Source organism: Alcaligenes faecalis (assembly GCF_009497775.1).
Lineage (GTDB): Bacteria > Pseudomonadota > Gammaproteobacteria > Burkholderiales > Burkholderiaceae_B > Alcaligenes > Alcaligenes faecalis_D.
In genome coordinates, this window is the sequence record NZ_CP031012.1 from 401313 (window position 1) to 458343 (window position 57031).

Annotated in this window: 51 protein-coding genes, 1 tRNA gene and 1 riboswitch (2 of these 53 only partly in view); of the genes, 25 read left to right on the forward strand and 27 right to left on the reverse strand. The window is 57.4% G+C overall.

All coding sequences use genetic code 11. From position 1 onward, the window contains the following. Positions 1–19, forward strand: partial view of a primosomal protein N' gene (locus tag DUD43_RS01840; protein WP_153228906.1) — the 3' end only. 2075 nt of this gene lie to the left of the window's left edge; 19 of the gene's 2094 nt are visible here — the last part of the coding sequence; its start codon lies off the left edge, out of view; it ends in the stop codon at positions 17–19. A 315-nt stretch (positions 20–334) separates the two neighbouring features. Beyond that, positions 335–2410 (forward strand): UvrD-helicase domain-containing protein, encoded by a 2076-nt coding sequence (locus DUD43_RS01845; RefSeq protein ID WP_153228907.1) that lies wholly within the window; start codon positions 335–337, stop codon positions 2408–2410. Positions 2411–2733: 323 nt separating this feature from the next. Here the strand turns inward: DUD43_RS01845 and DUD43_RS01850 are convergent, their stop codons facing one another. The 5 genes from DUD43_RS01850 to DUD43_RS01870 all read right to left on the reverse strand — a co-directional run bounded on the left by DUD43_RS01850 (position 2734) and on the right by DUD43_RS01870 (position 11605). Then, positions 2734–2970, reverse strand: coding sequence for a hypothetical protein (locus DUD43_RS01850; protein WP_022983381.1), 237 nt, complete (start codon positions 2968–2970; stop codon positions 2734–2736). A 445-nt stretch (positions 2971–3415) separates the two neighbouring features. Next, positions 3416–4888 carry a glutamate synthase subunit beta gene (locus DUD43_RS01855; RefSeq protein ID WP_153228908.1) on the reverse strand — a complete coding sequence of 491 codons (1473 nt, stop codon included), beginning with the start codon at positions 4886–4888 and terminating at the stop codon, positions 3416–3418. Between the two features lie 33 nt (positions 4889–4921). Then, positions 4922–9655, reverse strand: coding sequence for a glutamate synthase-related protein (locus DUD43_RS01860; protein WP_153228909.1), 4734 nt, complete (start codon positions 9653–9655; stop codon positions 4922–4924). A 220-nt stretch (positions 9656–9875) separates the two neighbouring features. Next, entirely contained in the window at positions 9876–10619 is a 744-nt protein-coding gene (locus tag DUD43_RS01865) for an enoyl-CoA hydratase/isomerase family protein (protein WP_153228910.1), read from the reverse strand. A gap of 14 nt (positions 10620–10633) precedes the next feature. Continuing rightward, a complete protein-coding gene (locus DUD43_RS01870) occupies positions 10634–11605 on the reverse strand; it encodes an NAD(P)H-dependent flavin oxidoreductase (RefSeq protein ID WP_153228911.1) in 972 nt (323 codons plus the stop codon). A gap of 246 nt (positions 11606–11851) precedes the next feature. On the opposite strand from DUD43_RS01870, the gene DUD43_RS01875 reads away from it, so the two are divergent. Both DUD43_RS01875 and DUD43_RS01880 read left to right on the forward strand, forming a co-directional pair. After that, complete coding sequence (locus tag DUD43_RS01875; protein WP_153228912.1) at positions 11852–13084, forward strand: CaiB/BaiF CoA transferase family protein; 1233 nt, start codon at positions 11852–11854, stop codon at positions 13082–13084. Positions 13085–13115: 31 nt separating this feature from the next. Continuing rightward, positions 13116–14651 carry a 3-hydroxyacyl-CoA dehydrogenase gene (locus DUD43_RS01880; protein ID WP_153228913.1) on the forward strand — a complete coding sequence of 512 codons (1536 nt, stop codon included), beginning with the start codon at positions 13116–13118 and terminating at the stop codon, positions 14649–14651. Positions 14652–14921: 270 nt separating this feature from the next. On the opposite strand, the gene DUD43_RS01885 is transcribed toward DUD43_RS01880, so the two are convergent. Together DUD43_RS01885 and DUD43_RS01890 are read right to left on the reverse strand one after the other, a co-directional pair. Then, a complete protein-coding gene (locus DUD43_RS01885) occupies positions 14922–15524 on the reverse strand; it encodes a hypothetical protein (protein ID WP_153228914.1) in 603 nt (200 codons plus the stop codon). A gap of 181 nt (positions 15525–15705) precedes the next feature. Next, positions 15706–16596, reverse strand: a complete 891-nt coding sequence (locus tag DUD43_RS01890; protein ID WP_153228915.1) for a c-type cytochrome — start codon at positions 16594–16596, stop codon at positions 15706–15708. Positions 16597–16838: 242 nt separating this feature from the next. Between DUD43_RS01890 and DUD43_RS01895 the strand changes: the two genes are divergently transcribed. Next, positions 16839–16913: transfer RNA gene (locus DUD43_RS01895), tRNA-Arg, on the forward strand. Between the two features lie 407 nt (positions 16914–17320). Here the strand turns inward: DUD43_RS01895 and DUD43_RS01900 are convergent. Next, positions 17321–18097 carry a class I SAM-dependent methyltransferase gene (locus DUD43_RS01900; RefSeq protein WP_153228916.1) on the reverse strand — a complete coding sequence of 259 codons (777 nt, stop codon included), beginning with the start codon at positions 18095–18097 and terminating at the stop codon, positions 17321–17323. Next, positions 18094–20154 (reverse strand): TonB-dependent receptor domain-containing protein, encoded by a 2061-nt coding sequence (locus DUD43_RS01905; RefSeq protein WP_153228917.1) that lies wholly within the window; start codon positions 20152–20154, stop codon positions 18094–18096. Before DUD43_RS01905 ends, DUD43_RS01900 begins: the two co-directional genes overlap by 4 nt. Positions 20155–20391: 237 nt before the next feature. On the opposite strand from DUD43_RS01905, the gene DUD43_RS19355 reads away from it, so the two are divergent. Continuing rightward, positions 20392–21468, forward strand: coding sequence for a bifunctional transcriptional activator/DNA repair enzyme AdaA (locus tag DUD43_RS19355; RefSeq protein WP_153228918.1), 1077 nt, complete (start codon positions 20392–20394; stop codon positions 21466–21468). Positions 21469–21635: 167 nt separating this feature from the next. Here DUD43_RS19355 and gshA read toward each other — a convergent pair whose 3' ends face one another. Beyond that, positions 21636–23219, reverse strand: coding sequence for a glutamate--cysteine ligase (gene gshA / locus DUD43_RS01915; protein ID WP_153228919.1), 1584 nt, complete (start codon positions 23217–23219; stop codon positions 21636–21638). A 194-nt stretch (positions 23220–23413) separates the two neighbouring features. On the opposite strand from gshA, the gene DUD43_RS01920 reads away from it, so the two are divergent. Continuing rightward, complete coding sequence (locus DUD43_RS01920) at positions 23414–23944, forward strand: hypothetical protein (protein ID WP_153228920.1); 531 nt, start codon at positions 23414–23416, stop codon at positions 23942–23944. On the opposite strand, the gene DUD43_RS19315 is transcribed toward DUD43_RS01920, so the two are convergent. After that, positions 23874–24149: a response regulator transcription factor gene (locus tag DUD43_RS19315; protein ID WP_009462666.1), complete on the reverse strand. Its 276-nt coding sequence runs from the start codon at positions 24147–24149 to the stop codon at positions 23874–23876. The genes DUD43_RS01920 and DUD43_RS19315 overlap by 71 nt on opposite strands. A gap of 203 nt (positions 24150–24352) precedes the next feature. After that, positions 24353–24431: riboswitch (SAM riboswitch) on the forward strand. Here DUD43_RS19315 and metX point away from each other — a divergent pair. From metX to DUD43_RS01945, 4 genes are all read left to right on the forward strand, one after another. Further along, on the forward strand, positions 24421–25665 hold the full coding sequence (gene metX / locus DUD43_RS01930) for a homoserine O-succinyltransferase MetX (protein WP_153228921.1): 1245 nt from the start codon (positions 24421–24423) through the stop codon (positions 25663–25665). It overlaps the preceding riboswitch by 11 nt. Then, complete coding sequence (metW, locus tag DUD43_RS01935) at positions 25662–26291, forward strand: methionine biosynthesis protein MetW (protein WP_153228922.1); 630 nt, start codon at positions 25662–25664, stop codon at positions 26289–26291. Before metX ends, metW begins: the two co-directional genes overlap by 4 nt. Positions 26292–26308: 17 nt before the next feature. Further along, positions 26309–27538, forward strand: coding sequence for a muropeptide transporter (locus DUD43_RS01940; protein WP_153228923.1), 1230 nt, complete (start codon positions 26309–26311; stop codon positions 27536–27538). 8 nt (positions 27539–27546) lie between these two features. Beyond that, the gene (locus DUD43_RS01945) at positions 27547–28164 is read left to right on the forward strand and encodes a trimeric intracellular cation channel family protein (RefSeq protein ID WP_153228924.1); all 618 of its coding nucleotides are present in this window, start codon (positions 27547–27549) and stop codon (positions 28162–28164) included. A 23-nt stretch (positions 28165–28187) separates the two neighbouring features. Here the strand turns inward: DUD43_RS01945 and DUD43_RS01950 are convergent, their stop codons facing one another. The 4 genes from DUD43_RS01950 to DUD43_RS01965 form a co-directional block, all read right to left on the reverse strand. Further along, on the reverse strand, positions 28188–28922 hold the full coding sequence (locus DUD43_RS01950) for an LrgB family protein (RefSeq protein WP_153228925.1): 735 nt from the start codon (positions 28920–28922) through the stop codon (positions 28188–28190). Further along, positions 28922–29272 (reverse strand): CidA/LrgA family protein, encoded by a 351-nt coding sequence (locus DUD43_RS01955; protein ID WP_153228926.1) that lies wholly within the window; start codon positions 29270–29272, stop codon positions 28922–28924. The genes DUD43_RS01950 and DUD43_RS01955 overlap by 1 nt, the downstream gene beginning before the upstream one ends. A gap of 145 nt (positions 29273–29417) precedes the next feature. Continuing rightward, positions 29418–29915 carry a RidA family protein gene (locus DUD43_RS01960; protein WP_153228927.1) on the reverse strand — a complete coding sequence of 166 codons (498 nt, stop codon included), beginning with the start codon at positions 29913–29915 and terminating at the stop codon, positions 29418–29420. Between the two features lie 92 nt (positions 29916–30007). Further along, the gene (locus DUD43_RS01965) at positions 30008–30385 is read right to left on the reverse strand and encodes a RidA family protein (protein WP_153228928.1); all 378 of its coding nucleotides are present in this window, start codon (positions 30383–30385) and stop codon (positions 30008–30010) included. 117 nt (positions 30386–30502) lie between these two features. On the opposite strand from DUD43_RS01965, the gene DUD43_RS01970 reads away from it, so the two are divergent. The 7 genes from DUD43_RS01970 to DUD43_RS19180 all read left to right on the forward strand — a co-directional run bounded on the left by DUD43_RS01970 (position 30503) and on the right by DUD43_RS19180 (position 42438). After that, positions 30503–31378, forward strand: coding sequence for an ATP adenylyltransferase family protein (locus DUD43_RS01970; RefSeq protein WP_153228929.1), 876 nt, complete (start codon positions 30503–30505; stop codon positions 31376–31378). A 338-nt stretch (positions 31379–31716) separates the two neighbouring features. Further along, positions 31717–32496, forward strand: coding sequence for a DNA-binding response regulator (locus tag DUD43_RS01975; RefSeq protein WP_153228930.1), 780 nt, complete (start codon positions 31717–31719; stop codon positions 32494–32496). Positions 32497–32771: 275 nt separating this feature from the next. Next, complete coding sequence (locus DUD43_RS01980; RefSeq protein WP_153228931.1) at positions 32772–38534, forward strand: ESPR-type extended signal peptide-containing protein; 5763 nt, start codon at positions 32772–32774, stop codon at positions 38532–38534. A 107-nt stretch (positions 38535–38641) separates the two neighbouring features. After that, a complete protein-coding gene (locus DUD43_RS01985; protein ID WP_153228932.1) occupies positions 38642–39211 on the forward strand; it encodes a SecDF P1 head subdomain-containing protein in 570 nt (189 codons plus the stop codon). 43 nt (positions 39212–39254) lie between these two features. After that, positions 39255–40052 (forward strand): winged helix-turn-helix domain-containing protein, encoded by a 798-nt coding sequence (locus DUD43_RS01990; protein ID WP_153228933.1) that lies wholly within the window; start codon positions 39255–39257, stop codon positions 40050–40052. Positions 40053–40578: 526 nt separating this feature from the next. Further along, positions 40579–42282 carry a sodium:solute symporter family protein gene (locus DUD43_RS01995; protein ID WP_153228934.1) on the forward strand — a complete coding sequence of 568 codons (1704 nt, stop codon included), beginning with the start codon at positions 40579–40581 and terminating at the stop codon, positions 42280–42282. Between the two features lie 33 nt (positions 42283–42315). Further along, complete coding sequence (locus DUD43_RS19180; RefSeq protein ID WP_221080497.1) at positions 42316–42438, forward strand: putative transporter small subunit; 123 nt, start codon at positions 42316–42318, stop codon at positions 42436–42438. Between the two features lie 107 nt (positions 42439–42545). Here DUD43_RS19180 and DUD43_RS02000 read toward each other — a convergent pair whose 3' ends face one another. The 3 genes from DUD43_RS02000 to DUD43_RS19185 form a co-directional block, all read right to left on the reverse strand. After that, on the reverse strand, positions 42546–43202 hold the full coding sequence (locus DUD43_RS02000) for a LysE family translocator (protein ID WP_153231511.1): 657 nt from the start codon (positions 43200–43202) through the stop codon (positions 42546–42548). A 4-nt stretch (positions 43203–43206) separates the two neighbouring features. Further along, positions 43207–43977 carry a 2OG-Fe(II) oxygenase gene (locus DUD43_RS02005; RefSeq protein WP_153228935.1) on the reverse strand — a complete coding sequence of 257 codons (771 nt, stop codon included), beginning with the start codon at positions 43975–43977 and terminating at the stop codon, positions 43207–43209. A gap of 89 nt (positions 43978–44066) precedes the next feature. Next, positions 44067–44399, reverse strand: a complete 333-nt coding sequence (locus DUD43_RS19185) for a hypothetical protein (protein ID WP_228125871.1) — start codon at positions 44397–44399, stop codon at positions 44067–44069. Here DUD43_RS19185 and DUD43_RS19190 point away from each other — a divergent pair. Together DUD43_RS19190 and DUD43_RS02015 are read left to right on the forward strand one after the other, a co-directional pair. After that, positions 44388–44594 carry a hypothetical protein gene (locus DUD43_RS19190; RefSeq protein WP_228125872.1) on the forward strand — a complete coding sequence of 69 codons (207 nt, stop codon included), beginning with the start codon at positions 44388–44390 and terminating at the stop codon, positions 44592–44594. The two genes, DUD43_RS19185 and DUD43_RS19190, sit on opposite strands and share 12 nt — an antisense overlap. A gap of 194 nt (positions 44595–44788) precedes the next feature. Continuing rightward, entirely contained in the window at positions 44789–45730 is a 942-nt protein-coding gene (locus tag DUD43_RS02015) for a LysR family transcriptional regulator (RefSeq protein ID WP_153228937.1), read from the forward strand. Here the strand turns inward: DUD43_RS02015 and DUD43_RS02020 are convergent. Further along, positions 45727–46251 (reverse strand): carboxymuconolactone decarboxylase family protein, encoded by a 525-nt coding sequence (locus DUD43_RS02020; protein ID WP_153228938.1) that lies wholly within the window; start codon positions 46249–46251, stop codon positions 45727–45729. The genes DUD43_RS02015 and DUD43_RS02020 overlap by 4 nt on opposite strands. Before the next feature lie 118 nt (positions 46252–46369). After that, complete coding sequence (locus tag DUD43_RS02025) at positions 46370–47695, reverse strand: aspartate aminotransferase family protein (protein ID WP_153228939.1); 1326 nt, start codon at positions 47693–47695, stop codon at positions 46370–46372. A gap of 182 nt (positions 47696–47877) precedes the next feature. On the opposite strand from DUD43_RS02025, the gene DUD43_RS02030 reads away from it, so the two are divergent. Both DUD43_RS02030 and DUD43_RS02035 read left to right on the forward strand, forming a co-directional pair. Then, a complete protein-coding gene (locus tag DUD43_RS02030; RefSeq protein ID WP_153228940.1) occupies positions 47878–48738 on the forward strand; it encodes a MurR/RpiR family transcriptional regulator in 861 nt (286 codons plus the stop codon). A gap of 5 nt (positions 48739–48743) precedes the next feature. Then, complete coding sequence (locus DUD43_RS02035) at positions 48744–49781, forward strand: C45 family autoproteolytic acyltransferase/hydolase (RefSeq protein ID WP_153228941.1); 1038 nt, start codon at positions 48744–48746, stop codon at positions 49779–49781. A 70-nt stretch (positions 49782–49851) separates the two neighbouring features. On the opposite strand, the gene DUD43_RS02040 is transcribed toward DUD43_RS02035, so the two are convergent. Together DUD43_RS02040 and DUD43_RS02045 are read right to left on the reverse strand one after the other, a co-directional pair. Continuing rightward, the gene (locus tag DUD43_RS02040; RefSeq protein WP_153228942.1) at positions 49852–50415 is read right to left on the reverse strand and encodes a cob(I)yrinic acid a,c-diamide adenosyltransferase; all 564 of its coding nucleotides are present in this window, start codon (positions 50413–50415) and stop codon (positions 49852–49854) included. 9 nt (positions 50416–50424) lie between these two features. Then, positions 50425–50949 (reverse strand): GNAT family N-acetyltransferase, encoded by a 525-nt coding sequence (locus tag DUD43_RS02045; protein WP_153228943.1) that lies wholly within the window; start codon positions 50947–50949, stop codon positions 50425–50427. Positions 50950–51060: 111 nt separating this feature from the next. Here DUD43_RS02045 and DUD43_RS02050 point away from each other — a divergent pair, with 111 nt between their 5' ends. After that, positions 51061–51366, forward strand: a complete 306-nt coding sequence (locus tag DUD43_RS02050) for a copper-binding protein (protein ID WP_153228944.1) — start codon at positions 51061–51063, stop codon at positions 51364–51366. Between the two features lie 283 nt (positions 51367–51649). Here the strand turns inward: DUD43_RS02050 and hslU are convergent, their stop codons facing one another. From hslU to DUD43_RS02075, 5 genes are all read right to left on the reverse strand, one after another. Beyond that, positions 51650–52987 (reverse strand): ATP-dependent protease ATPase subunit HslU, encoded by a 1338-nt coding sequence (gene hslU / locus DUD43_RS02055; RefSeq protein ID WP_153228945.1) that lies wholly within the window; start codon positions 52985–52987, stop codon positions 51650–51652. Positions 52988–53004: 17 nt separating this feature from the next. Further along, the gene (hslV, locus tag DUD43_RS02060) at positions 53005–53538 is read right to left on the reverse strand and encodes an ATP-dependent protease subunit HslV (RefSeq protein ID WP_009462614.1); all 534 of its coding nucleotides are present in this window, start codon (positions 53536–53538) and stop codon (positions 53005–53007) included. A 252-nt stretch (positions 53539–53790) separates the two neighbouring features. After that, positions 53791–54228: an RNA polymerase-binding protein DksA gene (gene dksA / locus DUD43_RS02065; RefSeq protein ID WP_153228946.1), complete on the reverse strand. Its 438-nt coding sequence runs from the start codon at positions 54226–54228 to the stop codon at positions 53791–53793. 79 nt (positions 54229–54307) lie between these two features. Continuing rightward, positions 54308–55408, reverse strand: a complete 1101-nt coding sequence (locus DUD43_RS02070) for a CobW family GTP-binding protein (RefSeq protein WP_153228947.1) — start codon at positions 55406–55408, stop codon at positions 54308–54310. 199 nt (positions 55409–55607) lie between these two features. Next, positions 55608–56099 (reverse strand): Fur family transcriptional regulator, encoded by a 492-nt coding sequence (locus DUD43_RS02075; RefSeq protein WP_009462608.1) that lies wholly within the window; start codon positions 56097–56099, stop codon positions 55608–55610. 80 nt (positions 56100–56179) lie between these two features. On the opposite strand from DUD43_RS02075, the gene DUD43_RS19085 reads away from it, so the two are divergent. Further along, positions 56180–56329: a hypothetical protein gene (locus tag DUD43_RS19085; RefSeq protein WP_194273430.1), complete on the forward strand. Its 150-nt coding sequence runs from the start codon at positions 56180–56182 to the stop codon at positions 56327–56329. A 4-nt stretch (positions 56330–56333) separates the two neighbouring features. Continuing rightward, positions 56334–57031, forward strand: partial view of a metal ABC transporter ATP-binding protein gene (locus DUD43_RS02080; protein WP_153228948.1) — the 5' portion only. The gene runs 25 nt beyond the window's last position; 698 of the gene's 723 nt are visible here — the first part of the coding sequence; it begins with the start codon at positions 56334–56336; the stop codon falls past the right edge of the window.

The window sequence follows — 57031 nt, forward strand, 5'->3', positions numbered from 1 at the left end:
CGATCCCCTCGAGATTTAAGATTCTCCAGGCTCATGTGCGGACGGAAACAGTAGGAGCATCTCGGGTACAGCAGGGTGTATCCTTGACCGCTATGCAGCTATGCAGCTATGCAGCTATGCAGCTATGAGCCAAGAGGCAGGAAGCGATGAGGCTGTGGCGCGATGTTGTTGCCCTGCCGCTGTCATGCTCTTGTACCTCGTTTCCGCTGTATCTCTGTGTTGGCCTTTCGCTTGTCATCAAACCATACTCGGCTTGGCCGGGATTCCACTTTTAGTTTTGCACGCTGTTTGGCTTTGAACCTCGTTTTCTTGCCTAGTATTCACTGATTCCACCATGTCCACCTCCGTCACTACCCCAGGCCATACTGTCCCCACCGACCTGAACGCCATGCAGCGTCAGGCCGTGTTGTATATGGATGGGCCCTGTCTGGTCCTGGCTGGGGCGGGCAGTGGCAAGACACGTGTGATCACGCAGAAAATCGCCTATTTGCTGCGCGAATGTGGGTACACGGGCCGACAAGTGGTGGCGCTGACTTTCACCAATAAAGCCGCGCGTGAAATGAACGAGCGGATTCGCGCTTTGGTCGATCCCAAGCTGCTGCGAGGGCTGACCGTCAGCACCTTCCACTCTTTGGGCTTGCGCATGCTGCGTGAGGAAGCTCAGCACGTGGGTTTGAAACCGCGCTTTTCCATTCTTGATTCCAACGATGCGCTGGCAATTATTCAGGAGCTGCTGGCCACCACGGATAAAGGTCGCCTGAAGTCCGTTCAGCAGGAAATTTCCCTGTGGAAAAACGCCCTGATGGGGCCGGACGATGCGGAACGTGCCGCCAACTCACCCAGCCAGATTGAAGCCGCGCGTATTTACCGCGATTACGCCGCCACCTTGATTGCCTATCAGTCGGTAGACTTTGATGATCTGATCCGCCTGCCTGCGCAGTTGATGGAAGACAATCAGGAAGTACGCGAGCGCTGGCAGCGTCGGGTGCAGTACTTGCTGGTGGACGAGTATCAGGACACTAATCTGTGCCAATACCGTCTGGTGCGCTCGCTGACGGGGCACCGCAATATGTTTACCGTGGTGGGGGATGACGATCAGGCCATTTACGCCTGGCGTGGCGCCACCGTGGAGAATCTGGCGCAGCTTCCGACGGACTATCCGGACTTGAAGGTCGTGAAGCTGGAGCAGAACTATCGCTCGGTGCAGCGCATCTTGCAGGCCGCCAATAATGTCATTGGCAATAATCCTGTCGTGTTCGGTAAAAAGCTCTGGTCTGATCTGGGCTTTGGTGAGCCCATCCAGGTTCACGTGACGGACGACGAGCAGAATGAGGCTGACTCGGTAGCCATGCGTATCTCGGCAGAGCGCTTCGAGCATCAGGCCGAGTGGCGTGATTTTGCGGTGCTGTACCGTGGCAACCATCAGGCTCGTATCTTTGAGCAGGCTCTGCGTAATCTGCGCATTCCCTACACGATCTCGGGTGGGCAAAGTTTTTTTGACAAGGCCGAGATTCGCGACATCCTGTCTTACTTGCGAGTCGTGGCGAACGATGATGATGATCCGGCTTTCATCCGCGCAGCGACGACGCCCCGGCGCGGGATTGGGCAGGCTACCTTGCAGGTGCTGGGCCAGTTTGCGGCGGAGCAAAAGCTGTCTTTGTATTCCGCTGTCTCGCAAATCGCTCTGACGGATCGCCTGCCAGAAAGGCAGCTGGAGCCCTTAAGTGTCTTTGCGCAGTTTATTGGCCGTATTCAGCAAAGAGCGGACCGGGTAGAAAGCGAGCAGGAAGGGCACGAAACGGCCGTCAGCGAATTGCTGGACGAGTTGCTGCGGGCGATTGATTACGAGCGCTATCTCTACGATATGTTCGATGAGCGTCCTGCGCAGACCCGTTGGGAAAACGTGCTGGAGCTGATTACCTGGTTGAAGTCCAAAGCGGCAGACGATCAGTTGAGTTTGAACGATCTGGTGCAGCGAGTCGCCCTGATCACCATGCTGGAGCGTGGCGAGGACGAAGACCCGGATGCGGTCAAATTGTCCACGCTTCATGCGTCCAAGGGCCTGGAATATCCGCATGTGTTTCTGGTGGGGGTGGAGGAAGGTTTGCTGCCGCACATCGGGCGCGATGACGAGGATATAGACCCGGATAAAGAGGCCGATATTCTGGCTCAACGTATTCAGGAAGAACGGCGTTTGATGTACGTGGGGATTACGCGTGCGCAACGCAGCTTGCGCTTGAGCTGGTGCAAGAAGCGCAGACGCGCACGTGAAAATCTGGTGCGGGAGCGGTCGCGCTTTATTGATGAGATGAAGATCGAAGACCCTGGTGCGCAGGAAGATCCGGCTCAGGCGGCTTTAAGTCCCAAGCAGCGGCTGGATATGTTGAAGAACTTGTTGAACAAGTCTTGAGCGGTTTGCATCGTCCGAGGACGATTAGCGCTCAGACTATGTTTTGAGGGACCGTAGGTCTGCAGGCCAGCTTTTGCTGGCCTTTTTCATTTCTTGCGTCGATAGAAGAAGTGCTTTCCTTGCCCCGATCTATCTCGATCTGGAAGGGGGAAGCTGTGAGGTGCTTACGCGCAGTGGGCTACCAAAGCCTTCGGCTGAGCATTAGCGTGTGTTATCAAAAACGTTGGTTTGGCAAACGCAGAAAAAACAAAAGCCTGCTGATTTAGCAGGCTTTTCAACATCAAGCGGTGTTTTGCTTGAGCGTTACGACGGTGATGCGTGGCTTACCAGTAGCTGGCCGACATGCGGGAATCGCGGATGCGGGCTTCGTTCAAGGCACGGGTCAGTTCGACCATGTACTTGAACACCACGTTTGCGGCTTTGGAAACTTGTTTGGCCGCTGCTTTGGTCAGTGCAGTTAAAGACACGGATTCACCATTTTCCAGGGCATGCTGCATTACCCCACGCTCAACAGCATCACTCCAGTGAATGTAGTGCGAGTAAGTGGTCATGGTAGACATTTGCTTTCCCTTTAAGGTGAAGGTCTAAGTTACGAATCCTCATTATAGGGTTTTCCCTAGTCGAAAAGCAAGGGTAAACCCTAGGGATTGGATTAGCTTGTGGTTTTTAGGGGAAAACCCTAGGATTTTTTGGAAAGGGAAATTAAATCAAAGGCTTATGGGGGTGGGGTTTGTGGGGTTTTGCGGGTTTTAGGTGGGGAGTGGAGTCCTTGCGGCAGCCCTTGCTGGCTTGAGGCTGGTGATAACCAACAACCACACAACCAACATCCTCCCTTGTGGTCTTTGACCCGCTGCTACACGGTTAGAGCTAGTGGCTATGAATCGCTAGTCTGTAGGCTGATTGCAAACGGCACGTAGGGTAAAGGGCAGAGGTCATCCGCCCAAAGACAAACAGCCAGCCGTTTGTCGCGGCTGGCTGTTTGTGTACTGGTACTGCCAAGAGGACTTAGCGGGGAAGTGTCGAATTCCCCATCAGGAACTCGTCTACGGAACGGGCACACTGGCGGCCTTCGCGGATGGCCCAGACGATCAGGGACTGGCCGCGTCGCATGTCTCCGGCTGCAAAGACTTTGGCGCGGTTGGTTTGGTAGTTGTCTGTGTTGGCGGCGACGTTGCCGCGTTGGTCGGCGTCTACGGCAAAGGCTTCCAGGACTTGGCGCACGGGGGCGGTGAAGCCCATGGCCAGCAGGACCAGGTCGGCTGGGAAGGTCATTTCGGAGCCGGCGATGGGCGTCATGCTCATGCGGCCTGTCGCTGGGTCGGTTTTCCATTCCACGCGCACGGCGCGCAGTTCTTTGACTTGGCCGTTCTTGCCTTCCAGCTCTACGGTGTTGATCGCCCAGTCGCGCTCGCAGCCTTCTTCGTGCGAGGACGAGGTGCGCAGTTTCATGGGCCAGTAGGGCCAGGTCAGCTCCGTGTTTTCCTGCTCGGGAGGACGGGGCATCAGTTCAAACTGGGTGACTGATTTTGCGCCCTGGCGTGTGCTGGTGCCCACGCAGTCCGAGCCGGTATCACCGCCGCCAATTACCACGACATGCTTGCCTTGGGCGCTGATGGCGGGGGTGCCACGCGAACCGGCAACTTGCTGGTTCTGGATGCGCAGGAAATCCATGGCGGGGTGCACGCCTTGCAACTGGCTGCCAGGGGCGTCCAGCAGGCGTGGGGTTTCGGAGCCGCCAGCCAGGATGATCGCGTCGAACTGTTGCTCAAGATCGGTAGGGGACAGTACGGTCAGCCCCGGTTCCTGGGCGGCTTGGTCTTGTGCCTGGCCAATGTAGGTAGAGGGGCAAAATTGCACGCCCTCGGCCTGCATTTGGGCGATACGGCGATCCAGCAGGTGCTTGTCCAGCTTGAAGTCGGGGATGCCGTAGCGCATCAGGCCACCAATGCGGTCGCTTTTCTCGTACACGGTGACGTCGTGGCCGACGCGTGCCAATTGCTGGGCGCTGGCCAATCCGGCAGGGCCGGAGCCGATGACGGCCACGCGTTTGCCGGTTTTATGGGTGGGCACTTGTGGCACGACCCAGCCTTCTGTCCAGCCTTTATCGATAATCGCGTGCTCGATGGATTTGATGCCCACGGGTGCGCGGTCGATGTTCAAAGTACAGGCTGCCTCGCAAGGAGCGGGGCAGATGCGGCCGGTAATTTCCGGAAAGTTGTTGGTGGAGTGCAGCACGTCCAGCGCTTCTTTCCACTGCTGGCGGTAAACCAGATCATTCCAGTCGGGGATGATGTTGTTGACCGGGCAGCCGTTGTGGCAAAAGGGGATACCACAGTCCATGCAGCGGGCGGCCTGTTGGCCTGCCTGCTCGTCGTTCAATACCTGGACAAACTCTTTCCAGTGCTTGACCCGCTTTAAAGGAGCTTCTACGGCTTCTTGCAGACGTTGAAACTCAAGAAATCCAGTCGTCTTTCCCATGATGTGTCGTTTCCTGATGGTGATGGGAAGGGTTCAGGCCGAAGCCGAACGGCGGGTTTTACTGCTTTTGGGCGCGGCTTTGCTCGCTTGCGGGCCTTGCCACAATTCGCTCAATGCACGGCGATACTCGCGTGGAATGACTTTGACGAATTGTGCGCGGGCGCTGTCCCAGTCTTTCAAAAGCTCGCGCGCCTGGAAGCTGCCCGTGGCCTTGAAGTGTTCCTGGACCAGGGTTTGCAAGATGGCATCGTCGGTCTGACGCTCGCTCTGGGCGCTACGGCTGTGCCATTGCGCCATGCTGCTGTTCATCTCTTGCTCGGCCTTGCTCAGGACGGGCTCCAGATCCACCATGCCGGGGTTGCAGCGCAGTTGCAGGCGACGTTGCGGGTCCCACACGTAGGCCACGCCACCGGACATGCCGGCTGCAAAGTTGCGGCCCACTTCGCCCAGAACAACGACAGTGCCGCCCGTCATGTATTCGCAACCGTGGTCGCCTACGCCTTCTACAACTGCGCTGGCACCGGAGTTACGCACGGCAAAGCGTTCACCGGCGACGCCGTTGAAGTAGGCTGCACCTGCCAAGGCACCGTAAAGCACGGTATTGCCCACGATGATGTGATCGGGGCCGTAGCCACGGAAGTCGTTGGGCGAGCGCACAATAATGCGGCCACCGGACAAGCCTTTGCCCACGTAGTCATTGGCTTCGCCCACCAGATCCAGGGTGATGCCCTGAGCCAGGAATGCACCAAAGCTCTGGCCCGCTGTGCCTTTGCACTGAATGTGCAGGCTGTCGTCAGGCAGACCTTGATGGCCGTATTTCTTGGTGAATACGCCCGAGAGCATGGCACCGACGCTGCGGTTGCGGTTACGCACGGGGGTGATGAAGGACAGCGGGGTGCCCTGATTCAGCGTGACGGCGCTGCGCTCGATCAGTTGGCGATCCAGGGTGTGTTCCAGGTCATGATCCTGGGTAGCGATCTGACGTGGCGACTCTTCGTTGTCCACTTTGTGCAGCAGGCGGGAGAAGTCCAGACCTTGTGCTTTCCAGTGTTGGATACCGCTGCGCATATCCAGCCAGTCGCTGCGACCGATCAGATCGTCAAAGTGACGCACGCCCAGCTTGGCCATCAGTTCACGGACTTCTTCGGCAACGAAGAAGAAGTAGTTCACCACGTGTTCGGGCTTGCCCTTGAACTTGCGGCGCAGCACGGGGTCCTGAGTGGCAACGCCAACGGGACAGGTGTTCAGATGGCACTTGCGCATCATGATGCAGCCTTCCACCACCAGCGGGGCGGTGGCAAAGCCAAATTCATCTGCACCCAGCAAGGCACCGATCACCACATCGCGGCCGGTTTTCATCTGGCCGTCGGCTTGTACGCGGATACGGCTGCGCAAGCGGTTCAGCAACAGGGTCTGCTGGGTTTCAGCCAGACCCAGCTCCCACGGGGTACCGGCATGTTTGATGGAGGACAGGGGGGAGGCACCGGTACCGCCGTCGTGACCGGCAATCACAATGTGATCGGCCTTGGCTTTGGCAACACCAGCAGCCACAGTACCTACACCCACTTTGGACACCAGCTTCACGGAGATATCCGCTTGCGGATTCACGTTTTTCAGGTCGTGAATCAGCTGGGCCAAATCTTCGATGGAGTAAATATCGTGGTGGGGTGGGGGTGAAATCAGGCCCACACCGGGGACGGAGTAACGCAGCTTGGCGATGTACTCGGACACTTTATGGCCGGGCAACTGGCCGCCTTCGCCGGGCTTGGCACCTTGTGCCATCTTGATCTGGATTTGATCGGCACTGCACAGATACTGGGCCGACACACCAAAGCGGCCGGACGCTACCTGCTTGATGCGCGAGCGCAGCGAATCGTTTTCTTGCAGATCAATGTCGGCAAACACGCGATCCTGGCCCAGGACGCTGGCCAAGGTATCACCCTGGCGGATGCCGCTTTTACCGTGCTGCATTTCGTGCTGATAGCGCAGCTCGTCCTCGCCACCTTCGCCGGTATTGGACTTGCCGCCAATTCGGTTCATGGCCACGGCCAGTACGGCATGGGCTTCGGTGGAAATCGAGCCCAGCGACATGGCGCCGGTTGCAAAGCGTTTGACGATCTCGCTGGCCGGCTCTACCTCTTCCAGAGGAATGGCCTGGGCCGGGTCCAGACGCAGCTCGAACAGACCGCGCAGGGTCATGTGACGGCGGCTTTGGTCGTTGATGAGCTGGGCGTATTCCTTGTAGGTGCTGTAATTCTGGCTGCGGGTGGCATGTTGCAGCTTGGCGATGGAGTCGGCCGTCCACATATGGTCTTCACCACGGACGCGTACCGCATATTCGCCACCGGCTTCCAGATGGTTCTCCAGTACGGGGTCCTTGCTGTAGGCGGCACGATGCTGACGCAGCGCTTCTTCGGCCACGGTGAAGATATCAATCCCTTCTACTGGACAGGAGGTACCCACAAAGTACTTGTCCACCAGAGAACGCGACAGGCCAATGGTCTCGAAAATCTGCGCGCCGGTGTAGGACATGTAGGTGGAGATGCCCATTTTGGACATGACCTTGTACAAGCCCTTGTTGATGGCCTTGATGTAATAGCCCTCGGCCTGGGACGCGTCGATCTGGTTGATCGGGTCCTGGGCCAGATGCTGCAGGCTTTCAAAGGCCAGCCAGGGGTGCATGGCTTCGGCGCCGTAGGCACCCAGCAGGGCGAAGTGATGCACTTCACGGGCCGAGCCGGTTTCCACGACCAGGCCGGTGCGGGTACGCAGACCGATGCGGATCAGGTGCTGGTGAATGGCGGAGGTTGCCAGCAGGGCGGGGATGGCCACATGCTCGGCGTCACAACGGCGATCCGTCAGGATCAGGATGTTGTAGCCATCGCGCACGGCATCTGCTGCACGGGCGCACAGGGCGGCCACGCTGGCTTCAATGCCTTCCGGACCCCAGGCGCTGGGGTAGACGATGTCCAGTTCCTGGCTGCGGAACTTGCCATTGCTGGCCGCTTCAATGCGCCGGATCTGGTTCATGTCAGCCGGGCTCAGCACGGGCTGGGACACTTCCAGACGCAGTGGCGGGTTGACGTTATTGATGTCCAGCAGATTGGGTTTGGGGCCAATAAAGGACACCAGCGACATCACCATCTGTTCGCGAATCGGGTCGATAGGCGGGTTGGTAACCTGGGCAAACAGCTGGCGGAAGTAGTTGTAGAAGGGTTTGGACTTGTCGGACAGCACGGCCAACGGCGCGTCATTACCCATGGAGCCGGTGGCTTCTTCGCCCTTGCTGGCCATGGGCTGCAAGACGACTTTGATGTCTTCCTGGGTCCAGCCAAAAGCTTGTTGCTGATCCAGCAGGTCGCGGTTGGCCAATTGCGGACGCACGCCGGGCACACTGGGCAGGGAATCCAGGCGCAAGCGCAGGCGTTCAATCCACTGCTTGTAGGGGTGGGTGTTGGCCAACTGGGATTTGATTTCGGCATCGTCAATGATGCGGCCCTGTTCCAGATCGATCAGCAACATCTTGCCCGGCTGCAGACGCCATTTTTTGACAATGCGGTGCTCGGGAATAGGCAGGGTACCGGCTTCAGAAGCCAGCACGATCATGTCGTCGTCGGTGATGACGTAGCGGGCCGGACGCAGGCCGTTACGATCCAGCAGCGCGCCGATTTGCAGGCCATCGGTAAAGGCGATGGCGGCGGGGCCATCCCAAGGCTCCATCTGGGCTGCGTAGTACTCGTAGAAGGCGCGACGGCTCTCGTCCATCTCGGCGTGCTGTTCCCAGGCCTCCGGCATCATGATCATCATGGCGTGCGGCAGGGAGTAGCCAGCCATCACCAGCAGTTCCAGACAGTTGTCGAAGGTGGCCGTGTCGGACTGACCTTCGTACACGATGGGGTAGAGCTTTTGCAGATCCGAACCCAGCACGGCCGATTCCATGGCGCCTTCACGGGCACGCAGCCAGTTGAAGTTGCCCTGTACCGTGTTGATCTCGCCGTTGTGAGCGATCAGGCGGTACGGGTGGGCCAGAGGCCAGGCGGGGAAGGTGTTGGTGGAAAAGCGCTGGTGCACCAGAGCCAGGGCGGAACAGGCGCGAGGGTCGGCCAGATCGCGGTAGTAGCGGCCAACCTGGTCAGCCAGCAGCAAGCCCTTGTAGACGATGGTGCGCACCGAGGCCGAGGTCACGAAGTATTCCTGGCCGTGGGCCAAGGCCATGCGGTAGATGGCGTGGCTGGCGGTCTTGCGGATTACGTACAGCTTGCGCTCCAGCGCGTCGGGCACCATCACATCCGGGCCGCGGCCAATGAACAGCTGGCGAATCACCGGCTCGTTGGCCTTGACGGTGGGCGACATGGGCATGGTGCTGTCCACGGGCACATCGCGCCAGCCCAGCATGTGCTGGCCTTCGGCACGTACCGCACGCTCCAGTTCCTGCTCACAGGCCAGACGGGATGCGGTTTCTTTGGGCAGGAACACCATGGCTACGCCGTACTCGCCGGGGGGCGGCAGGGTCACGCCCTGGGCGGCCATTTCTTCGCGGTAAAGCTGGTCGGGGATCTGGATCAGAATGCCTGCACCGTCACCCATCAGGGGGTCTGCGCCTACGGCGCCGCGGTGATCAAGGTTTTCCAGGATTTTGAGGCCTTGGGTGATGATGGCGTGGCTCGCCTGGCCTTTGATGTGTGCGATAAATCCGACGCCGCAGGCGTCGTGTTCGTTAGCGGGAAGGTACAAGCCTTGGGCTTGGGGGGGACAGGAGTGTGTCATGGGCGTATCCGCAAAGAACGTGTTAAAGCGGTGCATTTGTTGCAGCGCAAAAAATAAAATACAGCGATTTTTTTTTTGCACGCAAGAAATTTTTGCGAATACGGTAAAAAAAATAAGGGGCCTGCTCTCACAGGCCCCTTATCACCCCATCTGAACGGGGTGCACTGTGGCAAGATCGCTGCACACGCGGGTTTGCGCAGAAATCAGGCCCGATGAACGGCTATTTGCCGCTGCGGTTCTGGCTCATTTGGCCCAGAATTTGCAGAGCTTCTTCGCCTTCAAGCAGTTTGGAAAACAGCTTGCGCTCGCGCTCCAGAACATCCAGCAAAACCTCTCGCTGGGGCTCACGTAGCAAACGCTTGCTGGTGCGCAAGGCAATGGGAGGCTGCTCGGACAGCGAGTGAGCGCAGGCACGGGCGGCTTCCAGGCTGTTGCCGTGGTCGGTCAGTTCAGTGAGCAGGCCGTCTTCCATGGCCTGCTCGGCACTGAAGGCTTGTGACAGCAGCAGCCATTCGTTGGCACGGCGTGGCCCCACGTATTGGGCCAGCAGGTGGCTGGATGCGCCCTCCGGGCACAGGCCCAGGGCCGTGAAAGGCATGCGCAAACGCGCGTCACGGGCCGCGTACACAAAGTCTGCATGCAGCAGCAAGGTCACGCCGATACCCACAGCGTGGCCTTCTACGGCCACGATCAATGGGATGTCGGCCTTGACCAGACTGCGCAGGAATTTGATCGGCGGCGGCATGTCGTTGTTGCGCACATTGGACAGCTCCGAGATGTCGTTGCCGGCACAGAAATGCTCGCCCGCGCCAGTCAGAATCAGGGCACGATATTTCTGGTTCTGATTGGCCTGGTCGATGATGTCGGCCAGCTCTTCGTACATGGGGCCGGTCAAGGCATTGCGTCGTTCCGGGCGATCCAGAATGACTTCCAGCCAATGACCTGCGTCATGAGTCCGTATCATGGCGTGCTCCTGGTTCAGGCGAAGGGGGAGGCCAGCAGTGCTGCCTTGGCTTCCTGATATTCGCGATGCAGACGGGCCACGATGTCGGCAGTAGGCTCTACCGAGTCAATGCCACCAATGCCCTGGCCAGCGCCCCAGATGTCGCGCCAGGCTTTGCTCATGCCCGAGCCAAAGGCGGTGTCGGCATTTTTTTCGCCGTCCAGCTTGTCTGGGTCCAGGCCCGCAGCGCGGATACTGTCTTTCAGGTAGTTGCCGGGGATGCCCGTAAACAGTGGCGTGTAGACGATATCGGCGGCGCGACCCTTGACGATCATGTTCTTGTAATCGTCCGAGGCATTGGCTTCGGTACTGGCAATGAAGCGTGTGCCGATGTAGGCCATGTCGGCACCCATGGCCTGAGCGGCCAGAATGTCGCGGCCACGGCTCATGGCGCCGGACAGAGCAATCGGGCCATCAAAAATCTGACGGATTTCGTTGACCAGCACAAAGGGGCTCAGGGTACCGGCGTGACCGCCTGCACCAGCAGCCACCACGATCAGGCCATCCACACCGGCTTCCAGCGCTTTTTCAGCGTGGCGCAAGGTGGTCACGTCGTGAAAGACCTTGCCACCCCAGGCATGCACATGCGGCACGATGTCCTGCGGGGCACGCAGGCTGGTAATTACCAGCGGCACCTTGTGGTCGGCGCATACCCGCAGATCCTGCTCCAGGCGGTCGTTGGACTGGTGGATGATGTGGTTGATGGCGTAGGGGGCGATGCGGCGCTCGGGGTGGCGCTCGCGCAGTTCGGCCAGGGTGTCGTCGATCTCGTCCAGCCAATCCTTGAGCTTTTCCTGGGGGCGGGCGTTCAAGGCGGGGACGGAACCGATAATGCCGCTGGCGCATTGCGCAATCACCAGGGCGGGGTTCGAAACAATAAACATGGGCGCTGCCATTACAGGCAGGGTCATAGATTGATAAAGCTGCTGCGTTAATGCCGATGGCATAAGGTCGGTCTCCTGTTATCGAAAGAAGTGCCCTGCCTCTTGAAGGGGCGGGGTCCTGCAAGGAAGATCTGCCGCTGATAATCTATCGTCACCTATTCTAGGACGGTTTATCGTCGCCCGGCTTGGTGCGCCGCACAAATTCCTCCGGGCCCGAAAATGACCATGGTTTGAGCACTTTTTTCTGTCCGTAGACCGGACTAAGAAGACGTAGTGCACAATAAGCGACTTGAAGGATTTTTGTTTGCTATGACCACGACTGAACGAAAAGCGCCCTTGGCGGGATTGCGTGTTCTGGACTTGACGCGCGTGCTGGCCGGGCCCTGGTGTACTCAAAACCTGGCTGATCTGGGTGCGGAAGTCATCAAGGTCGAACGTCCCGGTGCGGGAGACGATACCCGGGGCTGGGGGCCGCCTTATCTGCAGGATGGTCACAGAGCGGACACAGAAGATGCGGCCTATTTTGGGGCCGCTAACCGTAATAAAGAATCCATCACCCTGGATATAGGCACTGCACAAGGCGCAGATGTGGTGCGTCAGTTGGTCAGTCGCTGCGATATCCTGGTGGAAAACTTCAAGGTTGGTGGTCTGAAAAAGTACGGGCTGGATTATGAAAGCCTGCAAGCCATTAACCCGGCCCTGATTTATTGTTCGATTACCGGATTTGGGCAGACTGGCCCCTATGCAAGTCGGCCAGGATATGACTTCATGATCCAGGGTCTGGGTGGCTTGATGTCCCTGACAGGTGAACCGGGCGGCGAACCGCAAAAAGCGGGTGTGGCCGTGGCCGATGTCATGACCGGCATGTACGCCACAGTGGCGGTGCTGGCAGCTGTGGTGGAGCGCCATCGCAGCGGTTTGGGCCAGCATCTGGATATTGCCTTGCTGGATTGTCAGGTGGCCATGATGGCCAACCAGAACATGAATTACTTGTGTACCGGACAGGCGCCACAGCGGCCTGGTAATGCACATCAGAATCTGGTGCCCTATCAGGTCTTTGAGGCCAGTGATGGGCATTTGATTGTGGCGGTGGGCAACGATGCCCAGTTTCGCAGTTTTGCGCAGGAGCTGGGGCACCCCGAGTGGGCTGATGACACTCGTTTTGCGCGCAATGCCGGGCGTGTCATGCACAGGGACGAGCTGGTGCCCATGCTGGCACAAGTCATGCTGAGCCGGACGCGCGATAGCTGGTTGCAGGCGCTGGAAACCGTGGGCATTCCAGCCGGGCCCATCAATACGATGGAACAGGTTTATCAGGACCCGCAGGTGTTGGCGCGTGGTTTGCGCCTGGACTTGCCGACCGGGCAGGGTGGCAGGCTGCCTTCGGTGGCCAGCCCTTTGCGTTTGTCGGCCACGCCGGTGCAGTATCACAGTGCGCCTCCGCGTCTGGGAGAACACACCCGCGAGGTCCTGGCGCGAGTGCTGGAGCTGTCGCCCGACCAGGTAGAGGTCTTGGTGTCTGGCTCCGCTGACCAGGCTTAATTTTTATTGCTTTTCGATCAGGTTGTGAATCATGAAACAGATACAAACCATCGCTATTGTTGGCGCAGGTGCTATGGGACGGGGCATTGCCCAGATTGCTGCCCAGGCTGGCAAGCAAGTCTTGCTGTATGACCTGAATGCGGACTCGGTCAAGGCTGCTCTGGCGGATGTACACGCCGTCTGGAGCCGCTTGCAAGAAAAAGGCCGCATGACGGCTGAACAGGTGGGTGCGGCCAAAGCGTGTCTGCAAACCGCCAGCGATCTGCAAGCGCTGGCCCCTGCTGATCTGGTCGTGGAAGCCATTGTGGAGCGTCTGGACGTCAAGCAAGGCTTGCTGCAGCAGCTGGAAGAGATTGTGTCGGCCGATTGCGTGCTGGCCTCCAACACCTCTTCGCTGTCCATTACGGCCATTGCCCAGGCCTGCCGTCACCCCGAGCGCGTGGCTGGTTATCACTTCTTCAACCCCGTGCCTCTGATGAAAGTGGTTGAGGTGATTGATGGCCTGCGCACCTCGCCTGAAGTGGGTGATGCTTTGATGCAAGTGTCGCGTGATATGGGCCACACGCCTGTGCGCGCCAAGGACATGCCCGGCTTTATCGTGAACCACGCCGGTCGTGGCATGAATATCGAGGGCCTGAAAATCGCCCAGGAATGCGTGGCGCCTTTCTACCAGATCGACGCCATCATGCGTGAACAGGCCGGTTTCCGCATGGGCCCCTTTGAACTGCTGGATCTGACTGCGCTGGATGTGTCGCATCCGGTGATGGAATCCATTTATCGCCAGTTTTACGACGAGCCTCGCTTCCGTCCTTCGCCCATTACCGCCGTGCGTCACGCCGGCAAATTGTTTGGCCGCAAGAACGGCGAAGGCTTCTACAAGTATGAAGATGGCAAGAAACAGCTTCCTCAAGAGCCTGCTGTTCCTGCTGTAACGTCCTTTGCACCCGTATGGGTCTCGCCTTACCACGAGCAAGGTCAGACTCGCGCGCTGCAATTGTTGAACGAGCTGGGTGTGAAAGTTGTGGAAGGCGACCAGCCGCCAGCTGATGCGCTGATTCTGTTGACGCCTTATGGCGAAGACGTGGCGACCTTGGTGTCCCTGCATGGCCTGGACCCTGCCCGTACCGTGGCGCTGGATACCTTGTTCGGTCTGGAAAAAGGCCGTCGCCGTGTGCTGATGTGCTCGGCTGCAACCACACCAGAATGGCGCGACCAGGCTTGGGCCATGCTGGCCAGCGATGGTACGGCTGTTAGTGTTATCGAGGATTCTGCCGGGTTTGTGGCTCAGCGTTTGGTGGCCACCATTGTGAACATCGCCAGCGATATCGCTCAGCAGCAGATTGCCACGCCGTCGGACATCGACGCTGCTGTGCGTCTGGGTCTGGGTTACCCGCACAATGGCCCGCTGTCCATGGGGGATGCCGTCGGCTCGCGTGACTTGTTGGATGTGCTGAACACGCTGCAAGCCGTGACGGGCGATATGCGCTACCGCGCCAGCCCTTGGCTGCAACGCCGTGTCCAACTGGGTATGTCCCTGACGGCCTTGGCGCAGTGCAAGGCGCAATAAGGCCCTAGATTGCTCTCCTGGACGCTTTATGAGGCTTTATAGAGCGTTCTGGAGGTAGATCAGTCATCAAGGCTATGAATAAGCCTGAGTTCGGGCGGATACCGGACTCAGGCTTTTTTATTGCTGAAAAGGGGATGCTGGAAGTGTGGTTCGGGTAGCGCTTTTGCCAAGGCTATGGCGGACCTGTTTCCCTATCAAAGGCAGCCTAAACCTGGTGCTAAAGAGACGGATGCTGGGACTGGGCTTAGGACTCTAAAGAGAGCAGGCCTATCACTTCTGTGTTTTCGTCGCGGGTATTTTCACCGAAGCCAGGTCGGGATACAGCTCAATCAGTTCGGGCAGCAGCGCATCCTCACTGAGTGGGGTGATGAAAATCTTCTTGCCATCTACGCTGGCCAATGTGGGATAGCTAAGTTCAAAGGTCTTGCCGTCTTTCTTGAAGGTACGGCTGTAGTTCAGTACGGCGTAGTCGCGGCCTGCGCTGGTTTTGCCGAACTGCGCGGTATCCATGTCGTAGTGGCCAGACAGAATCTGCACGGGCTGATGCTCATCCACAGAGCGGCCCACCCGGATCAGTTCGGCAATGGTCTCTGCGTGGTCCTTGCCCATCGCTTGTGAAATTTTCTGAATCTTGCGTGGCGACTGGAATTGCAGAATTGTCTCCAGGTCCCGGGCCATGGTGGCTTGCAACAGCGTGTGCATGGCTTTGTCCAGACTGTCCCGATTCAGGATGCTGCTGGCCTGTGCAGCGTCTTGAGTGGTGGCTGTTGTCGACTCATTGGCGAAGGCCTGGGCCGACGGCAAGATCAAAACGGCCAGGGCCGACAGGATGCCCGTAAGGGCCAGACGAGCAGGGGAAGGAAGGCGTGTCATGGTAAGTGCCCGCAGCTGTTTGATGGCTGCGGAGTGCTGTGATCCGAGGGCTCGATTGTAGGGGGCAGTTCCTGCATCAGTCATCTGCAGACAGTTTCAGGCAAAGAAAAAGCCCGATGAATATTCATCGGGCTTTTTGTATTCGCAGGCTCTGTACCGGGACAGAGCCTTGAGGCACTGCTTACTTGGCGGCGTTAACCATGTGCTGAATGGCAGCACGGATTTCGTCGTCAGAGGCTTGCGAGCCACCGCGTGGAGGCATGGCGCCTACACCGTGGATGGCCTTTTGAACCATAGTGTCCATACCGGAATCGATATATGGCTTCCAGGCAGCTTGATCGCCAAACTTGGGAGCACCGGCTACACCGGCTGCGTGACAGGCAAAGCAGATGGTGTCGTACAGCTTGATACCGGCTGGGTCGACCTTGTTGTCGTCCGCAGCGGCGGTTTCAGTGGCTTTAGGAGCGTCAGCAGCAGGGGCCTCGGCAGGTTTGGTGTCTGCAGCAGCGGTGGCTTCAGGCTTGGCGTCGGCTTCTTCACCTTCTGGTGCGGGAGCTTCGGGTTCTTTGAAATCAGCACCACCGGCGTTAGCCATGTAGGCAACGGCACGGGCCACTTCGATATCGTCCAGCGAAGGGTTACCACCCTTGGCAGGCATGGCGCGGATACCGTGAATAGCGTTCTTGACCAGTTCATCCTGGCCCAGCTTGATCAGCTCGCCCCAGGCGCCCTTGTCACCAAATTTGGGCGCACCGGCCACACCGGCGCCGTGACAGGCGGTACAGGTGGTTTCGTACACTTGCTGACCAGTCTTCAGCTCTTTGACGGCATTGGCGTCAACCAGTTTGAAACCGGCAACAGGCTGAATGCGGGCTGCAATGGCTTCAGGGGAAAGGGCGGCGGAGCCAGCACCTGCACCCATGGTGGAGGTAACCAGGCTGACCAGCATGACAATAATCGCGATGGGCACCAAGAAAGCCAGAGCCACGGTCACAAGCAATTGTTTAGGGGTTTTGATCATGGCTGAGTGACCCTCGTTGTGTTCTTCGGGTTTTTGTTCCGTGTTGCTCATTATCGGATCCTGCGAGTTCGTACAAGAAATGACGGGAGGGCCTTTAAGGCCACCAATAAAGGCTTGCGCCTACCTAATGGGTGTGCGCAAGGACGTGTCTACCAAGCCACCGACCCAGATCGCGCAACCATGGATTATAGCGGAGTGTATCGCTCTTGTATCTGACTCTTGATTTAGCACACTCATAATTGCCGGATAGATGCTGAAAAAAACCCCAAACTCGCGCTACAATAGCGAGCTTGGCGTCCGTAGTTCAATGGATAGAATTAGGGTTTCCGAAGCCCTCGATACAGGTTCGATTCCTGTCGGACGCGCCAGAATTCCTTGTTTATACGGCTCTTAAGGGCCGCTTTTCAAGACCTGGTTTGAATTTCCAGTTATGAATTGTCGCCATGCAAGCAGCCCAAGGCTGCTTTTTTTGTGTCTGTTGTTTGTCAAAATTCGGCCTCATGAAGGGTTGGGATGAAGTCGGCTAATTATTGATCTTGATCATTTGACCTAGGACGAAATGGCGTTGTTCGCCTGTGTTGGTATACAAACTTCCGCTTGGAGGTCCGGCCAGGACAGCGATCAGGTTGATAGACAATGGCGATGTCTGGGGAAACGGTGCCCGGAATTCTGAACCTGTAGCCGTCTCCAAAACCTGGTGTGCTGCAATCGCAGCCCATGAAAGACAAAAGGGGCCGAAGCCCCTTTTGCTTTTTCCTGAGCAGCTTTCTGGTTTTTAAATAGCTTCGGCACAAATCACATAGTCATGACCGTGACGCAGACCACCCAAGGTCTGATTCAAGGCCAGAGCTTGCTTGCGCAAGGCCTGAACATGCTCGGACAAAGCCATGGCCAGGTTGCGGTCCTTCAGACGGCGCAAGCGCCCGTCACACATATCCAGCTGACCGTGAATAAAGCTGTCGCCGTAGCGAATGCCAAAGCGTTGCGCATCCACACAGCGATAGCCGGATTGCCGCAGGTGACGCAGCACCCAGTCCATCGGGTACTCGCGATACGGGCGCTCGCCTGCCAGCAGCAGGCAGGCATCGCGCAAACGGCCTATTCCCACAATCAATTTGCCCGCCGGGTCCGTGCTGCTATAGGGCACATAGGGCTCCAGACCAATAATGTAGAGACGCTGGCCGGTAAGCGGTCGCAGGCGGCTGAACAACTGGTCCTGGGTGTAGGGGGCAAAGCCGTCTATGGCACCCAGCAGATAATCCGCCAGAACCGTATCGAAGCGTTCGCCCTGCAAGAACTCCGGGTCGCTCCAGTTGCCTACCAGCAGACGGTCCTCGGGACGCTTCTGATCGCCCAGCTCACGGGTCACCTGTTCGGCCATACCGGGTGAGGCGGTAATGGCCGTCCAGCGTTCTGTGTCCAGCGTCAGCAACCAGCGCAGTGACCCCTTGCCGGTGCCGGCGTCCAGAAAGTTGCCCCAGGGACGGTCGCCCTGCATGTCGGCCACGATCTGGTAGAGACGGCTACCCGTGTGTATGGCGGTCTTGCTCAAAATTCCACCTGTATCCCGGCCAGGATGTTGCGTCCCATCAGAGGAGCCTGACGGGCAATAAAGGAGGTATGGCGGTAAGCCAACTTGTTCAGCAAGTTATTTCCTCTCACGTACAGGGTGTAGGTGTTCTGGTCCATATGCAGGCGGTAGCTTAAACCCATGCTGAGCAAACCGTAAGACGGCGAACGTTCTTCATGCTCAGCCAGTCGGTCCTGGGCAAAGGTATGGGTGTAGCCGACAAAGCCGGACCAGTTCTGCCAGTTCAGATCCGTGCGAATACCCAGGCGGGCGGAGGGCATGCGTGGCAGGTTGCGGCCGGGGTCTTGCAGTTTACCGCGCACCAGATCGCCATAAACGCTAACCGAGGCCCAGGAAGTGACGGGGTAGGAGGCTTCCGCTTCCAGGCCCCAGAACTGTGCCTTGTCCTGGCTGTATTGAATCAGCTGGAAGTCTTCATGACGGTCCAGGCTGCGGCCATAAATATAGTTCGAGCTGCGGGTGTAAAAGGTGCGCAGATCAAAGCGCAGATCGCCCAGGTGTTTTTGCAGGCCCAGGTCCACGCTGTGGCTGGTTTCCCGGTCCAGATTCGGGTCGCCGCGTTCATAGCTCAGCGTGGCAAAGTGCACGCCTTTGGCAAACAGCTCCTGAGCTGTGGGCAGGCGCTGCGAGCGGGACACGGACAGGCTGGCGGCGTATTCAGGCGCGAAGTCCCAGACCGTGCCCAAGGAGAAGGAGGTGGCCGTGCCTTTGCGGCGTTCCAGCGTTTGCGAGTCGGGCGTGACGGTTTGCCATTCCTGGCGTGCGCCCAGTTCCAGACGCCAGTCGTCCCAGTTCACGCTTTCCAGAAGGAACAAGCCCTGGCTGCGAGTGCGGGTGGGCGGAATGAAGTTTTCCGAGCCGTCGCGGGACGCAAAATCAGACTGGCTGGTTTGCAGGCCGATTACCCCTTCAAACGGACCCCATGGATTATGTTCCAGCTCCAGACGCGTGTCGTAACCGCGGTTGGTGAAGCGGGTGCCGTCAATATCACCGTCTTTTTCTACGTGCTGGTAGTTGGTCGCGCCAGCGCGCAGGCGAGCACGTTTGAAGCCGGGCAGTGGGTCACGCAATTCGCCACGGATATCGAAACGCTGGGTACGCAGGTGAGCGGTGGCCGAGTGCTCGTGATCATGATCGTGTTCGTGGCTGTGTCCATGATCGTGGTCATGGCCGTGATCGTGACTGTGACCGCCGCAATGCAGGGTGGCACCGTGCGGGTGGCAGTCCTCGTATTCGTGGCTGTGGCCGGGCAGGCCGTAGCTGCCTTCACGGTAGGAGTAAGCCGCGCCTATATAGCCACGGTCACCAATAAAGGAGAGGCCGACGCTGCCTGTGTCCGTGCTGGAGTCGGAGTCCTTGACACGGCCATCGGTCCAGTTGGGGACGCGATAGTCGCGGCTGCGGTGCGAGGCGCCTTCCACGTGCAAGGCGATATTGCCTTCACCGGCTGTCATTTCCACGGCTCCGATCCTGCCACGATCTGCCGTGGAACCCTGGGCGCGTACCGAGCCTTCAAAACCCTTTTCGGGGATGGCGGTTGGGATCTTGCGATCCAGCACGTTGACCACGCCACCAATGGCGCCGCCACCGTAAAGCAGGGCTGATGGGCCGCGCAGTACTTCAATGCGATCAGCTTGCCAGGTGTCGACCGTGATGGTGTGGTCGGGCGAGATGGCCGACGCATCCATGACTTCTGCGCCGTCACTCAGGACTTTGACGCGGGGTGCGGTTTGGCCACGAATGACGGGGCGGCTGGCACCGCTGCCAAAGCTGTCTACATGGATGCCGACTTCACCGTCCAGCAATTCACCCAAGGTGCTGCTGCGGCGCAAATCCAGTTTGGGGCCTTGCAGGACCGTGCTGGCCGTGGCCAGCTCTGTTTGTCGCAAGGCCAGGGGGCTGGCGGAGATTCGGATAGGGGCCAGTTCAGGGACAGGTTCTTCAAGTTCATTGGCTTGGGCAGAGGCGCACAAAAGCAGAGCCAGGGCGAGTGGCAGGGGACGGGGTTGGAAACGCATCTCATCTTCCGGTTTGTTAATTTTCGAGATGTTATAACATAACAATATTTTTTTGAATTAGTAAAAAAAACATTCCAAACAAAGGGGTGTTGCCCCGCGGGTTATGGCTTTGGCTGGGGCAGCATGGGTTCAGAGGCAAGTCGCTTGCTCATGCAGGCAAGCGGCGCGTGCGCAAATCCTGAAATAGACGCCTGAAAATCGACTGCCTGTTTGGGTGTTTCGGGGTAAAAATCCCACATGCTATTTGATCTTCCCGACTTCCCGACCCTGTACACAGCCTTGCTGACCCGAGATGAACGCTATGACGGTCAAGCCTTCGTCTGCGTGTCGTCCACGGGTGTGTTTTGTCGCCTGACTTGCCCGGCCCGCAAACCTAAAGCGGAGCACTGCACCTTTCACGCCACAATTGGCGAGTGCATCGAGGCCGGGTTTCGACCTTGCAAGCGATGCCATCCGCTGCAAGCTGCGGCCTTGGAGGACCCCACAATTACCGCTTTGTTGCGGGAGCTGGACGCCAGGCCGGGCTTGCGATGGTCGGAGGGGCATCTGGAGCGCATGGGCTATGACTTGTCTACGGTACGCCGCAGCTTCAAACGGCACTTTGGCATGACCTTTCTGGAAATGGCCAGGCAGCGTCGTCTGCGCGAGGGTTTCGAGACTTTGGCCACGGGCGGCAATGTCATTGCCGCGCAGCATCAAGCCAGCTTTGAGTCTGCCAGTGCCTTTCGGACTGCCTTTGCCCGCTTGCTGGGTTGTGCGCCTGCTGCCTTGCGGACGGACGGCTTGTTGCGGGCTACCTGGATACCCACGCCTTTGGGCGACATGATTGCGGTCAGTAGCCAAAGCCATTTGCATCTGCTGGAGTTCGTAGACCGCAAAGGCTTGCCCGCTGAACTCAAGCGTTTGCAGGCGTCGATCAAGGATGGCATTGGTATTGGTGTGATGCCGCCTTCAGAGCAAGCGGCTGCCGAGCTGGCGGATTATTTCGCTGCACGATCGGATCGCTTCAAGACACCTCTGGCCTTGACCAGTGGCAGTGCCTTTACGCAAGAGGTCTGGCGTATTTTGCAAAACATCCCGGCCGGAGAGACACGCAGCTATTCCGATATTGCCCGTCAGATAGAGCGGCCCACTGCCGTACGTGCGGTGGCGCGGGCGAATGGGGCGAATCAGATTGCCTTGATGATTCCGTGCCATCGTGTGATCGGCGCTGATGGTTCCTTGACCGGCTATGGGGGCGGTTTGTGGCGCAAACAGCGTTTGATCGAGATTGAGCGGGAACTCAAGAGGGTGAAGCAGGAAGAGCCCAGCTGAGCAGGGGCAGGAATGGGGCATTCAGGTCAAACAGGCTGTTCTGGCGTGTTGGTCCAGGATGCCCTGCTGGATCCTTAAATAATCAAGACCCCAATGAACAAGCCCCAAAAGCCGGATTTTAATTAGGCGTTTGGGGCGGATCAGAACAGCGGATTGTTCAAGCTGCTTTAGCTGTTTTCCACTTCAGGTGGAATCAGGTTGCGCTCGTAGCGATGGACGTAGTCCTCAAAGGACTCCTGATCCTGCGCTTCGATATCAATCTGGGCTTGCAGGGAATCTTTGGCCTGTTGCTCGAAAGCAGCTTGCTTGTCGGCAGGCAATGGGTGGGCCAGCAAGGTTTGGTGATGCTCACGGCTGCGTTGCAAGGCGTAGTCGTGAAAGCTCAAGCCGGTTTCGCGCAAACGGCTCAGCAATTGGGCCGAAGGTGTCAGCTCCGGATTCTCCAGCTTGCGGATTTGGGCTTGCACGGCTTCGGTGTGGCCTTGGGTATTCAGGGCCTGATCCAGCATTTGTGCGTAAGGCAGCAGAGATTCCAGAATCTCGTGGCCCCAGTCTTGCAGGCTGACGCTTTCCTTTTGCTGATTGGTCAGCATCAGGCCGGGGCGACGGCCTTCGCGTACTACCGTCGCAAAGTTGCTCTTGCTGTCCTGGCAGTAGCCGCCATCCGGGAAGAAGGGGCTGTCTTGCACGGCACAGAACAGCAGGAACGTATCCAGAAAGCGGCAGGATTGCTCGGAAATGCCGGTGGGTGATTCAGGGTCTATATCCAGGCAGCGAACTTCGATGTACTCCACACCGCGCTGGGCCAGGGCTGTAGCCGGGCGCTCGCTGCGCTGGGTCGTGCGTTTGGGACGAATGCTGGAGTAGTACTCGTTTTCAATCTGCAGGATATGGGTGTTGAGCTGAATCCACTCGCCATCGCGGTGGGTGCCCAGTTTTTCGTAATCCGGCCAAGGGGTCACGGCAGCGTGATACATGCGCATCACAAAGGTGTCCAGGTCGTTGTAGCAAAGCTGAAGCTCGGCCTGGGCTTCCTTGTTGTGATAGCCCAGATCGCTCATGCGCAGGCTGGTTGCCCAGGGCATGGTCAGCGTGTCGTCGTCGATCTTGTCCAGATTGTTGCTGCGGCCTTGCAGGAAGTTCGCATCCAGCACGGGCGAGGCACCAAACAAGTACATCAGCAGCCAGGAATAGCGCGTGAAGTTGCGGATCAGTGCCAAATACCCGTTGGAGCGCTGGTCTTGCAGATTGTCACCACAGACATTCAACAAGGGCCAGATGCCATCAGGCAGGGAAAAGTTGTAGTGCACCCCGGCAATACATTGCATGGGCTTGCCATAACGCTCGGCCAGGCCACGGCGGTACACATGCTTGAGCATGCCGGTGTTGGACTTGCCGTACCAGGCAATCGCAATGTCTTTTTCGGCAGGCAGCAGCGCGGGCATGGACTGGTTCCAGATAATTTCCTGGTCCAGCTTGCCGGCTACAAAGGTGTGGATGTCGGTCAGCTCCTGCAGCACGTCCTCGACCCGGGCTTGTGGCTCGGTAATCAGTTCCAGCAGGGCTTCGGCGTAGTCGGTCGTGATATGGCCGTTGGTCAGGGCCGATCCAATCGCTTGCGGGTGGGGGGTATTTGCCAATTGGCCCAGCGCATCGACGCGCAGTCCTTCTTTTTCGATGCCGCGCAAGATTCCCGTCAAAATATCGGGATTCTGTTGCAGGGCAAGGCGGCGTTCGTGGCTGGTGTTCATGGTGGTGTTTCCCACTTTCGAAATCGGGTGCAAGATACGGGACTGTTCAAGGGGGCCTGGCCCCGTCTATAAATAGTAGTCCGACCAGACTTGCTTTGTTAAGGTGCGCCAAAAGGCGTATCGGGCAGGGCGAGTATAAGGCGGCTGTTCAGCCAGCCGATGAAAAGCATGAAACGGGATATGGGATTAGCACCATGATGATCAGGCGCATTACCGCGGTACTGGCGGCTTTCTTGATGTTGGCAGCCTGCAGTCCGGAGTTTAACTGGCGCAAGGTTCAGCTTGAACAAACAGGCCTGTCGGCCATGTTGCCCGGCAAGCCTACGACCAGCCACCGACTGTTGGATTTCGAGCAGCATCAACTGGATTTTTACCTGACTACCGCCACGGCAGGCGGGCAGAGCTACACCGTGGGTCACGTGATCTTGCCCAAGGAATTGCAACAGGACGAGGCCGCTCGCCAACGCTTGTACGAGGCTCTGCACGAGTCCCTGCGCGAGAAGTTCATACCCGATGGGCAAGTCAGCGAGAAAAGCCAGGTACAACTGCCGCCACCCGGACAGGTCTTTTTCATGACACGCGATGTGGGCGGTGTGGCCTTGCGCCTGGAAGCCATGATACGCATGGAGCCGGGCTGGCTGGTGCAGGGCTTTGTTATGACGGATTCCGGGAAGGCCCCGGACGCGGCTCAGGCAAAGGTTTTCTTTGACGGCTTAGCTCGCTAGCCGGATCGCCGCTGATCAGGTGCTGTTGCAAGGCCAGGGTAATGGCAGCTTGGCGGCTATAGACTCCAAGCTTGGCGTAGGCGTTCTGGAAGTGAAAGTTGATCGTGCGTTCAGTAATGCCCAGGATGATGCTGATTTCCCAGCTGGTCTTGCCATGGGCAGCCCAGTTCAGGCAGGACTGCTCGCGTGAAGTTAAATGCGTCACGGTAAAGCCATTCCTCATGCATTCGTGGTAGACGTCGGGCCAATGTACTCAAATTTAGCTTAGCTGGCAGACAAATGTGCATGAAAATAATGATGTAAATCAAAGCATTGTCTTTTCTCTGACGTTACCGTTGCGCAGAGTTCTGAATCGATCCCGGCTGGTCGATTTGGACGCCGCGCCGCAGCGATGCTAGAATTTTGTCTTATACGTTTTGCGCCGATTTGCCTGATCCGCTTGCGGGCGCTCCATAAATCCAGCTAAAGAGGTCCTGATGGCCACTGATTCCGTCCCTAGCGCCGACGCTGGCGCCCTTAGCCCATCCTGCGGATTGATCCCCGAAGGTTCCGTGGGCCCTGTACATGCCGAACTAATCGCCTTTGACGAACCCCTGCATCTGCGCAGCGGGCAAGTGCTGCCCAGCTACGAGCTGGCAGTCGAAACCTACGGCACCCTTAACGAAGAACGCAGCAATGCGGTATTGGTGTGCCATGCGCTCAATGCCTCGCACCACGTTGCCGGTTATTACGACGAAGATCCCAAAAGCACAGGCTGGTGGGACAATATGGTCGGCCCCGGCAAAGCTGTTGATACGGATCGCTTTTTCGTTATTGGCGTCAACAATATCGGCTCCTGCTTTGGCTCTACCGGCCCGTCCAGCATCAATCCCGCCACTGGCAAACCCTGGGGCTCCGAGTTTCCCGTTCTGACGGTAGAAGACTGGGTGCGTGCTCAGGCCCGATTGGCTGACTACTTTGGCATTCGCAAGTTTGCGGCTGTCATGGGTGGCTCCCTGGGCGGCATGCAGGCCCTGAGCTGGGCCATCAGTTGCCCGGAACGCGTGGAAAACTGCGTGGTCATTGCCAGCACCCCGCGCCTGTCGGCTCAGAACATCGCTTTTAACGAAGTGGCCCGCAGCGCCATTTTGTCCGATCCGCAGTTTCATGGTGGTAATTATTACGAACACGGTGTGGTGCCCAAGGCTGGCCTGGGCGTTGCCCGCATGGTGGGCCACATCACTTACCTGTCCGATACCGTCATGGCCGAGAAGTTTGGCCGCAATCAGCGTGCCCCTGCCCAAGGCGGTGAGTACCACTACAACTACGGCGTGGAATTCGAGGTCGAATCCTATTTGCGTTATCAAGGCGAGAAGTTCTCGCGTTACTTTGACGCCAATACCTACCTGATCATCACCCGTGCGCTGGACTACTTTGATCCTTCGCGTCAGTACCAGGGGGATCTGGTCAAGGCGCTGGAAAAGGTGCAGGCCAAATTCCTGCTGGTGTCGTTTACGACAGACTGGCGTTTCTCGCCCGAGCGCTCGCGTGAAATCGTGCAGGCCTTGCTGCGCAACCAGCGTCAGGTAACGTATGCCGAAATCGATGCCCCGCACGGGCACGACGCTTTCTTGCTGGAAGACCCTCGTTACCATGCCGTTGTGCAGGGATACTATGACCAGATCGCCGCTAATTTGGGCTTGCCTGCGCGCACGCGCACTACAGGGGTGTTGGCAGAATGACTAAGCCGCAAACACAGGTGGATGCCGCCATGTTAAGACCGGACTTGCTGCGCATTGCGCAGTGGATTGAGCCAGGTTCGCGTGTGCTGGATCTGGGCTGTAACGATGGCACCTTGCTGGCGCATCTGCGTGATACGCGTCAGGTCGTCGGAACGGGTGTGGAATTGAATGATCAGTTCGTGATTGCTTCGGTGCGCCGTGGCGTCAATGTCATTCAACAGGACTTGGAAAAAGGTCTGGCGCTGTTCAGCGACCAGCAGTTCGACACCGTTGTTCTGTCCAAGACACTGCAATCCATGCACCATACCGAGCACATCCTGCGCGAGATGGCGCGGGTGGCGCGGTATGGTATCGTCTCGTTTCCTAACTTCGGTTATTGGCCGCATGGTTGGAGCATTTTGCGCGGACGGATGCCAGTTACCGGCGAAATGCCTTACCAGTGGTACAACACGCCCAACATCCATTTGTGCACCATGAAGGACTTTCAGGATCTGGCCCAGGCTGTGGGCGTACGTATTCTTGATCGTGCCGCATTCAATGGTCGCGATACGGTGCGCTTTTTGCCGGGCTGGCGCAGTACCTTGGCCATGTATCGTTTCGAGTCTCCCCATTCTCTTGCTGCTTAGCGCTAATAAGGCCTGACGTGTCACGTGTCTATACCAGTCCCCGAGTCTTGCCTTTGCTGATTCTGGGGTTCGCCAGCGGCCTGCCTCTGGCCCTGGTTTCAGGCACTTTGCAGGCCTGGGCAACGGTTGAAAATGTTTCGCTGACCGAGATCGGTTTCCTGACCCTGGTTGGCTCGGCCTATACGCTGAAGTTTCTGTGGGCTCCCCTGATTGACCGCTACGCGCCACCGTTCATGGGGCGCAGACGTGGCTGGATACTGGTTACTCAGTTACTGCTGGCCGCCTCCATTGCGGCCATGGGCCTATTTTCCCCTTCCGTGAATTTGACGGCACTGGCTTTGCTGGCCGTGTGGGTGGCCTTCCTGTCGGCCACGCAGGACATAGCCTTCGATGCCTATTGCACGGACGTGTTGCAAGCGCACGAACGAGCGGCGGGGGCGGCGGTCAAGGTCATGGGCTATCGCATTGCCATGATTGTGTCCGGTGGTCTGGCCCTGATTCTGGCCGATCGCTGGCTGGGCTGGTCCAACACGTATTTTCTGATGGGTGTCTTCATGGCACTGTGTGCGCTGGTGACTTTGATTTCACCAGACCCGCAGGAGCAAAGCCGCCCACCGCGCAGCTTGTCCGAAGCTGTGGTCGCACCTTTGGCAGATTTTTTCTCGCGTCCCGGCGCCTGGAGCGTTCTGGCGCTGATCGTGCTCTACAAGCTGGGTGACGCTTTTGCAGGCGCCTTGTCCACCACCTTTCTGATTCGTGCCGCCGGTTTTACCTTGTCTGAGGTCGGCACGATCAACAAGGTGTTTGGTCTGGCCGCCACGGTGGTCGGAGCCTTGATGGGCGGGGCGATCATGGCCCGCCTGGGGCTGTACCGGGCCTTGATGATTTTTGGTATTTTGCAGGCTGTCTCCAACCTGGGCTACTGGCTGATCGCGATTGAAACCGCGCCGTCCATGTGGCTGATGGGCATTGTGGTCGGTCTGGAAAACCTGTGTGGTGGCTTGGGCACAGCGGCTTTTGTCGCTTTGCTGATGGCCTTGTGTAATCGGACCTATTCCGCGACTCAATTTGCGCTGCTGTCGGCCTTGTCGGCAGTGGGGCGTACCTATCTGGCCGGGCCATTGACGCCTGTGCTGGTCGAATCCCTGGGTTGGCCGGGCTTTTTTATTTGTACCGTCTTTATTGCTGTGCCTGGCTTGCTGATGCTGCGTTGTTATCGGGGCCTTATTCAACAGCTTGATGCTTAAAAAATATCATGCTCTTACTTGTTCTCTACATTATTGCCATCACCGCAGAAGCCATGACCGCGGCGCTGGCCGCTGGCCGTCGCGACATGGACTGGGTGGGGGTCTGTACCATCGCCTGTGTCACTGCCCTGGGTGGTGGCTCGGTACGGGACGTGCTCCTGGGGCATTACCCGCTGACCTGGGTGCAGCATCCTGAATACCTGTGGATCACGGCTGGTGCGGCTATCCTCACGGCTTTGATCGCCCCGATCATGCGACGCTTGCACAGCCTGTTCCTGTTGCTTGATGCTATGGGGCTGGTGGTCTTTACCGTGATTGGCTGTCAGATCGCGCTGGAAATGAAGCTGCCCATTACGGTGGTGCTGCTGAGCGGCATGATTACCGGTTGTGCAGGCGGCGTCTTGCGCGACATCTTGTGTAATGACATCCCCTTGCTGCTGCGCAAGGAGATGTATGCCAGCGTATCCATGCTGACCGGCGCTTTGTACCTGGGTGCCCAACACCTGGACTGGAACCCGTATGTGACCCTGCTGGGCCCCATGATTATCGGTTTGAGTTTCCGTATGCTGGCTCTGCACCGCAATTGGCAGATGCCCCGCTTCGTCTATCGAGACGAGTGGCGCTAGAGCCAGCTTTCCTGCTTATCGCCTCAGGCTACGCCCAACCAGCGCAACACAATCGGCACGAAGGGCACCAATACGGCTGTCATGATGCCGTTCAGGCTCAGACCAATCGCAGAGAACGCGCCAATGGTTTCATGAACCTGCAAGGCGCGGGCGGTGCCAATGGCGTGTGCTGTCACGCCCACTGCAAAGCCTCGGGCTTCGGGGCGATCAATACGCAGCAAGTTCAACAGCGGGCGCGCCATGATGGTGCCTGCAATCCCGGTAATGGCAACCGCCACCGCGGCCAGGGAAGGCTGCCCCTGAAATTGCTCTGCCAACGCCATGGCAATGGGCATGGTGGCCGAGCGTGGCGCGACTGACATGATGGTTTCAACCGAACCACCCAGAGCCCAGGCAATCAGCACCGTACTGAAGATAGCGGTAACCGAGCCAATCATCAGGGCAATAGTCAGTGGCTTCCAGATCTTGCGCAGCTGACGCAGCTGGCTATAGAGCGGCACAGCCAGGGCGACGGTTGCTGGTCCAATCAGGAAGTGAATGAACTTTGCCCCTTCAAAGTAGACAGGGTAGGGCGTGCGGGTCAGCAGGAGCAGGGCCACAATCACAACGACCGAGACCAGAATCGGCAGCAAAAAGGGGCTGCTGCCCGATTTGCGGTACATCCAGACCGAGCCTGCGTAGACCGAGCAGGTCAAGGTCAGCCACAGCAGGGGCGTGCTGGCCAGAAAGACCCAGATTTGAAAAAGTCCGTCCGTCATTATTCTTCTTCCTGGCGGTTTTTAAGCAGACGATTGAGCACCACGGCGGTGACCACCATGGTGATGACGGTGCCGCCCAGGGTGGCGATCAAAAAGGGCTGCCACTCATCAGCCACCCGATCAAAATACAACATCACGCCGGTGACAGCGGGGATGAACAGCAGCATCAGGTTCTGCAACATGACACTGGCCGTGCTCTCTAGCGAGCTGGGTACGCCGCCACGAATCAGCAAGGCGGCAGTCAGGAGCAGCATGCCGGCCAAAGGGCCTGGCAGCGGCAAGGACAGGGTCTGCACCAGGATCTCGCCTAATAGCTGAAAGGCGAAAAGGGCAGTAATCGCGTAGATCATGAGAGTTTCCGTAAAGGCACGAAAACGCCAGGCGGCAAGCCTGGCGCGGGTAAAGGGTCTGGCTAAGGGTGCTAGTGTGCCATACAAGATAGTCAGGCTGTAAGCGTGCTGCTTATATCGAATTGCCTATAGTAAGTGGCCTGCATCAATGCTTGGCGGGGCTGGTTTTTGCCCCCATCCAGGCTTGAACCTCGATTTCCACATCCACACCGCCAGCCAGCTTGGCCTGCACCAAAGAGCGGGCCGGGAAGTTGCTGCCCAGGCGTTCTTTATAGACTTTGTTGAATTGCTCGTACAAGGCAATATCGGACAGATAGACCGTGGCTTTGACGACATGGCTGAAGTCGGCACCCGCCAGCTTCAGGGTCTCTTCAATTCGGTCCAGCGTGGCATTGGTTTGATCTTCAATGCTGCCGCGTATGATTTCGCCTTTCTCGTTCAGCGGGATTTGTCCCGACAGGAACAGAAAGTCCCCGGCCTGCACGGCGCGGGAAAAAGGCATGTCCGAGTCGCCCAGATAGCGTTTGATCGCAGTCGGTTCTGCGGTTTTGCCAGTATTGGCTGCATAGGCGCTGCTGCTGATGCCCAGACCTAAGACAGAACAAGCCAGCAAAATGTGACGGGCCGAAGCAAAAAAACGCATCAGGATTCTCCTTGGACTAGGGGAATTCAGTGTGCCATAGCCAGGGCCGGGCAGCGTTAATTTGTGTGACGGCCCGTCGGCCTTAAGGCTGCTTAGGCGCGATCGCCCAGCCAGGCCTGCACTTCGATTTCTACGTCTACGCTTTTGGCCAGCTTGGCTTCAACCAGCGAGCGGGTAGGCAGGGTGTCGCCAAAGCGCTCGGCATAGACTTTGTTGAAGTCGGCAAACAAGGCCATATCGGACAACCAGACAGTGGCTTTGACCACATCAGCCAGGGTGGCGTTTGCCAGAGCCAGGCCTTCGATCAGGCGATCAAACACGGCGTGGGTCTGGTCCTGAATGGAGCCGCGCACCACTTCACCTTGGGCGTCGTAAGGAATCTGGCCGGACAGGAACAGAAAGCCGCCAGCCATGGTGGCACGCGAGAAGGGCAGTGGCAGTGGGCTGGCAATACGGCGGATACCGGACATGGAGTACTCCTGATAGGGATGGTGGAAAATTCGGACTAGGCAGCAATGCGCGTTTATTCGCGTCTCTTGCCTACAATAAGGCGTCACTATACAACTTCAAATGAGGAGCGAGACGACGTGAGCAAGGAAATTTTGCAACGCCTGGACCAACTGAGCCAGGCCGCGCTGGCCAGCGGTGACTTGTTGCCCGTGCAAGCTCAGGAAGAGCTGATGCAGGATCAAGGGCTGACATTTTTTGTGCGTTGGGTATCCACTCTGGCGGCCAAGGATGCGGCCAGCGTCTCGATTCCAGGTGGACCGCGCGACCCCAACTTCAATCCTTTTCTGCCACCGGCTCCGGCTCTGACGGTGGACGATGCCAGCAGCACGCACAATATTGTGCTGAACAAGTTTGCTGTCTGTGATCTGCATCTGGTGCTGGCTGACAAGGTGTTTTCCGAACAGCTCAGCCCGCTGCGTGAGATTGATTTCCGGATTCTGGCGGACTTTCTGGCCTTGCAGGGCGGACTGGGCTTTTATAACGGCGGTGGTCCGGCAGGTGCCAGCCAGCGTCACAAACATACTCAATGGATTCCACAGGCGGACAGCAACGGTTCACTGGCCCTGTATCTGGACAAGCTCCCCGCTGACGCTGTTGCGGGCAGTGTGCATCAACATCCTGCACTGGCTTTTGAACACTGCTTTGTGCTTCTACAGGATACGCAGGACCCGGACACCTTAAGCATCAGTCTTTTGAATTCCTACCGCACAGCCTGCAATGAATTGGGACTGGTGCCTGCAGAGGATGGCTTGTTGCCGCCACATAATATGTTGGCAGGCCAGGGCTGGTTGTTAGTGGTGCCCCGCAGCATGGAATTGGTAGACGGTATTTCGGTCAATGCACTGTCGTATGCAGGCTGCATTTATGTGCGCACTCCCGAGCAAATAGACCTGGTTCGCCAAATTGGCCCACTGGGTGTGTTGGCTCGTGCAGGCTATGCCCGCTGCGCCTGATCCCTGAGTTGTAACCCTGCTCGAGACGATGAACCCCGCTACGGCGGGGTTTTTATTTGTGAGTTTGCGTATTGTTTGGATGCTTAATTTACTGATTTGAAACAAAAGACAAATATTTGATTGTAATGAAGCCTGATTTTCGAATCATTGCCATTCAAGGCAGCGTTTAATGGGTTTAAAAGGAAATGAACTGAAATAATGTAACTTTTGTTGTGGAAATAAATGGAAATGCAGAGTGTCAGAAAATAAGAGACTTAATGTATAAGCGTTTTTAATTATTAGAATTACCGTCAGCTTGGAACAACACAAACTTGTCTGTCTCCAGAGGTGGATTGCTTATGTGTGTCTCGTCTGAAGCTCATATTTTGGTTATTGCTCCAGAACCTGCAGGCGTAGCCGATTTACTGGTTTTGTTACGTACTAGTTTTGCCCGTATCAGCTTTGCCCTGGATGCGCAGCAGGGCCTGGCACGCTGCCAGTCCTTGCAGCCGGATTTTGTATTGAGTGAGTACAACTTGCCTCGTTTGCGGGGCGATACGTTTATGCGAATGTTGCGTGCGAATCCCCAGACTGCCTCTATCCCGGTGGTGTTCATGTCGGCGGTTTCGTGTGCGGACAGTCAGCTCATGGCCTTGCGCAGTGGAGCTCGCGATTTCATTGCGTACCAAACCAATGTGCAATTAGTCATGGAGCGTATTCGTTTGCATCTGGGTTTGAAGGAAGTGGAGGGAAATAAGGGAGAGGTCAATAAAAATAAGGGATGGGATGGGTTTTCCAGACCACCAGCACAACATCATCTGGTTGATGCGGTGCAGCAGTACGTGCGGGACAATCTGTCGGATTGCTTGACGGCCGAAAGCCTGGCGGAGATGTTTGGGACCACGGGTCGCCGCCTGAACGAGCTCTTTAAGGGGAGCTGCGGCCTGACGGTGCACGATTTTGTACGCTCCAGCCGCATGCGTTATGCCATGCAGTTGCTCCGGCAAACAGACATGGCGGTCACCAACGTGGCGGTCGAGTCCGGCTATGTGAATCCGGCCAATTTTGCCACCGCATTTCGTCAGTACAGCGGCCTGTCTCCATCGGTCTACCGACAGCGCAACGGTACTAATATTTAAAACAAAAATGAAATAAAGAATTTAATAAAATGTTGTTTTGCAGTGATTCAAACGGCTTCTGTAGAAATTCAAAAGTAATTATTAAAAAACGGTAAGAAAATAAAACGATCCGAATAGGGATGAGGGTTCGGTAAGAATTTCCTGAACAACAAATTCAAATTATCGCCAAGACGGGGCGAGGGGGTTTGTTGCGCCTGAAAACTCTGTTACGTCAGCGCGAGATAGAGGTGATCGGGAAAGGCTTATGGCTAATTTCTTTTGTAAGCGAAGAGATCATGAACAGAATCTATAAGTCGGTTTGGAACGAGCAAACGGCAACATTTGTCGCTGTTGCAGAAAACACCAAGACGCGCGGCAAGCGTAGCTCTAGCGGTGCCAGTGCCAGCCAGGCTGTGCTGGAGTGGGTGCAGGGATTGCGTTTGCGGACCGTGGCATTAGCCTTGCTTAGTGCAGGGGTATTGACACAACCTGCCATGGCACAAATTACCGATGGTTGGGAGCTGGCTGTAGACGGCGCGACCCCTTTCCATGTGATTCCTGGTGGCGCCTTTTCTTTGACTTCAGGCAGCAACATCGCTCTGACCCAAACGGGCGGGGCGGTTTCGGTGGCTTTGAATTCTGATCTCAACGTGGACTCCGTGACGGCCTCGGGCCTGGTCAAGGGAGGTAGTGGTGAATTTACCGGCGTGCTGACAGCCGGTTCGGCCACGGTACAAGGTAATTTGCAGGCGAATGCGGCCACGATTACCAATCAATTGACGGCAGGCAGTGTGTCCGCCGGAGCAGGTACGTTTACGGGTACCTTGACGGCACCCAGTGCTGTCATTGATGGAAACCTGGCGGCGAAATCGGCCACGGTAGTGGGTGCTGTCAACGCGGGGGGCGTCAATACCGTCAGCCTGACGGCGACCGGCAATACGAGCCTGCGTGCCGTGAATGTGAATAACAACAAGATCTCGGGCCTGGCTGACGCCGTAGTGAACGCTTCCAGTACCGAGGCTGTGTCGGGCAAAGTCTTGTACGGGGCCTTGAACTCGGGTGATGGTGTCAAATATTTCCACACTAAATCCACCAAGGCGGATTCGGTAGCCAGTGGAGCAGATTCCACCGCGATTGGGCCACAGGCGAAGTCAACGGGTGAGGCTGCTCTGGCAGCAGGCCTGGAGTCGGAGGCCGCCGGTAAAGAAGCGATTGCTTTGGGTGCACGCTCGGGCACGGGTAATACCGTGGAAAACGGCATTGCGATTGGTAGCGATGCGGGTGCCGCCAGCAAGGGCAGTGATTTGATTGCCATGGGTAATAGCGCTGGCCAGCGTCTGGAAGGCAAGAATAACGTGGCCATTGGCAATAGCGCAGGCAGTGCGGTGGACCCCCTGGAAGTCGATGACACGATTGCGATCGGCAATAAGGCTCTTGCCAAGGCAAGCGGGGCGATTGCCCTGGGAACCGGTGCGGATGTGGGCTTGCTGGCAGATAAGTCAGTGGCTATCGGTCAGGGAACAACCGTCTGGCAGGATGCGACATCCTCGACCGTGGTGGGCGCGGGTGCAACCGTCATGGCGGTGTCAGGAACGGCGCTGGGTGCAGGTGCACATAGCTCTGGGGGCAGTTCCACGGCGGTCGGTAGCGGTGCATCCGCCACGGGCAGCCTCTCTTTTGCGGGCGGTGCCGGTGCTCAGGCCCATGGCATCAAGTCCGTCGCGATTGGTACGGGCGCCTTGAGCAATACGGAATCCGGTGTGTCGATTGGTGAAGGCGCCGGTGTGAACGCGGGAACCCCGGTGATTGGCAACCGATTTGGTCAGGTTGCTGTCGGTGGTGAAGCCGGTCGGGGCGTACTGGGTGGCTACAACGTCGCGCTGGGCTACAAGTCGGGTGGCGATATTACCGGCGACGATACTGTGTCCATTGGCCGTGAGGCTGGTAGCCGAGTGGTGGGGGACCGTACGGTCAGCATTGGTTACGGTGCCAATAACCTGCCCGGCGAAACAGGCGCTGGTACTCCGGTTGCTCCGCCCGTCAAAGCCTCCAATGCCGTGGCAGTGGGTGACCGCTCCCGCTCGGGTGCGGACGGCTCGGTGGCCATGGGCTCGATGGCCACCGTGGTGGACTATGACATCGGCGGTATCGCCATCGGCAATAAAGCGCTGGTGTATGCAGGTACGTCGACTAAAGCGGCGGCAGGTGGGATTGCCTTGGGTGATCAGGCGCGTGTCACGCATGCCAATAGTGTGGCGATTGGTGCCAATGCCCATTCGGTAGAAACAACAGGTCTGGGCTATGGTGCGCCAACGGGTGCTTATCTGGCCTCCTCCAGTGTGTCCTTCGGTACTACTGATGCTCAGCGACGCTTGAGCAATGTGGCAGCGGGTCGACTGGATACGGATGCGGTCAACGTCAGCCAGCTGAAGGTGCTGCATACGGACCTTGAGTCCATCGTGGGTGGCAATCTGAAATGGGATAGCGATGGGGTGATTACCGGCCCATCCTTTGTCATCAAAGACGAAAATGGCAATGACCATACCTACACCTCGATTGGCTCCGCCTTTGAGGCCATGCGTACGGGTGTAGCCGGCATGATCGGCGGGCTGTCTGCCGTGACCTATTCCAATGCCGACCGCACCTTGATTGACCTGGACAGCAGTACCGGCGGTCCGGTACGGATCACGAATCTGGCAGCGGGCGTGGATGTGGACGATGCGGTCACCAAAGGTCAGCTCGATGGCCTGGAGTCCACGCTGATTGCCAACCGCCAACGCTACGTCAGCGTGAACTCGACCCAGAATCCGAACGTCAACAATAACGGTGCAACGGGTAATGATGCGATTGCCATCGGTGCCGTGGCGCGGGCTTCCGGTGTGGGCGGAACGGCCATTGGTTTGAACTCCTCTGCCGGTGGTTTGCAACAGGCCGACTACACCACGTCGTTGGGCTCTCATACCGAGGCTTCGGCTCGGGGCGCGACAGTAGTGGGTAGTGGCTCCTCGGCTGAGTCGGAAAGCTCCATGGCTTTGGGTCATGAGGCTCGTGTGGCTGATACCGCCAACTTCTCCACAGCCATTGGTTACAAGGCCGAAGTGATGGGGGATGGCCAAAACCAGACCCGTGGTGCGATTGCCTTTGGTGAACGTGCCCGCGTAACTCAGGAAGGCGGTCTGGCCTTCGGACGTAATGCCTACGATGAAGCGGTCGATGGTATTGCGATTGGTACCAGCTCCAGTGTTGATCGCGGCGCATCGCAGGGCGTGGCCATGGGGAGTGGCTCCAAGGCCTCGGGCAGTCAGTCAGTGGCTTTGGGCTCTCAGGCTTTTGTGGCTGGCAGTAACTCTCTGGCCCTGGGCCAGGGCAGCAAGACCCGTGCCAGCAACTCCGTGGGTGCCGGTTCGGGGGTCGAGGCTGATGGCTTCCGCTCCGTTGCCGTGGGTGACAAGGCCAAGGCAGGCTGGATCGAAGAAAAAACAGGTCCCAATGGCTTGATCGAACACATCATGCACGGCGAAGGGGCGATGAGCGTGGGCGCAGGCTCCAATGCCAAAGAGAATGGTGGCCTGGCGTTGGGTTTCAAGGCCGTTTCCGAAGGCGTGGATGCGTCGGCTCTGGGTACTAATGCCCAGGCTTTGGCAGCCGGGTCTCAGGCCTGGGGTAAAGACGCACGAGCCTCCGCCGAGAAGTCGATGGCCTTTGGTCAGGGTGCGATTGCCAATGAAAACGCCGTCCAGGGTCTGGCCCTGGGTGCGGGTGCGACGGTGTCGGCAAGCGGTGCGGTGGCTCTGGGTTCGGGGGCGGTGACTAACGCGGCTTACACCTCCTCGACTGCACGCTATACCGGCGCGGTGACTCAGGAAGCCCGGCAAGGCGTGGTGTCGATCGGTAATGGTTCAGAAAAGCGCCGTATTACCAATCTGGCTGGTGGTCAGGATCTGACTGACGCGGTGAACGTCGCTCAGTTGATCAAGCTGGACGAAGATCTGACGGCACTGGGGACCAACTACAGCGGCAATAACTTCAGCAGCGGTAACAGCAATACGACGATTCACAAGAATCTGGGACAACGCCTGGAGATTCTGGGTGGGGCGACGACCGCGGGTAACTACAGCGGTGCCAACCTGCGTACTCAGGTCCTGAACGGTCAGTTGCAGGTTCAGATTGCCGAAACCCCATTCTTCAAGGGTGCTGATATGGGCAGCCAGAAGATCACCAATGTGGCCAAGGGAACCACAGGGACCGATGCAGTGAATCTGAGCCAGTTGACGGAAGCCGAAGGCGGCTTGACTGCCAAGGGCATGGGTTTTGCTGCACAAAGCGGCACAGCCGTACATCGTGATTTGGGCCAGACGCTGACCATCAAGGGCAGCAATGCCAACCTGACTACTTCTACGGTGGGCGGCGATACGGTGCAAGTGGCTCTGAATGATGATCTGACACTGACCAGCGTCACCACGGGTGATACCGAGATGACGACCGCGGGAGTGAAGGTCAAGGGTGCCACAGGCAAACCTGATGTCATTCTGGGCAATACCGGCCTGACGATCGGGCAAGTCAATCTGACCAATGCCGGTCTGACCGCCTTCAATGTGGTGATCAATGACCAGGGCATCAATGCTGGTAATCAGAAGATTACCGGCGTGGCCAAAGGCGTTGCACCGACTGATGCAGTGAACGTCAGCCAGCTGGAAGGCCGTGATGATGGTCTGACCGCCAAGGGCATGAACTTTGCGGGCAGCACCGGCACGGCGGTGCATCGGGATCTGGGCGAGACGCTGAAGATTGTGGGCAGCAATAGCAATCTGAGCACCAGTGGCAACGGCACCGATACCTTGAGCATTGCCTTGAATGATGATCTGGACCTCAAGAGCGTGACCGTGAAAGGCACGGGTGGCGCTCCTGATGTGGTCATGAACAATCTGGGCTTTGCCATCGGGACGAACATTGCCTTGAGCAATGCCGGGCTGCGGGCTGGCAACGTGGTGGTGTCGGCAACGAACAATGACATCACGGGCCTGAGCAACCGTACTCTGACGGGGGCGAACTTTGCCAAGAGTGGTCGTGCCGCAACCGAAGAACAGCTGGATCTGGTGCGGGGTGAAACCCAGAATCTGGTGGATCGTGCCGTCAAGTACGACCTGAACCCGGATCAGTCAGTTAACTACGGCAAGGTCACCATGGCCGGCACCGAGTCTACCGACGGCGGCCGCACGGGGGGCACGGGTATCACCAATGTGGCGCGTGGTGATATCTCCGCCACCAGTACCGATGCAGTCAATGGCAGCCAGATTCACGATATGGGTGAAAGTATTGCCAGCGGCATGGGTGGTGGTTCCAAGTTCGAGAACGGCAAGCTGGTTACGGAGTTGAATGTAGGCGATAAAACCTACAACAACGTGAACGATGCCTTGGGTGGCTTGAATACCAAGGTAGAAAACGTGACCGAGCTGGCCAGCGCGGGCTGGAACATTCAGACCAATGGCGATACGGCCAGCAAGGTGGCCCCCAAGTCCACCGTGCAGTTCCTGAATGGCGACAACATCGAGATCTCGCGCTCCGGTACGGACGTGACGGTAGCCTTGGCGCAGGACATCAAGGTCAATAGCGTGGTGGCCAAGTCCGTCACTACCAACGAAGTGAAGATTGTCGATGGCCCAACCATGAATCAGCAGGGTATCGACATGCACGACAAGACCATCAGCAATCTGGCCGATGGTCAGGCACCGCAAGATGCCGTCAACGTGCGTCAGTTGAGCCAGGCAACATCCAACATCACTAACCAGTTCAACCATCTGGACCGTCGTATCGACAAGGTGGAGAACCGGGCGAGTGCGGGTGTGGCAGCGGCCATGGCGACGGCAGGTTTGCCGCAAGCCTATGTCCCAGGCAAGAGCATGTTCGCCGTCGCTGGTGGTGTATGGCGTGGTGAAAGTGGCTACGCCATGGGCTTGTCTACGGTGACCGATAGCGGTAGCTGGGTCCTGAAGGGCAACGTCGCGGGCTCTTCCCGTGGTGATTACGGTGGCTCGGTGGGCGTAGGGTACCAATGGTAATGGGGTGAGGGGGAAGGGTCGCGTGCCTTGGCACGCGGCCCTTTTTGACGGGCCGTGCCTGGCGTCTTGAAAGAGACCACGGGTACGGGTCAAAGCGGAGAGTGAATATGGCGACAAAGCGTAGTCAAACAGGGCAAGCAGTACTGGGCACGGCTATTGGCATGATGCTGTTTTTACTGGCCGGGTGCCAGACCACGACAGCAGGGGGAGGAGCGGATTTGAGCCCGCCTGCACTGGCCAGCAATTATGAGCAGGAAGGTGATGATGGCACGCGCAGTTTTCTGGCATCCCAGACACAGCGCTCGGTGCAGTTTCCTCAAGTGGATTTCTATGTGGGGATGGGAGAGGCCATCCCCGGTTTGGTACAGGTGCAGGGGCCGCAAGGACCCTTGTGGTTGTATCCGCAAGTTGTTGTGCAGCGCAGCGATTTGACGCGTGTGGCGTCCTTGCGTACCGATCAGGGACAACACCTTGTTCGATTCCAACTGAATTCTTTGGGTGCGCGTAAGTTGGCCGAGGCCAGCTCTGGTAATGTGGGAGCCTTGCTGGTTTTGGTCATGGAAGATCAAGTGGCACAGGTCGCCCGAATTGGCGAGCCCTTGAAGCAGGGAGCTATTTATCTGTCCATGCCTGACGACGCAGCAGCACAGCGTTTGTTAAGGCAGGTCCAAGGGTAAAAAAAACATAAAGCGCCTAATAGGGCCAGCAAGGGTGAGGACTATGACGGTAGAACAGATTTTTCTGTTGTATGACGACAAGGCTAGTTTGCAGCAGATCGCTTTGGAGTCGGAGCAGTGGGGGGTAAGGGTCCAGACGGTAGAGACGATGGAGCAGTGCTTGTCGCAAGCACATGCTGCCGGGGCGGAGATGGTGTTCGCTTTAGTGTGTCAGGCAGACAACGTTTTTTTACACATCAACCGTTTACGTATGGATTTTCCTGCCGCCGGCGTCATCGTTGTGCGGCGCGACAAAATGGCCGGCCTGGAGCGCGGGCATTTGCTGCTTGCCGGGGCTGATGCCTGCTTTGATCAAGATGCCTTGCCGGTGGAAGTGGTGGCCTGCGTGCAGGCCTTGCGTCGGCGTGGTTATGCCTTGCAGCAAAGCTTGCGAGGCTCTTTTGCGGAGCCTGTCAAAACAGGCACGACCGTTCGCAAGCCTGAGCAGGAACCAGAGTCCCTGCTTTGGGATTTGATGGAGAACGGCTGGACCATGATCACGCCCAGAGGTCACTCGGTCATGTTGACCCGTGGCGAGCGGCGTATTGTCCAGGTTCTCTTCTCAGTCAGCCCCCAAACTGTAGAACGCGATCGTCTTTTTCCGCTGGAGGAAGGGCGGGAGGCCACTGCCCGTTCTGTGGACGTTTTGATCAGTCGCCTGAAACGCAAATTAACGGCTATGGGCGAGGAACTGCCCATCCGTTCAGTACGCGGGGAAGGCTACGCTTTTGTGGGCAAAGTGCCCGCTGCGTGTCAGGAGCTGGCACGCGTGAGCCTGAGCAATGACGAGGTCTATGAATGATTCGAAAAGGGCTTGAAAGCCCTTTTTCGATGCTGAAACAGCATGATATATACCCTTAAATTTTAAATATGTATAATTGATGGCTCTGGTTCATTGAATCAGCTTCTCGAACAGGCCGTTCAGGTGCGACAAAATTGCATAAAAAAATGGCGGCCCGTTCTTCAACAGGTTGTTGCACAACAACCCGGCTTTAGCCCGAAACACCTTGCCCGGCCCTTGGGTCGCGGAACAACCAGCCGACTGTCTCACACGACATCGGCCTGCAACAGAGCGGCTTGTCTCTGGCCATGTTTATTTGCTGTAAGGCCCGCAGACTCGCCGTAATGTGAGGCACTTTGCGCTGTGTCTTGCTTTTTTCCCGCTTTGGCGTCTGCCAAGGGCGGGGGCGTTTGTGCGCGCGTTCGGTTTAGGTGCTTCGGTTCTGGTCCTGGGACCGGTGCCGCCCAGCGCGTTACTGCGGAATCGGCACGCATGCGAACAAGGCTGCCTGTAGGGAGCCCGAACGCAGAAGAGAAAGGGAAAAGACATGCAAGAGGCGGAGTTTTTTACGCTTTCAACCACAACGGCCATATTGTTGCTGGTTGGCTTTTATGGCGCGACATTCCTGATGTCGCTCATGATCGGTCAAAAGAAAGAAAACGTGGACGGATACATGGTATCCAACAGTGCGGTGGGGTTTGGCCTGTCAGCGGCCAGCATGATTGCCACCTGGGTATGGGCGGCGTCGTTCTACGCCAGCGCAACGTCGGGCTACAAGTACGGCCTGTCCGGTCCCCTGCATTACGGGCTATGGGGTGCCTTGATGATTCTGTTCATCTACCCCTTCGGGCGACGCTTTCGCCAGCTGGCGCCGCAGGCACACACCCTGGCCGAAGTGCTGCATGCACGGCACGGCTCGTCCAGCCAGATGATTATGGCGATTTCCAACGTGGTGGGCAGTGGTATCAGCCTGATGGTGAACTTCACCGCCGCGGGTGCGTTGGTCTCGATCCTTAGCCCTCTGACATTTATTCAAGGTGTGCTGATTGCGGGTCTGGGTGTCTTGTCCTACACCTTGTGGTCGGGGTTCCGCGCCTCGGTGATGACGGACTTTGCCCAACTGGTTGCCATGATTTTGTCGGCCGTGGTCATTATTCCGTTGATCTTCTTTAACGCCGGTGGCCCGGAGATGGTGCAGGCCAACTGGTGGCGTCTGGACGCCGAGCAAGCCAACTTCTATTCCACCAAGGCGATTCTGGAGCAGGGTGCGCCCTACTTTGTGGCGGTACTGGCTTACGCGATTGGTAATCAGACCATCGCCCAGCGTTTGTTTGCCGTACGCGAGGACCTGATCAAACCCACTTTCCTGACCGCTACCATTGGCTACGGTGCCGTGGTGATTGGTCTGGGCATGTTGGGTCTGCTGGCTCTGTTCACCGGCTTGCAGCCTGTGGATGGAAACATGAACAACATCATCCCGCAGATGGCGTCCACTTACTTGCCGCCATTTGGCATTGCCCTGTTCTTCATCCTGGTGGTGGGCTCCTTGTCCTCCACGGCGGACTCGGACCTGGCTGCGCTGTCGGCCATCATGATGACGGACATTTACGCCAAGAACATTGCCCGTGGCCGTCCAAAACCAGCTCGCATGTTGTGGTGGGGCCGTATCACCATGGTGGTTGCCACGATGGTGGGCGTGATCTTCGCCAGCCTGCGTCTGGATATTCTGGTGATGCTGGTGTTTGTGGGTGCCTTGTGGGGCGCGATTGTGTTCCCGGTCATCGTCAGCTTCTACTGGGATCGTGTGACCAACAAGGCCTTTAGCTGGTCGGTCTTGTGTGCCGTCGTGCTGTTCACGATCGTGCGTTTTGAGCTGATTCCTATCGAAGGTGTGGTGGCGGTGTTCTACGAAGTGACCGCTTCGATTGGTGGTGGTGTGGTTGCCGGCCTGATGGCTTTTGCATTCTTCCGCAGCCGTATTGCGATTGCGGTGGGGGTGATTGCCACAGCGATTCTTTTGCCCAACTTCATCGGTTTCTTGCGTGAGTACATTGTTTTGTTGGGTTCCTTGACGGCTTACGGTGTCAGCGCGGTGGTGTGTGTGGCGATCAGCTTGCGTAGTCAGGAACGTTTTGATTTCTCTGTGCTTGCCGAGCGTGTGCAGTCGTTTCACTACGACGACACGCCCGCAGCGAGCAAGCAGAAAGCTCGTGAACCACAACAAGGCGAACCGGCCTCGGCTCGTGCCTGAGGGCATGAGACAAGCAGCTAAAAGGAGAACACTATGCTTATGACGATTTACTTTCTGGTCTGGCCGGTGATGTCGGCCATCATTCTGATCTTGCTGGTTGGCAATCTGATTCGTGATTGGCGCAGAGCCCGCAAGACAGGTGAGTCCATGATCTAAATGCAAAAAATCCCGCCCTTCAGAAAAGGACGGGATTTTTTTGTGATGTGGCTGAGCATCGCCAGGATTTTAGTGAACTCAAGTCCTGGCGGCGCTCCCATGCAGGCCTAGAGCAGGATGCGTTGTCCTGCATGAACCAGCAGACGCAGTGAGAAGCCCAGCAGCAGGACGCCCGTCACACGCTCGAACCAGGTCCCCATACGCAGGAATCGCTGACGTACGCGGGGATTGGTAAAGATCAGGCTGACCACAATAAACCAGCCCGCATTGACCAGACACATCCAGACGCCGTAGAGCATCTGGGTCGTCAACGGTGTGCTGGCGCTGACCACGGTGGTGAACACCGCCAGAAAGAACAGCGTGGCTTTGGGGTTGGTGGCATTGGTCATGAAGCCCAGCGTCAAGGACTGGCGCACACTGACGGCAGCGGGCTTGCCATCGTCGGACTGGCCCAGGCTCACTTCCATGGGTGTGCTGGCCTGGCGTAAAAATCCCCAGCCTATATACAGCAGGTAAGTACCGCCCAATACCTCGGCCACACTCATCAGCCAAGGGGTGGAGTGCAGCAGGGCGCCCACGCCCATCAAGGTATAGATCACATGCACGGAGATTCCGGCGCCAATGCCAATGGCAGTGGCAATACCGGCCTGGCGGCCTAGTCGCACACTTTGGCGGATGGTGACAGCAAAATCAGGTCCAGGGGCAATAACGGCCAAAAAATGAATCAAAGCCAGAGTAGCGAACTCTGGCCAATAGGTTTGCAACACATTAACTCCAAAAGGTCAGCGGCATGGCCGGGCCGCGATATCCCACAAAGCAAGACAGGCTCAGGCGTAAATCGCCCTTGCCGGGGGTGACGGCATGCATTTTGCGAGAATTGAAAATAATCAGATCGCCCGGACCGGGGCGTATCTGTACTTCGGGGGCGCCCAATAAATCAGGATGAATGCCGTAGCTGTCGCCACGCATTTCATCAAATTCATTCGGGCTCAGTTCGGTTTGCCAGATTTGCAGTTCACCTCCTTGTTCAGGCATTTTCAAATAGACATTGGCGGCCAACTGTCCTTGCAGACTGATGGCCTGGTAATTACCGGGAGCGTCCTTGGCCAAAATGTCGTGATGCGCCAGAAAGTGCACATCGGGCTGCACCACGCGCGACAAACCCACATACATCTTTTTTCCGTACAGCGTCTCCAGCGTGGCTCCGGCAGGCCAGACTTCGTCCAGCGTGCAACGCAGCACATCAATCGGGGACAGGTAGGGAGCGCAACGGCGACGCAGTTCGTCGATATTGTCAAAAACCCCCTCGAAGTAAGAGGCCATGCGTTCAGGCTGGTTTTCAGCTTCGTAAAAAGCCATGCCAATGCGGCCGATGCTGGGGGCGTTCACATAGCGATCAAAGCCTTTATCTATGATTTGCTCGCCCAGCTTTTGTGAGGTGGGCGCATCAATGAAGCGGGAAAGGCGGATAGCCAGCAGTTCGCCATTCAACAGAGACTGCATATGCTCAGTCTGCAATCGTTCGGTCTCTAAATACATATCTCACTTCCCTTTGGGGTTTTAAAAGAATTTTTTTTCTTTTCCGATAATAGCCAGAACTAATAAATCGCCTTGGTTTTTATTATTTATTAATCCATCATTTCATAATGAACGCTCAATTCATCTTTTTTGTTTTTGATACGGACTATTTTCAGTCCATTTAATTCGGATGTATTTTCAACATGCGTGCCGCCGCAGGGATATTGCCCCAGGCAGCCAATCGCTACCTGGCGGCGTCCTTCCTGAAAACTGATGGAAATGGGCTGGGCCAATTGAATCTGCTCGGCACAGCGATTCGATAAATCATCCAGGAAAGGAGGCAGGGCATTTTTGGGGTTGCGAAAGATCACACGTGACTCGCCCCGCCAGTGGTGCGCCTTTACCGCCTGCCAGCCTATGCGCTCAACCAGATGACCAATCATGTGACCTGCCGTGTGCAGGCGGGCGTGTTCCAGCCGATGGGCACGATCAATATGCAGTTCTACGGGCCCCAGAGGCAGGCGCACATGCAGGTAGTGCAGCACATGGCCATCACGGTTTTGAGCCACATGCAGGACCTCATGCCCATTTATCGTGCCTTTGTCGCAAGGCTGGCCCCCGCCTTGGGGGTGAAATAAGGTTTTATCCAGCCTGATAGCATAGCGTTCATTTTCGGAGTGATAACACTCCAGGATTTCCGCTATGCAGGTAAGGCTATTGCTAGTCAAATATAATTTATCTTGCATTTTATTACCTGTAGGTTGGTTTTAAGGCATTGTAGGCATAGTGGGCAGTCCTGATAATTGCAATTCATTGAAATAATTTATTCCCTATGAGCACAAATAATCTCACTTCCCTGATGAGCGATATGGTGGTTTTTGTCAAAGTGGTGGAGACAGGCAGTTTTTCTGAAGCCTCTCGCCAACTTGGCTATACCCCGTCGGCAGTCAGCCGTTCCATTGCGCGTCTGGAGAAAGGCCTGGGGACGCGGGTATTGCAGCGCACGACGCGCAAGTTGCGCTTAAGCGATAGTGGTCAGGCGATTTACGAGCATGCCCGTGACATGCTGTCCTGCGCCCAGGCCGCGATGGAGATCTCGGGGCAGTTCCAGACCGAGCCGGAGGGGCAGATTCGTTTGAGTGTCCCCAAGGCCGTGGGGCATTTTCTGATCCATCCGCATATGCCGGATTTCCTGGCGGCGCACCCCAAAGTGAATGTGCTGATGAATCTGGATGATCGCTACGCAGACTTGATTGACGATCAACTGGATCTGGCGATACGCATCACGGATCAGCCACCACCCGGTTTGATGGGCCGTCATCTGACTGATATTCGGCATGGACTGTACGCCAGCCCGGCGTATCTGGCCGAGCACAGCCTGCCCGTGCATCCTCAGCAGTTGCGTGAACATAGCTGCATCTATCTGGGCGAGGCGCCCAGCGATTCACGCTGGCGCTTCAATAAAGGCGGGCGGGTGCTGAATGTGTCGGTTAGCGGGCGGTATGCTGCCAACCATACGGGCGTGCGTCTGGATGCGGTAGAGCGGGGTTTGGGGATAGGCAGTTTGCCCTGCTTTGTGGCCAAGGAGCCGGAGCAGGAAGGGCGTATTGTGCGTGTGCTGGCCGACTGGGAGTTCCGCACTCAGTATTGCGGTGCCTTGTGGGCCTTGTATCCGCCCACCCGCCATTTGCCTCCCAAACTGCGTTTGTTCGTGGAGTTTCTGGCGGGGCGCCTGGGAGGCAGCCGGACGGATGTGCTCAGGATGCCGTTTTAACGTGAGTCGTCGGAATGGATGTGCAAGGCTTCCAGAAAGCGCGACACCATATTGTAGGTAGCGATGGTGGCGGTCAGCTCAACCGTCAGTCGTTCATCGAAATACTGGCGTACGTCCTGAAAAACGGTGGGCTCCACTTGCACATTCAGGGTCATGGCATCGGTGTAGGCCAGCACAGCGCACTGGATGGGCGTGAACACATCCGAGTCCTGCCAGTCGGGCAGGGCATCCAGCTGGGCCTGGCTCAGGCCTTCTGCCAGCGCGATAGGGGCATGTTGATCAGCCTCGTAAGGGGCGCGGTTCAATAGGGCGACGCGCATGATGACCAGCTCGCGCAGATCTCCCGGCAGGCTGCTGTTGTGGCGTATGCCGGTCAGGTGATTCAGCCAGCCTTGCGCAATGGGTGGACTGTGCAGCAGCATCTGGTACAGGTGCAGGACGCTGCCACGCTCGGCAATGATCTGTTCTACCAATGGGGCAGCATCGGGGGCTGTCAGGTCAGCATAGGGTAGGCGGGCCATGATTCTCCTTTATGTAAGCGGTCTGCTTGCGGCGGGCTTGCCGCAGGGCAATCCGCAGAGCGTTTCTTGATAGGCGCAGCGCATGCTGATGGCCTGTGCGACGCTCTGCAAGACGGGTTTAACGGGGCAGGATGTGCTCTATGGTTTGCGTCAGTCGTTTCACGATTTCGTGAATGTCGGACTCGGTGCAGATAAAGGGCGGTGCCAGCAAAATATGGTCGCCATGAACCCCATCTATTGTGCCCCCCATAGGGTAGAGCATCAAACCTTGGGAAAATGCATGCTGCTTGATCTTGGCGTGGGTTTTCAGGCCAGGGTCCAGCGCTTGCTTGCTGGCCTTGTCTTGTACCAGTTCGACGCCGACAAACAGACCACGGCCGCGTATATTACCCACATTGGGATGGCTGTCCAAAGCCTGATGCAGTTCCCGACGCAATTGCTCGCCGCGTTGACGGACGTTTTCCAGCAACTGGTCTTGCTCAATCACTTGTTGCACGGCCAAAGCGCCGGCGCAGGCCGTGGCGTGACCCATATAGGTATGGCCGTGCTGGAAAAAGCCCGAGCCATTCAGGATGGCCTGATAAATCCGGTCGCTGGCCAGCATCGCGCCAATAGGCTGATAGCCAGCTCCCAGACCCTTGGCAATGGCCATGATGTCCGGCACCACACCGTCCTCCTCGCAGGCAAACAGATAGCCGGTGCGCCCCATGCCGGACATGACCTCATCCAGAATCAGCAGCACACCGTGCTTGTCGCAGACCTGGCGGATTTTCTTCCAGTAGTCGCCTACCGGAGCCAAGGCACCCGCGGTTGCACCCACCACAGTTTCCCCGACAAAGGCAGCCACATTCTGGGGACCCAGGCTTTGAATCATGTCGTCCAATTCCTGGGCCAGGCGGTCGGCATATTGCTCGGCGCTTTCGTCGCTGCGCTGATCGCGGTAGGGATAGCAGGGCGAGACATGCTGGGCTGGAGCTAGCAAAGGCAGAAACGGTTTGCGGCGCCACTCATTGCCGCCAATGGCCAGGGCACCCAGCGTATTGCCGTGATAGCTCTGACGACGTGCGATGAAAATATGTCGCTCGGGCTGGCCAATTTCCACAAAATATTGCCGCGCCAGCTTCAGGCTGGCTTCCACGGCCTCGGAACCACCGGATAGAAAGTACACATGGTCCAGATCACCGGGGGATCGGCTGGTCAGAAAATCTGCCAGATCCTCGGCGGCCTGGCTGCTGAAAAAGGAGGTGTGGGCGTAGGCAAGCTGGTCCAGCTGCTGCTTGATGGCAGCGATCACGACGGGGTGGCTATGGCCCAGGCAGGACACAGCCGCGCCACCACTGGCGTCTATATAGGCCTTGCCATTGCTGTCCACAATGTGGATGCCATCGCCTTCGACGGCGTAGGGCAAGGTTTGTTTGGGGTTGCGATGAAAGACGTGTGTCATGGCGCAGATCCGGAAAGTAGGCCCGAAAAGATTTTCAACGTATGTTGAATATATAATAATACTTTCAACAAATAAATCATCACTGGCTTGTCGGAGCAGGTGGATAAAGGCCTCACTGTTGCGCCCAGACTGCATTTGCGCCCGATATATACTTGGTGTCCCCTTTTGAAGCGTGTTGGCCCATGAACTCCTTGAGCACCCTGACCGAGCGTATCCAGGCAGCGTTTGCCACCATGTCGCCGCAGTTCCAGCAAAGCGCACGCTATGTGCTTGATCACGCGGATCAGGTGCCCTTGATGTCCATGCGGCAGTTGGCTGCGCAGGCACAGGTGCAGCCTGCGACCTTGCTGCGCTTTGCCCAGTCTTTGGGCTTTGGCGGTTGGGCAGAATTCAAGGCCGTGTTCACCCAGGCCCTGCATGGTCAGGGCGTCCGGCGCTATGCCGATCAGGCTAGGGCGGTGGTGCGTAATCGAAACAAGGAAGATCGTCTGGCGCAGACGCTGACCGCGCAAATGGATAATCTGGCGCTGCTGCGCGAGGTGAACGAAGCGCGTCTCCCCCAGGCTGTGGAACTGCTGAACAAGGCCAAGCGGGTGTTTGTCGCCGGGTTTCGAGCCTCGTTTGCCCCCGCTTTTTCCTTTCATTACCAGTACCGTCTGTTCCGGCCCTCGATTGGCTTGTTGCGTGGCGAGTCCGGCACTCTGGATATGGATTTGCGGGCGCTGCAAAAGGGCGATGTGCTGGTTCTGTTCGGTTTTGCACCGTACTCGCAGGAAGCCGTGCTGGCGCATGGAGCGGCCAGACAGGCAGATGCACAAATTCTGGCGATTTGCGACAGCTTGCTTGCCCCTATTGCGCAGCAGGCAGATGCCACATTATTGTTTGGAACCGACAGTCCGTCTTTTTTCCCTTCTCTGGTTGCTGCACAGGCGCTGGTGGAGGTCTTGCTGGAGCAGGTTCTGGCCAAGGCGGGCAGTCGTGCTGTCAGCGGTATTGAGTTGGTTGAAAATCAATTGCACCAGTCCGGTGCCTACTGGAAATAGACGCAATGGCTAAGTTGTCCTATCTGGAGTTAAGTGGTGGTCCCAAAGAAATTGGCCATTCTTTGGGACGTTTCGGAGCCCCCGCAGTGCATGCCTATTTGCTGAACTCAGCAGCATGGCAAGGCATCATGCAATCGAAGGGGACGGCGGTAGCCAGCCAGCTGGCTCAGTACACCGAGCGCTATTTCCCCCGAATATGGACCGAGCTCCAGGGCCTGGCATTGGGCCTGGAGCTCCCCTTTGAAGACGTTTTCCTGTGGAATTGCCGGGGCGACTTGTGGGCCATGGCGCCCGATGGTTGCACTACCGTGCAAATGCCCGCCCAAGGCGAACCTCGTCTGGTGCATAACGAAGATGGTGATCCAGGGTTTGCCGGTTACTGCGGGGTGGCCAAATTCATCCCCGACAGCGGCATGTCCTTTGTCTCCTTTCTTTACCCTGCCTCCTTGCCCGGTCACAGCTTTGCCGTGACCCAGGCCGGTTTGGCCATGACCGTGAATAATGTGCGGGCCCGTCACGTGGCCCCCGGTGTGCCGCGCATGGTCCTGACCCGCGCCATGCTGGATCAGCCCGATCTGGATCAGGCGGTAGGCATCTTGCAGGATCACCCACGTTCCGGGGCGTTCCACTTGAGTCTGGCCCAGCGTGGCGATCCGCGCTTGCTGAGCGTGGAATTCAGTGCCGAGGCCGTGTCCGTGCAGACGATCGAGCAGAACCGTTTGCATGCCAACCATGCCTTGCACCCGTCCATGCAGGGATTTGAGCAGCGCATTACCCGTTCGTCCGAGCTGCGACAGGAGCGTGGGGATGAGTTGCTGGCGCAAGCCGGAGCCGAGCTGGATCCTTTGAAGGTGCTGGCAGATCAGCACCATGCGGAGTTTCCGATCTGGCGTTGTGATCCGGCCGATAGTGACGCGGAAAATACCTTGGCGACCGTCGATATCCAGGTGGGTAGCCTGTCCTTGAAATGGCAGGTGTACGAAGATCCTACGGATCAGCCTGCGCTGAAGTTTGCGGATATCACTCGTATTGATCCTGCCTGAAAATAAATAGGGCCCTGCCAAGCAGGGCCCTATTCTTATAGTCGCTGTCGCTTCGCAGCGATGCGGGCTATCAGTCCTTTTTCTGCTCGTGTCGCTTGGGTTCCCACAGCACGTCAGAGCGGCCTGCATGGCGGTTCAAGGTACGCGCCAGCACAAACAACAAATCCGACAAGCGGTTCAGATACAAGCGCGGGCCATCCTGCGGCAAAGACTCTGATGGCACCGCCACGACGCTGCGTTCAGCCCGTCGCGCCACACAACGCAGCACATGCGTTTGCGCTGCGGCGGGGCTGCCACCGGGCAAAATAAACTCTTTGAGTATGCCCAAAGGCTCGTTGTAGTGACGAATCGCCTGGTCCAGACGTTCCACATGCGTGCTGCCTATGACCTGATGGCCAGGAATGCACAGCTCAGCCCCCATATCGAACAAGTCGTGCTGGATGTCAGACAGCAGGGTATCGATGGCCTCGGGCAGCGCCATGCTGCGCAGAACACCAATATGGCTGTTCAGCTCATCCACATCGCCCAGGGCGTGAATCAGGGGAGCGGTTTTGGGCAGGCGGCTGCCATCGCCCAAACCCGTCGTACCATCGTCGCCGGTGCGGGTACTGATAATGGAAAGTCGTGTGGACATAATGGAGTCTTAGTTGTCGACAGGGGTAGGGGTGCCCTGGGCCATATTGACCAGGGCATCACCAGTGACGCGTACTACGCGCCAGTCTTCCAGCACCTGAGCGCCCTGATACTTGTAGAAGTCGATGGCGTTCTGGTTCCAGTCCAGCACCACCCATTCCAGACGACCACAGCCCTGGGCCACAGCCATTTGAGCCAGATGGCGCAGGGCAGCCGCGCCCAGACCGTGCTTGCGGTGGGCCGGGTCTATATACAAATCCTCCAGATAGATGCCGCGGCGATCCAGGAAGCTGGAGTAGTTGTAAAACCACATAATGTAAGAAATTGGTGTCTCGGGCTGATCTTCAGGCGTGATCACCAGACAGTAGGCGCTGGGCTCATCAGAGAAGAAGCTGTTGCGCAGCGACTCGGCGCTGGCCTTGAAAATATGCTCCAGTTTCTCAAAGGCGGCCATATCGCGCATCAGGCCCAAAATGGCCGGAATGTCTGCGGGGGTGGCTGGACGCAGCACATACCCTTTAATAAATTCGCTCATGCTTTTGCAAAGGTTTAGCGTTATGCTTGATCGGAAACAGACGCATCAGGCGTCCGAAAATAGGCATTATGAGCTAATTGTCTGGCTCTGCCCAATTTGCAGGAGTGAAAAATGACGTGGACGAAACGAAGCGCAGCTTTGGCCTTGGGGACTTTGGGTGTGGTGGCTGGCTCGGCTTATGTCGTGGTCGCCCAGGCTCAGGAAGCCAGTGCTTCGGGTGAAGTGCGCCGACTGGATGCCGAGGCCGGTAAAATTACCATCAAGCATGGTGAGATCAGCGACCTGGAGCTGCCCGCCATGACATTGGTGTACAAAATTGATCCCGCCTTGCTGGCCAATATCAAACCGGGCGACAAGGTGAAATTCACCGCCAAGCGCGACGGTGGCGAATACGTGGTTACCAAGATCAGCAAATAAGGCGGATTCAGCAAGTGGAAAAAACCGGGTTCGCCCGGTTTTTTTTATGTCCTGTGCAGGGGAGCCGTCAGTATGCTCTGGTCGGCGGAATTGTTTGGCGATCTGACGATCAGCAAGCTTGATTCGTTTTGCCAAGTCGGAGCTTGTTGAAAACCTGGCTGTGGTCGCCTGCTTGGTACGGTGTTGGTTCTTACCCGACCAAGAATGGAAAAAGGGGCAGAAAAATCTGCCCCTTTTTCGTGTCCGGCAATAAGCGGAACAAGCGTTGGATCTAGTGCTGAACTTACAGCACGTAGCGTGCCAGATCCTGGCTGGCTGCAGTTTCCTGCAGCTGCTTGTTCACGTAGTCCGCATCAATGACCACGCTTTGTTCACCGTGGCTGCCAGCGCTGTAGGACAGCTCTTCCAGCAGTTTTTCCATGACGGTGTACAGGCGACGGGCACCAATGTTCTCGGTACGCTCGTTGACTTCGAAGGCCAGCTCGGCCAGACGCTGGATACCGTCGGGACGGAAATCCAGTTGCACGTCTTCGGTGCCCAGCAAAGCGGCGTATTGCTTGGTCAGCGAGGCGTCCGTGGTCGACAGAATCTGTACAAAATCCTGGGCGCTCAGCGATTCGAGTTCTACACGGATAGGGAAACGGCCTTGCAGTTCAGGAATCAGATCCGATGGGCGGGACAGGTGGAACGCGCCCGAGGCAATGAACAGAATGTGGTCGGTACGCACTACACCGTATTTGGTGGTGACGTTCGTGCCTTCTACCAAAGGCAGCAGGTCGCGCTGCACGCCTTGGCGGGACACATCGCCGCCGCTGCCCTGGCTCTCGCCACGTGCGGTGATCTTGTCGATCTCGTCCAGGAACACAATGCCGTTCTGCTCGGCGTTGGCCACTGCAGCCGTGCGCAAATCGTCTTCATTGACGCGACGGGCCGCTTCTTCTTCGGTCAGTTGCTTGAAGGCTTCCTTGACCGTCAGCTTGCGAGCCTTGGTTTTTTCCTGGCCCATACCGGAGAACATGCCGCGCAGTTGCTCGGTCATCTCTTCCATGCCGGGAGGGGCCATGATTTCCATGCGAGGCATGGCCTGGGCCATCTCGATTTCAATCTCGGTATCGTCCAGCTTGCCTTCACGCAGGCGCTTGCGGAACACCTGACGGGCAGAGTTGTCCTCACGCTGGGGCTGACCGTGGGCATCGCGCGAGGGCGGCACCAGCACGTCCAGAATGCGGTCTTCAGCCGCTTCCTCGGCCTGGGTGCGCACACGGCGCATTTCGACTTCGCGGGTTTGCTTGACCGAAATATCCACCAGATCGCGGATGATGGTTTCAACGTCGCGGCCTACATAGCCCACTTCCGTGAACTTGGTGGCTTCGACCTTGATGAAAGGGGCATTGGCCAGCTTGGCCAGACGACGGGCGATTTCGGTTTTACCCACGCCGGTGGGGCCGATCATCAGAATGTTCTTGGGGACGATTTCGCTGCGCAGGGGCTCGGCAACCTGCTGGCGGCGCCAGCGATTGCGCAGGGCCACGGCCACGGAGCGCTTGGCCTTGCCCTGGCCAACGATATGCTTGTCCAGTTCGGAGACGATTTCTCCGGGAGTCATATTAGGTGTAGACATGGTGGTGTATCCGGCTGTCAGAGTGTTTCGACGATATGGTTCTGGTTGGTGTAGATGCACAGATCACCTGCGATCTCCAACGATTTCTTGACGATGTCGGCAGGAGCCATATCGGTGTTTTGCAGCAAGGCCATGGCGGCAGATTGGGCATAGGAGCCGCCCGAGCCGATGGCGGCCAGGCCATGTTCGGGTTCGAGCACGTCGCCATTGCCGGTCAGCACCAGCGTGTGCTCCTTGTCCGCCACCAGCAGCATGGCTTCCAGACGGCGCAGAACGCGGTCGGTGCGCCAGTCGCGCGTCAGTTCGACGGCGGCGCGCAGCAGGTTGCCCTGGTGCTTTTCCAGCTTCGCTTCAAAGCGCTCTTGCAAGGTGAATGCGTCGGCCGTCGCACCGGCAAAGCCGGCCAGGATGCTGTCGTTGTACAAACGGCGAATCTTGCGGGCCGTGCCCTTGATGACAATATTGCCCAGGGTGACCTGACCATCGCCGCCAATGGCGACCTGATCTCCGCGGCGTACACAGACAATAGTAGTGGCGTGAAATTGTTCCATGATTTCCTTCCTTTAAGGTTCCCATCTGGGGGTCGGGTCGGAAATTTCAAGCGCATGACAGCAGGAAGTTTTTACCGACTGAGCGTCGTTCCTGAAAACCGTGTTGGTCGTATCGAATTTCCTGTCTCAGTTGACTGTTCTTCAATACGGGGAAAAAGCGTCAGCGTAATTCCGGACGGGTCAGACTCCACAAAAAAGCCCGCCAGAATGATCGGGCGGGCTTTTTATCAGGGTGATGGGCGTGGCAGCCTATCAATCCCCAAACATCTTTTGACGCTTCTCGCGACGCTCCTGGGCTTCCAGAGACAGGTTAGCCGTAGGACGTGCCAGCAAACGGGGCAGGCCGATAGGCTCGCCGGTTTCCTCACACCAGCCGTATTCGCCCGAATCGATCAGGGCGATGGACTGTTGCACTTTCTTGAGCAGCTTGCGTTCGCGATCGCGGGTGCGCAGCTCCAGAGCGTGTTCTTCTTCGATCGTGGCACGGTCAGCCGGGTCAGGAACGAACTGGGTTTCACGCAGGTTTTCCGTTGTGGCACCCGCATTGGCCAGAATGTCTTGCTCCAGCTGGCGCAAGCGGTGCTTGAAAAACCCCAGCTGGGCGGCGTTCATGTAGTCTGACTCAGGCATCGCCAAAAGCTCCTGCTCGGTCAGCAGGGTTGTAGTACTGTCATGTGACTTAGTTGCCATGATGCTTACCTCTTGTTGACGTCTGGGAGCCTGTAACTGTCGTCACGCGCAATCGCTCCGCATTTACTGAATAATTAATTCAAACCAGGCAATTCTCCAGGCCCTGGGTGAATATGTCTTGTGGCAATTTGCGGCCAATAAAGACCAGCTTGGTGCCTTTTTTATCTTTGGCCAGCCAGGCATTGCCAGGCTCGGCGCTCATCATCATGTGTACGCCTTGGAACAGCATACGGCGATTGATGCCCTTCAGATACAAAATGCCCTTGTAGCGCATCAGATCTGGTCCAAATACCTGGACAATGCCCGACAGGAAGTCTTCCAGACGCTCGGGGTCGAAAGGACGGTCCGAACGGAACACGAAAGCCCCGATCTCGTCGTTGTGAGCGGCGTGCTGGTGGTGATGATGATGGTGATCGTGTCCGCAGCCCGGACCGCACTCGTCGTCATCGCCATGGGCATGATCGTGGTGGTGATCATGGCCGTCTGCCGCATCGGGGTGCTGCTCTGCCAGGAATTGTGGATCAATGTCCAAAATGGAATTCAGGTTGAAACCGCTGACTTCCAGCAAATCCTTGATGTCGGTTTCACCGAAGTGAACCGGCGTAATCGTGGCTCGCGGGTTGATGCGGACCAGACGGGCGCGCAGGGCCTCGTAATCCACATCGTTGACCAGATCTTTTTTGGAGATCAGCAAGCGGTCCGCAAAACCAACCTGTTTTTGGGCTTCTTCTTGTTGGTCCAGTGTGGCCATGCCGTGTTTGGCATCCACTACCGTGATGACCGCGTCCAGCCGATAGTAGTCGGCAATATCATCGTCCATGAAGAAGGTCTGGCAGACCGGGCCGGGGTTAGCCATGCCGGTGGTCTCGATGATGACGCGCTCGAACTTCAGTTCGCCCGCCTGGCGGCGTACGCGCAAATCGTTCAGGGTGCGCATCAGGTCGCCACGCACGGTGCAGCATACGCAGCCGTTGCTCAGCTCGACGATTTCTTCCTGGGAATCTTGCACCAGCAATTCATTGTCGATGCCTTCAGGCCCGAACTCGTTTTCGATGACGGCAATGCGTCGACCGTGATATTCGCTCAGGATGCGCTTGAGCAGCGTGGTTTTGCCAGCGCCCAAAAAACCAGTCAGAACAGTGACTGGAACCATGTTTTTCAGATCTGATGCCGCGTTCATAAACATGCCTCGCAGTGGCGGGCGAAAGGTACAAGGCACGGCACCAACCGCGGCTTCCTGCACCCATCTGCTCCGCACGAAAACAACGTGCGATTACATCACAGCCTTGCCTGTTGGGCAAACGGTGATCTGTAAAAATTCACAGAGGTTTGCCAATAGATCGGGGAATATATACTGATTGGCGGCAAAATACCACGTTTTAGGGGGCAGATAAGGGTTTTCGCTCGTTTTTAGCCGCAACGCAACGTTGGCACAGGCCGCGCAATTCAGTTTCGTGGCCGGACAGGGCAAAGCCTGCTCCGCGCACACAGTCAGCCAGCCTTTGGCTCAGGTCCGGGGCGCACAGTTCCACCACGGTGCCGCACTGGGTGCAGACAATCAGCAAATCGTGGGGGTGGCCACCGGCATCCACACAGGCCGTCCAGGCATTGACGGCATCCAGACGGTGGATCAGACCTTCTTCAGTCAGAAAGTCCAGGGCGCGGTAAACGGTAGGGGGCTTGGCGCCGGGTTGAAACTCGCGAACCAGATCCAGCAGTTCGTAGGCGCGCAAACTGCGCTGGGCCTGAATCAGGATTTCCAGCACCTGGCGGCGAATTGAAGTCAGCCGTTTACCGCGTTCCAGACAGAGCTGTTCAGCGGTAGCAAGCTGATCTTCAATGGCGTTGGGCGTAAGAATATGTACAGGCATGGCGCTTGATAGGGTGTTTGTTATGTTATAACATCTTTGGAAAAATTAAATTCCCAATCTAGCCGCATTATCCCTGTTTCATGTCCTGTTCTCAATTTTCCTCGACTTCCCGTAGTCCGGCGCCGCGCCGTTCGCTCTTGCTGGCCTCGGCCGGGCAGCGCGTACTGGGCGCTTTGTGCGTGGCAGGAGCCCTGTGGCTGCTGACCGCCTGGGCATTGGGCGCGTGGTAAGGGCATGACATCCAATCAAACCCTGATCGAACTCGATCATGTCGCGCTGGGCTGGAAAGACAAAATCGCCCTGCGTGATATCAGCGGCTGTTTTACCCGAGGCTCCTTGACGGCCATCGTCGGGCCCAACGGTGCCGGTAAATCCACCTTGCTCAAAGGGCTGACCGGGCAGATCAATCCCCTGAAAGGGCGCATTGCGGTCGATAGCGGTTTTCTGGATCAACTGGCCTTGTTGCCGCAAATGGGCGATCTGGACAAAAGCTTTCCGGTAACGGTTCATGACCTGGTCGCTATGGGAGCCTGGAAGCGCGTTGGAGCCTGGGGCGGTTTTCCCAAAGCAGAGCACGAACGCATTGGCCATGCGCTGGAGCAGGTGGGGTTGGCCGACTTTGCGCGTCGCTCCATTGGCACCTTGTCGGGTGGTCAGTTACAGCGCGCCTTGTTTGCCCGCATGATCATGCAGGACGCCCAGATCCTCTTGCTGGACGAGCCTTTTGCCGCAGTGGACCGGGCAACCTCGGATGAATTGATGAAGCTGATTCTGGACTGGCACCAACAGGGCCGTACCGTGATGGCCGTGCTGCATGATCTGGATATGGTGCGTAGCTGTTTTCCGCAAACCGTGCTGCTTGCCGGGCAGGTGGTGGGCTGGGGTGAAACCGAGGCGGTGCTGACTCCGGAGAACCTGCATCTGGCTCGCCA

Bases quoted from the DNA above. Each gene is read 5' to 3' on its own strand.
- DUD43_RS01845 (WP_153228907.1), top strand. From the start codon at position 335: ATGTCCACCTCCGTCACTACCCCAGGCCATACTGTCCCCACCGACCTG.
- DUD43_RS01850 (WP_022983381.1), bottom strand. From the start codon at position 2,970: ATGTCTACCATGACCACTTACTCGCACTACATTCACTGGAGTGATGCT.
- DUD43_RS01855 (WP_153228908.1), bottom strand. From the start codon at position 4,888: ATGGGAAAGACGACTGGATTTCTTGAGTTTCAACGTCTGCAAGAAGCC.
- DUD43_RS01860 (WP_153228909.1), bottom strand. From the start codon at position 9,655: ATGACACACTCCTGTCCCCCCCAAGCCCAAGGCTTGTACCTTCCCGCT.
- DUD43_RS01865 (WP_153228910.1), bottom strand. From the start codon at position 10,619: ATGATACGGACTCATGACGCAGGTCATTGGCTGGAAGTCATTCTGGAT.
- DUD43_RS01870 (WP_153228911.1), bottom strand. From the start codon at position 11,605: ATGCCATCGGCATTAACGCAGCAGCTTTATCAATCTATGACCCTGCCT.
- DUD43_RS01875 (WP_153228912.1), top strand. From the start codon at position 11,852: ATGACCACGACTGAACGAAAAGCGCCCTTGGCGGGATTGCGTGTTCTG.
- DUD43_RS01880 (WP_153228913.1), top strand. From the start codon at position 13,116: ATGAAACAGATACAAACCATCGCTATTGTTGGCGCAGGTGCTATGGGA.
- DUD43_RS01885 (WP_153228914.1), bottom strand. From the start codon at position 15,524: ATGACACGCCTTCCTTCCCCTGCTCGTCTGGCCCTTACGGGCATCCTG.
- DUD43_RS01890 (WP_153228915.1), bottom strand. From the start codon at position 16,596: ATGAGCAACACGGAACAAAAACCCGAAGAACACAACGAGGGTCACTCA.
- DUD43_RS01905 (WP_153228917.1), bottom strand. From the start codon at position 20,154: ATGCGTTTCCAACCCCGTCCCCTGCCACTCGCCCTGGCTCTGCTTTTG.
- DUD43_RS19355 (WP_153228918.1), top strand. From the start codon at position 20,392: ATGCTATTTGATCTTCCCGACTTCCCGACCCTGTACACAGCCTTGCTG.
- gshA (WP_153228919.1), bottom strand. From the start codon at position 23,219: ATGAACACCAGCCACGAACGCCGCCTTGCCCTGCAACAGAATCCCGAT.
- DUD43_RS01920 (WP_153228920.1), top strand. From the start codon at position 23,414: ATGATGATCAGGCGCATTACCGCGGTACTGGCGGCTTTCTTGATGTTG.
- metX (WP_153228921.1), top strand. From the start codon at position 24,421: ATGGCCACTGATTCCGTCCCTAGCGCCGACGCTGGCGCCCTTAGCCCA.
- metW (WP_153228922.1), top strand. From the start codon at position 25,662: ATGACTAAGCCGCAAACACAGGTGGATGCCGCCATGTTAAGACCGGAC.
- DUD43_RS01945 (WP_153228924.1), top strand. From the start codon at position 27,547: ATGCTCTTACTTGTTCTCTACATTATTGCCATCACCGCAGAAGCCATG.
- DUD43_RS01950 (WP_153228925.1), bottom strand. From the start codon at position 28,922: ATGACGGACGGACTTTTTCAAATCTGGGTCTTTCTGGCCAGCACGCCC.
- DUD43_RS01955 (WP_153228926.1), bottom strand. From the start codon at position 29,272: ATGATCTACGCGATTACTGCCCTTTTCGCCTTTCAGCTATTAGGCGAG.
- DUD43_RS01960 (WP_153228927.1), bottom strand. From the start codon at position 29,915: ATGCGTTTTTTTGCTTCGGCCCGTCACATTTTGCTGGCTTGTTCTGTC.
- DUD43_RS01965 (WP_153228928.1), bottom strand. From the start codon at position 30,385: ATGTCCGGTATCCGCCGTATTGCCAGCCCACTGCCACTGCCCTTCTCG.
- DUD43_RS01975 (WP_153228930.1), top strand. From the start codon at position 31,717: ATGTGTGTCTCGTCTGAAGCTCATATTTTGGTTATTGCTCCAGAACCT.
- DUD43_RS01980 (WP_153228931.1), top strand. From the start codon at position 32,772: ATGAACAGAATCTATAAGTCGGTTTGGAACGAGCAAACGGCAACATTT.
- DUD43_RS01985 (WP_153228932.1), top strand. From the start codon at position 38,642: ATGGCGACAAAGCGTAGTCAAACAGGGCAAGCAGTACTGGGCACGGCT.
- DUD43_RS01990 (WP_153228933.1), top strand. From the start codon at position 39,255: ATGACGGTAGAACAGATTTTTCTGTTGTATGACGACAAGGCTAGTTTG.
- DUD43_RS01995 (WP_153228934.1), top strand. From the start codon at position 40,579: ATGCAAGAGGCGGAGTTTTTTACGCTTTCAACCACAACGGCCATATTG.
- DUD43_RS19180 (WP_221080497.1), top strand. From the start codon at position 42,316: ATGCTTATGACGATTTACTTTCTGGTCTGGCCGGTGATGTCGGCCATC.
- DUD43_RS02005 (WP_153228935.1), bottom strand. From the start codon at position 43,977: ATGTATTTAGAGACCGAACGATTGCAGACTGAGCATATGCAGTCTCTG.
- DUD43_RS19190 (WP_228125872.1), top strand. From the start codon at position 44,388: ATGACCAATCATGTGACCTGCCGTGTGCAGGCGGGCGTGTTCCAGCCG.
- DUD43_RS19185 (WP_228125871.1), bottom strand. From the start codon at position 44,399: ATGATTGGTCATCTGGTTGAGCGCATAGGCTGGCAGGCGGTAAAGGCG.
- DUD43_RS02015 (WP_153228937.1), top strand. From the start codon at position 44,789: ATGAGCACAAATAATCTCACTTCCCTGATGAGCGATATGGTGGTTTTT.
- DUD43_RS02020 (WP_153228938.1), bottom strand. From the start codon at position 46,251: ATGGCCCGCCTACCCTATGCTGACCTGACAGCCCCCGATGCTGCCCCA.
- DUD43_RS02025 (WP_153228939.1), bottom strand. From the start codon at position 47,695: ATGACACACGTCTTTCATCGCAACCCCAAACAAACCTTGCCCTACGCC.
- DUD43_RS02030 (WP_153228940.1), top strand. From the start codon at position 47,878: ATGAACTCCTTGAGCACCCTGACCGAGCGTATCCAGGCAGCGTTTGCC.
- DUD43_RS02035 (WP_153228941.1), top strand. From the start codon at position 48,744: ATGGCTAAGTTGTCCTATCTGGAGTTAAGTGGTGGTCCCAAAGAAATT.
- DUD43_RS02040 (WP_153228942.1), bottom strand. From the start codon at position 50,415: ATGTCCACACGACTTTCCATTATCAGTACCCGCACCGGCGACGATGGT.
- DUD43_RS02045 (WP_153228943.1), bottom strand. From the start codon at position 50,949: ATGAGCGAATTTATTAAAGGGTATGTGCTGCGTCCAGCCACCCCCGCA.
- DUD43_RS02050 (WP_153228944.1), top strand. From the start codon at position 51,061: ATGACGTGGACGAAACGAAGCGCAGCTTTGGCCTTGGGGACTTTGGGT.
- hslU (WP_153228945.1), bottom strand. From the start codon at position 52,987: ATGTCTACACCTAATATGACTCCCGGAGAAATCGTCTCCGAACTGGAC.
- hslV (WP_009462614.1), bottom strand. From the start codon at position 53,538: ATGGAACAATTTCACGCCACTACTATTGTCTGTGTACGCCGCGGAGAT.
- dksA (WP_153228946.1), bottom strand. From the start codon at position 54,228: ATGGCAACTAAGTCACATGACAGTACTACAACCCTGCTGACCGAGCAG.
- DUD43_RS02070 (WP_153228947.1), bottom strand. From the start codon at position 55,408: ATGAACGCGGCATCAGATCTGAAAAACATGGTTCCAGTCACTGTTCTG.
- DUD43_RS02075 (WP_009462608.1), bottom strand. From the start codon at position 56,099: ATGCCTGTACATATTCTTACGCCCAACGCCATTGAAGATCAGCTTGCT.
- DUD43_RS19085 (WP_194273430.1), top strand. From the start codon at position 56,180: ATGTCCTGTTCTCAATTTTCCTCGACTTCCCGTAGTCCGGCGCCGCGC.